The sequence below is a fragment of the Planctomycetota bacterium genome (genome assembly GCA_038746835.1).
GTDB lineage: Bacteria > Planctomycetota > Phycisphaerae > Tepidisphaerales > Tepidisphaeraceae > JBCDKH01.
Genome location: JBCDKH010000006.1, coordinates 1 through 44728, shown reverse-complemented (window position 1 = coordinate 44728; position 44728 = coordinate 1). Strand labels below are relative to the sequence as shown.

Sequence of the window (44728 nt, the reverse complement as noted above, 5' to 3'; positions counted from 1 at the left end):
GTCGCTTCGGCGAATGCGACGAAAATGGAGTAGTTGCCGCTCGGCGTGAGCGGGGCGGGGTTCTCGACAGCAGCGTCGGCGAGCATCCCACCGATGGTTCGAAACTCGTCGGTGGCGGTGGCTTGGAACGACCAAGTCGCGCCGGTCGCTTCGTCTTTGAGGCTCAGGACGACGGGGCCAGTCGGACTGCCCTCCGGCACTGCGACTCTTGCTGTCAGTTTGAGCTGCGCAGGTGTCGCGTCACCGACATCCATTGCTCCCCACCACTGACTGGCAGCGCCGAACCAGGGATTGTCGCCTTCGAGACCATCGCCGTCGATGGTGGCGATCAGCTGGCCTTGTCCGTTCAGTAGGCCGCGCTCGACCGACAGGTTTCCGTCACTGCTCGACGCGTACGCGTCGGCGGTGAACAGGTCCTGTTCTTCGAAGTCCGCGTGGAAGATCGGCTCGGACGACGCACCGGATGCGAGCGTGAGCAGGGCGAGAAGCGAGAGTCGCATGATCGGGATTCGGCTGGCGAAAGAGCCACCGCACGCTTTCGCATGCAGCGACCCGCGGAAGACACGGGATCGATCTTCAACGGCGACGCCGCAAACCGACCAGGCCGAGCAGACCTAGCGCGGCCGCAGATGCCGGCTCAGGGATGACAGTGATCGACACGTTATCGAAGAAGACCGTGTTCACTGCGTTGGCGCTGAAGTCGTAGCCGCTGCCGGGGAAGACGTTCTCGAACTGGATGAAGATGGAGTAGTTGCCGTCGCTCAGAGTGGCGGCGGGATTGGCGATGTTTGCGGTGTCCAGCGTACCGCCAATGGTGCTGAACTGCGTCGCGTCGCCGACGGGCGTGCTGACGAAGTCGAAGGCCTGGCCCGTCGTTTCATCTTGGAGCGCGATCTTGACGGGACCACCGTCCGAGCTCGTCGACCCGTTCGCAACGTCGGCTGTGAAGCTGATGTCGCTGGGGGTGAATCCTGCGAGATTCAGCGGCACAAAAGCCTGACCAGCACCGAAGAAGAAAAAGTTGCCCGCGCCGTCGTCGCCGAGGCCGTCGCTGTCGATCGTGGCCGTGAGCTCGTAGGCACCCGAACCGCCGACGCCGGCTGTCGGTGCGATGTCCTTAGTGAACGCCACGCCGCCATCACTGCTTCCCTCGAAGCCGCCGGCCGTGAAGATGGTGTCGCCCAAGGTCGGACCGTCGAAGGTCTCGGTCAGGATCGAAGCGGAAGCAGACGTTGCGACAGCAGCAGTGGCAACAACGGTGGTGATGTGGGTGTGCAGCATTAGAGTTCTCCTCCTTAAGGAGCGGGTTGGGTGATCCGCAGACGGTGCGGACGAGTCAGTTGGTCAGGTCCGAGCCGGCTTGCGTCACGGCTGGGCCGCGTCGCCGTAGGTCACGGGGCCGGAAGTCAGATCGGTGGGAGCGGTCGGATCGTTGCCCTCGGAGACGGGCAACCACCAGCCCCAGTGGCCGCCGAACAGTCGCATGTCGTACGGGCGGAGTGACTCCGCGTGTCCGTCGACAAAGACGGCGTTGTTCTTGTCATTGCGCCCGTGTCGTGGGAGCTTCGTCGGGAGCCAGTTGAAAGGCCCACGAAGCTTGGCGCGCTGCCATCCGCTGCCGTTGGCCAGGGCACCGTCCCAGCCCCAGAAATAGCCGAGCTCGGGGTCGACGTCGTTGGGCTGGTTCGTGTCAACGACCGCAGCCGAGACGACTTCGATCCGGTCTTCAGCCTTGTCCGCGACGAGGATCGTTCGGGTCGAGTCCTTCACGCGTGCGGCGACGCGGTTCCACTGGACATGCCGCATCGCGGAGTTCAGCCCGTAGGTGCCGATGGCTTCGGTCTCCGGCTTCTCGCCGGCGGGACAGCCGAAGATGAAGTCGGTATCGCCCTTGCCGTCACCGACCGTGTCGCCGTCGCCACCGACGTAGTTCTCCAGACGCTGCGTCCACGGCCGCTCGTAGAAGAACTGCTCGTCACTGCCGTCGACGATGGTCCGGTTCTGGAGGTTCTCGACGTCGACGTGGCTGATGTACGTCAGCGGGAACTGCCCGCGATTGTCTTCGAGGTAGAAGTTGAGTGCGACGCCGACCTGCCGGAGGCGCGACAGGCACTGCGTGTCGGTTGCTGACTGCCGGGCACTCGAAAGCGTCGGCAAGAGGATGCTGATGAGCAGTGCGATGATCCCGATCACGACCAAAAGCTCCACGAGTGTGAAGCCGCGGCGGCGGGGTGTGCGCGTGCGTTGAACGAGCTCAATCACGTTTGCGTCCTCCGTTCGAGACTAGCTGACGGGCGTAAACCTCCTCCGGTTTCGCCGGCAGCTGTTGCGATGCGGGGACTATGCACGTGGCCGAGGGATCAGACAAGTGTTAGACTGTCCAGATGGGTGCTCTTTTGTCGCGTGAAGGTGCCTCGATTTCGAAGAGCGTCCGAAATGCGCTCCGACGCGATACCGGGACCCGGCTTCTGCAGTGTGACGACTGGGAATCACCTCACTATCGCCTTCACGCGTGCGGGCACGCAGTACTTGCCGAACCGGAGCCGGCGGAACACCTCGATTGGGTCGCGATGCAGGCGTTGACGCAGCTTCGTCTCCTGTTCGGAGGCTCTTTGCTGCTGCGTGTTGACGGTGTCGAGCACGAGTTGACCCGGGGCGACATCCTGTGCCTGACGTTGCCGCTCAAAAACGTCCGAGTCATTCCGAAGCGGCTCCCGCTCGAGTACGCGTGGGTGCAGCTGACCGGGGATGCGGCAAATGATCTCTGCCGACACGTGTGTGGTTCGTACGGCATCGTGCACCACGTCGGACCGACGGGCCTGACGGCCAAGCAGCTGAAGCGCGTGGTCCAGCAGGTCGTCGAAGATCCGAAGCGCGACGCCTTCCACTGGAGCGGTCAAGCGCACGCGTTTTTGCAAGCTTGGTGGCGCGAGGCAGCGGTTTCAGCACGTGCTTGGCGTGAAGCGGCAGGCGCTGTGAAAGCCGCAGCAGGTAAGCCGGCACTTCCATTACCCGACAGGCGAGCAGCACCCGTCCTGATCCCGAAGCACTCCCGCGTGCTGGACAAGCCGCCGCGAACGGTCCAGGAGATGGCCGACCGGCTTGGCTATTCGCGTTCACATCTGAGCGACACGGTCTCCCGCACCTGGAAGGAGTCGCCCGGGGCGGTTTTGCGTCGCGATCGGCTCCAGCGTGCAGCCGAGATGCTGCGGCAGGGCGAGTCGGTCAAGGCGGCAGCACGAGCCTGCGGCTATGCAACGCACCAAGCGTTCTCACGCGCGTTTCGCAAGCACTTCGGCCACCTGCCGAGCGATGAGCGGCGGCGGCGATGATGCGTTTTTGGCCTATCGTCGCGCATGACACTTCCGATAGGCCTGCAGCTCTACACCGTCCGCGACCTTCTCACGGGCGATCAGCTCGGTGACACGTGCAAGAAGCTCGCCGAAGTCGGCTACACCCATGCCGAAGTCGGTCCCTTCAGCGGGCACTCGACCGAGGCTGTCACGAAAGCGGCACGCGACGCCGGGATGACCGTCGTCGGAAGCCACGAGGGCAGCCTGATCGGCGACGACGCAAACGACACGCTCAAAATGCTCGGCGATCTCGGCATTCGCCACGCCATTCAGCCTTACCTTCCCGACGAACACCGAACCGCAGACGGATACCGAAAGGTAGCGAAAACACTCGAGAAAGTGGCCAACTTCGACGGCCTGAGCGTGCTCTACCACAACCACGACTGGGAATTCGACACCGTCGACGGCGACCACACCGGCTACGACCTTCTGATCATGGACACCGGCCTTGGTGCCGAGCTCGACACGTGCTGGGTCAGCGTCGCCGGTCGGAATCCGACGCAGCTGATGAAGCGGCTGAGCGGTCGTCTGCCGCTGATTCACGTGAAGGACTGCAGCGACTTCGAGAAGAAGACCCTCTGCGAGCTGGGCGACGGCAAAGTGCCGGTCAAGGAGATCGTCGCCACCGCCAGCCAGTGCGGCGTGGAGTGCCTCGTCGTCGAACAGGACAACAGCTGGATGAACGACGACCCGATGGCGTCGGCGAAGAAGAGCTTCGACTACCTGAAGTCCGTCCTTTGAAGCGGCCGGTGCTCAGTTGAGCTTCTGCTCGACGTAGCGGACGACTGCCTCGGTCGTGAAGAGCCGGCTTAGCGTCTCCAGGTCGTCGCCAGGCGCGAGCTTGGAGAAGTCGGCATGCGGGAGCCGACTCTTGAGCTCGTTGATTCCAGCATCGGTCAGCTTGCCGCTCTGGACGAAGTCCGGATTGTTCTGGAGGTCCTCGGGCATCATGTCGCCCTTGGGGATCTTGATCCCGAAAACGCGTTCGAGACGGAACTGAATGTCGAGGAACTCGATGCTCTCTGCCCCAAGGTCGTCGCGAACGGACGCATCCGGTGTCACCTCCTCCGACCGGACGCCGAGCGCCTCGACGAGGATGTCGCGAACCTTGGCGAAGATGTCGTCGTGCGTGAGCGCAGGCATGGCGGGTCGTGTCGGGACTTCCGACACCCTTGCATCGGCTCAGGCGAGCGGTTGACTTCGGATATCGGCGGCGAATCATCGCGGCCCGCAACGTCCCGCCCGTTTCTGCAACGCCGAGCCCATGTACGCCGTCATCGAAGATAGTGGTCGCCAGTTCAAGATCGCCGAGGGCGACGTGCTCGAGATCGATCGCGTGGTGCCGGGTGAGGAAGAGGGCAGCAACCTGCCCGAGACGGTGACGTTCGACCGCGTCCTATTCGTAGGTGGCGACGCCCCGACGATCGGCACGCCGGTGGTCGAAGGTGCTACGGTTACGGCCGACGTGCTCGGGCCGGTGAAGGGCAAGAAGCTCCGCGTCGTGAAGGTCAAGCGTCGCAAGGGTGTTCACATCGAGACCGGGCACCGCCAGAAGTACTTGCGGGTCAAGGTCACCGGCATCAAGGCCTAGCTTCGTAGATGCCCCCGGCGTTGGACGCCGACACACGTGACATGCTCGGTGGTGTCGCCGACCGTGAGTCGGCGATGCGTGATTGCCTGCGGCGGTGGTCGAACCACAACAGCGGCAGTGAGAACCTCACAGGCGTCTGCCGGCAACGAGAGCTCGTCGCGGAAGCGGTCGCCAATCTTGCGGACACTGTCGAACTGGTGGCGCTGCCCGACCGCAAGGTTGTCAAAGCTGACGGCGAATTGGAGTCCATTCCCGTCGCTGAGGCGCTCGTGGTTCGCAAGCGACCCGATCGGCCGCACCGCGTTTTGCTCAACGGCCACCTCGACACGGTGTTCGGCATTGACTCGTCGTTTCAGACCGTGCGTGAAGTCTCTGCCGACCGTTGGGTCGGGCCGGGCGTGGCGGACCTGAAAGGCGGGCTGGTTGTTCTGACGGAAGCCCTCCGGGCATTCGAGCGGCATCCGATGGCGAGCCGCGTTGGCTGGACAGCCGTGTTCAATCCGGACGAGGAGCTCGGCTCGCCGTCGAGCACGTCGTTGCTTCACAAGCTCGCAAGCGAGCACCAGATCGGCCTGGTGTTCGAACCGGCTTTGGAAGATGGACGACTCGCCGGAGCACGCGGCGGCAGTGGGAGCTTCGACCTGGTCATCCGCGGCCGGTCTGCCCACGTCGGTCGTGAGTTCGATCAGGGCCGGAGTGCGATGCACGTCGCTGGCGAGGTCGTTTCGCTCTTGGCCGACTTCAACAAGGCGGACGGCGTGACGGTCAACGTCGGCCGAATCGACGGCGGCGGGCCGGTCAACCGTGTGGCGGACCTGGCGATCGTTCGATTCAACGTCCGCGTCGCGACCGAAGAGCGTCGCGAAGCGATGGAGAATGACCTGCGACGCCTCGCTTTCGTGCTCGGCCGACGCGACGGCATCGAAGCGACGATGCATGGCAGCTTCTTCAGCCCGCCCAAGCCGATGACGCCGGAGACGACGCGGCTGTTCGAGCGGGTCCGGACCTGTGGGGCGCACCTCGATCTTGAAGTCCATTGGCGCGATACGGGCGGCGTCTGCGACGGCAACAAGCTTCAGGCGGCGGGTTTGCCGACGGTCGACACGATGGGCGTTCGCGGGGGCGGGTTGCACACGGACGAGGAGTTTGTCGTGCTGCCGTCTCTCGTCGAGCGGACACGACTGGCGGCCCTGGTGCTCGCGTCGTTTGCGGGTGAATCGCCGGCCCCTTAGCCTGACCGCGATGCGTGTCGGCCCGTCGACGTTCTTCGCAGCCGTCGCTGTCTCAGCGAGTCTGGTCGTTGCTCAGGAATCCGAGGGCCCACTCGCGGAGGTGCCTGAGACGATCTACGGACCGCCGCCGCTGCAGACGCCCGGGACGGGCTTCAACGACGGTGCCGTGGGTTTTGCGGCATCGGCGATCTACTCGACCGATTACGTCTTCCGCGGGCTTGAGATCGTCGAAGCCGTGACCAACGAGGACGCCGCCAATCTCGGAATCACCGCAGAGCTTGCTTTCGATCTGGGTCGACTGCCCGATCCGTTCGTCCGGGTCCGCACCAACACGGCCGGCGGCGATGACGTGAGCAACTTCCAGGTCATTCGCCCGACAGTCGGTTTCAGCTGGGAGACTGACCTGTTCGAGTTCGTCGTCGCGCATCAGAGCTTCACCTATCCGGATCGCAACGAACTCGACTCCGCGGAGATCTTCGTCGAGTTGGACGTCAACGACGCTGCGCTGGGCGACGGCGAGGGCAAGCTGTTCGGGCCGTACGTGTTTGCTGCGTACGACTATGACAGCTTTGAGGGCACGTACGTCGAGTTCGGTGCGCGGCGAAATGAACGGATCGGCGAGTCGTCGCTATCGCTCGGGTACGAGGGACACGTCGCGTACGTCGACAACCTCGAAGGCCTGTTCGGTGGAAGTGGGTCGGGCTTTCAGCACTACCAGTTCGGTCTGCTGGCGGCCTACGAGCTCAACACGCTCCTCAACATCAGCCGCCGCTACGGCAAGTGGACGCTCGGCGGGCAGGTCTACTACACCGACGGCATCGACAATGACCTCGCCGCCGATACGCAGATATGGGGCGGCGGCGGAATCAGCTTCGCGTACTGAACGGGCAGCGGCTTACGGGAACAGGCCCTTGAGCTCGCAGGCTTCGGCGACGCGCCGGACGGCCAGCGTGTAAGCCGCAGTGCGGTAGTCGCACCGTTCCTGAAGCACGAATCCGTGCACGCGATCGAATGCGGTCTCCATGACCTTCTGCAACTCGTCCTGCACGCGCTTCAGGTCCCAGAAATAGGCGTCCAGGCCCTGGACCCACTCGAAGTAACTGACCGTCACGCCGCCCGCGTTGGCGAGGATGTCGGGCAGAATGACGACGCCCTTGTCACGCAGAATCCGATCGGCTTTCGGCGTCGTAGGGCCGTTGGCACCTTCAACGATGATCCGTGCCTTGATCCCGTCGGCGATGCGACCGTTGACGGTGTTCTCGATTGCTGCCGGGATGAGCACGTCGCAGTCGCACGTGAGGAGTTCGTCGTTCGTCATCGGCTCGACGTCGGGCAGATCGGTGAGCTGGCCGGTCTCGGCGTAGTGCCGCGTGGCCGCCTCGACGTCGATGCCCTTCGGATTGTGGTATCCGCCGAACTGGTCGCTGATGGCGACGACGGTGCAACCGCGTTCTGCAAGCAGCCTCGCCGCTGCGGATCCGACTTGCCCGAAGCCCTGGACCGCGATCTTCAGCCCGTCGAGTCCTTTGTCTTCGGCCGCGTGCATGTACCGACGCAGCACATTCATCGCGCCTCGACCGGTCGCTTCGTCACGCCCGCACGAGCCGCCAATGCTGACGGGTTTACCCGTGACGACGCCAAGCTCTTGGTGGCCGACGATGCTGGAGTAGGTGTCGACGATCCAGGCCATCTCCTGGCCGGACGTGCCGAGGTCAGGTGCCGGGATGTCCTTGTCCGGGCCGATGACATCGTGGATTTCGTAGGTGAAGCGACGGACAAGGCGTTCGCGCTCGCGATGGCTGAGGCTCTTGGGATTGCAGATGATGCCGCCCTTGGCCCCGCCATACGGCAGGTTGACCAGCGCGTTCTTCCACGTCTGCAGCATCGCCAGCGCCATGACTTCGTCCCGCGCGACGTTGGCCGCCATGCGCAGCCCGCCCTTGTACGGACCGAGCACGTTGGAGTGCTGGACACGGAACCCGGTGAACACCTGAATCTGCCCGCTGTCCATGTGGACCGGGCAACTCACCGTCGTGATTCGCTTCGGCGATGACAGCACCTGACGCCACGTGTCGTCCAGATGCATGCGCGTGTGCACGCGATCGAAGTAGAGGTTGGCGTTCTTCCAAAACGCCGTCGGCGTCTCTTCCGCAGGCCGAAGCAGGTTGGTATTGGCGACCATCGCGGCATTACACCACAGACGCACGGAAACTTCACCCATCACACATTCGGGCGGTTAGCGCTGTTGGCGACGGATAGTCATGTCGAAGTTTTTCACCATCGACTTGTACAGCGTCCAGACGCCGCCGGCGTAGGCACCGCAGGCGACGAGCGTGAAGAGCGTCAGGACAGCGCGGTTCACGCCGCCGTCTTGGGGGTCCAGGACGGTGTCATCGGCGAAGGTGGCCGGGTCGATCTGGATCATCATGACCGACAGCGGGCTGAACGCCGTGAACGCCAACGTCACGCCCTCACCGCTGGCGGCGATGGCCGTGCCGCACCAGCCGAGCAGGGCGAACAGGCCCAGCACCACGCCCAGCGACGCCATCACGCTCTTTACCGTCGATCCCGTTCGCAGCGACAGGTTCATGCCGACAATCGCCGCAAACGCGACCATTACCACCAGCAATAGCGGAACCGTCAGCAAGGACTCGGGCAACACCAGAGGCCGCGTGCCACCGGCGAACAGGTCGGCAAGGACAAACGCCGCGATGCTCGCCACCGGGACCACAATCAAGGGCAAGGCAAAGCTCACGAGCCCGCGAAGCTTGCCCCAGATGTAGTAACGACTCGTGATCGGCGTGCTGAGCAGCAGGTCGAGCGAGCCGTCTTCGCGCTCGCGCGTCACCGTGCTGGCCGAGGCGTTGGTGACGATGAGCAAAATCGTCGCGACCTCCAAGAGCACGAGGCCTAGCAGCACGTTTCGCGCAGTCTCGGGTGCGAGCCGCCGTCCGACGTCGCTGAGGTTGAGTCGTGTGATCGTCGGCGCGCCATTGCGGACCTCCAGAGCCAACGGGGTCTGTACGGCAAGCCGGCGATCCGCATCTCGGAACGTCACGTCCTCGCCGTTCACGCGGACCGACACGGTCGGCGACAGTGCGTAGGTACCGCCGTCCAGGCCACGGATGAAGACCGTCCGTGTGACGGGATTGATCGAACCAGCCGTCACGTACGTGTCCGGCTCGGCGGACTCGTTTGCATAGAGCCACGCCGCGACCCCCGCACCGCCGACGCCGAGGAGGATGAACGCGTAGCGGAGCAGTCCCGACCTGGCGGCCGACGCTTTGGTACGTGCCTCGCGCCAGGCGATCGGGTTGTTCCAGACGCTGCGAGCCGGCCGATCGCCCCGCGGCGTGAAGCCGGGCAGGAACGACAGCTTTTCGTTGATCCAACCGGCCGGCGTGAGCGTCGACTGAGCCATGCGTCGCAGGAGGACGATGCTCGGGACGACCAGCAGCAGCGAGACGAGCGTCCCCGCCGTCATGAAGAACGCGGCTGGCTTCGACAAGTAGAACGACCACGGCCAGCCGCGAAGTCCTTCGCTCAGCTCCGAGACGGCCGGCGGGGCATAGTCGACCGGGTCGAGGATGCTCCGCAGTGCCAGGAAGGGATGGATCGCGGTCAACCAGCCGGTTTCGGCTCGCGAGCCGTCCGCCAAGATCGGGTGGGTCGGATCGGCCCCGGCGTCGATGAGCCAGCCGCCGACGAGGTAGACGACGATCAGGAAGTAGAAGCTGAAGATCGTCCGCCGCGTCCCGACCTTGAACGTTGCGATCGCCACGGCGAATGCACCCGTCAGCAATGCCGTCACTGCCGCGACGCCGGTGACGAGCAGGATTTCGCGGATCCCCACGCCGCCGAAGATCTGCGTGATGCCAAAGACCGGAATGCCACTGATGAGCAGGGCGAAGACGAAAAACAGCCGGCTGAGCAACGTGCCCAGCACGATCTGGCCGTTCGTCAACGGCGTGCTGAGCAGGATGTCGTACGTCTGCGAATCTTTCTCCTGCGTGATCGCCCCGGCCGTGAAAATGGGAGCCAGCAGAGCGACGAGTGCGAGCTGCAGGTAGCTCATCCCGATGAACAGCTCGGTGCTGATCGCCGTCAGCTCATCCAGGTCACCGCCGGCCGCGTCGGCACCGACGAGCGTGATGAGCACGATGCCGATGAGCAGGCCGAGGTAGACGCAGCGGGCGATGAGGTCCTTGGTGCGTTTGCCCCCGACGCCGACGACGCGGAGCATGATCGGGTTGGCCGGGACGAGCCGCCAGAGGTATTGAGGAATGCCCAGCACGTCCTGCCATCATCGGCGGGTCGGCACAGAGTCGCAAGCGGCAGGAGCCTCCGCCTCTGTTTCACGCCGAGCCGCCGACCTTGCAGCACAACGTGTCGAGGAGCAGACCCTTGGCGTTTGCGACGTCGACGCGGGTAGCAATGCGATGTGGACCTTCGGAGTCCGCGACGATCGTGGTGAGCCCACGCGTGTCACTGCGAGAGGTGTCGACGCTGACTCGGCCAGTTTTCCACTCGAACCACTCCGGATGCAGCAGCGCGACGGCCGTCATCGGGTCGTACATGTTCGTCTTGCCCGGCACCGTCCCCCAGAACTCCATCAGCCAGTCGACCAGCAGTCGGCAGATCGCGTCGCCGGTGCTGCCGGCTTTCATGATGCGGACGATGTCAGAATCGACGAGCTTCGTCATCGGCCCGATGCTCCACGGGATCACCTCGATCGCGATGCCACTCGCGAACGCCTTTGCCGCGGCGGGGACGTCGCAGCGGACGTTGTGCTCGATGAAGCCGGGTTTCACGAACTCGCCCGCCATGACGACGTGGCGGAGCTTGGCCATCGCAGTCTGATCCTCTCGGATCGACAACGCGAGATTGGTCAGTGGGCCGATCGACAGAGCGGCATCGATCTGATCTCCTGGATAAAGGCCAAAGGTCGAAGGGTAGTAGAAGTCGGCAGGCAGCGTGTCGCCATACAGATAGCGGGTCCCGATCTTTCCGTAGCCCTTCGGCATCTCCAGTGAGTCGTCGACGCCGCTGCTCACACCGACGTTGCGATGGTCACCGGCGAGCCCTGCGTCGTAGGCGGCTCGCATCATCGCCCGCGCCGGGCGGAGGCGACGGTTGGGGTCGCCGTAGCAGGTCTTGATGAAGACAGAACTGAAGTGCTCCGTCGCTTTCAGCAGGAACGCGAGGCAGAAGGCATCATCGATGTCGTCGCCGATGTCCGTGTCGACGATGACGCGGTGCGTAGTGCTCATGTATCGGTCAGCCTACCGCACCGTGCGATGGATCCAATCACGGATAGTCCTGACCCGTCGGGCGAATCATGAGATCGTTTATGTGCACGCCTTCGGGCTGCTCGACGACGAACCGGATGCTTCGGGCGACGTCGTCTGCCGACAGCGGCCGGCCGAACTTGGCGACGGCCGTGCCGAATGTCTCCGCGTCGTAGCCGGCGACCTCCTGGAACTCCGTCGTGACGATCCCAGGCTTGATGACCGTCACGCGGATGCCCTCCTTGCCGATGTCGCGCCGCAGACTCTCGGCTGCGGCTCCGATGGCGAACTTGGTCGCCCCGTAAACCGCCGAGAAGGGCGACACGTTCACCCCGACGACGCTGCCGATGACGACGATGTCCCGGACGCCTGTCCCGGTGCGCATCGACTCGGCCGCGAGCCGCATCAGGTCCATCGTGCCGGTCAGGTTCAGCTCGACCATCTGCCGCCACTGTGTGTCGTCGCTCGTCGTCACGCCGCCTTGAAGGCCCCGGCCTGCGTTGGCAATGAGGCAGTCGATCGGCCCGCCGAGCTTCTCAGTGGCGTCGGTCCAGACCCGTCGGATGTCGTCGGGCTTTGTCAGATCGGCCGTGATCGCGACGGCCTTGCCGGCGCTCGATTCGATCTCGGCGACAAGCTCATCCAACGGCTCACGTCGCCGCGCGGCGACCGCCACCGCGTAGCCGGCCTCCGCCAAGGCGACCGCAGTCGATCGTCCGATTCCGGAACTCGCACCAGTGACGAGTGCACAGCGTGATGTGTTGCTCATGCTTCAGCCTAGAGGTACCGCAACCGTCATCCTGAGTGAGCGAAGCGAGTCGAAGGACCTCGTCCGGACGCGTGTGCAGAAATGCTGCGAGGTCCCTCGGCTGCGCTCGGGATGACGGAAAGATGGACGAAAAAGCGGCGCCAGTTACATCGACGACTTCAACGCCGCCACCACGCGATCGTGCAGCGACTGCGGCCCGCCCGTGGCGACGATGCCGGTGTTGTTGTCGAGTTTGCGACCCGCCGTGAAGTCGAGCGGCTTGCCGGTGGCATCCGTGACCCGACCACCCGCCGCCTCGACCACAGCGACGCCGGCCGCGTGGTCCCACACCTTCTCGCGATACGTCTTGCCTGGCGACACGCGCAGATAGACGTCTGCCTCGCCGCTCGCGACGGCGGCGTACTTGGCCTGGCTGTCCATCCGCAGCGGCTCCTCCGTCACGCCGATCGCCTCGGCCAGTCGCGTCGACAGGTCGTGATCGGCGTGGCCCGACTCGACACTCTCGGTCAGGCGGATCGTCTCGTTCGTCCCTGCCGCTGTGATCGGCTGGTGTGACTCCGCCCGGCTGAGGCTCGCGGTCCACGCGTCGCCTTCCGCCGCGGCGAACAGCCTGCCGATGTCCCACCGCGGACACCCCAGCAGTCCCATCGTCGGCCGGCCATCTTCGACGAGCGCGAGGGCAATCGCGTACTGCCCGCCACGCAGGAACCCTTTGGTGCCGTCGATCGGGTCGAGCACCCAGTAGGTCCCCGTCGGCTCGCCGCCGCCCATCGCGACGTGCTTGCGAAGGTCGTCTGCCGACATGCCCGACGCCTCCGCCGCCTTGGTGCGCAGGTCTTCGCTCGCTTCGTCCAGCTCCGCCAACGACTCCTCCGCCACAATCGGCAGACCTGCCTCGGCCAGCACCTGGGCGATGACCGCCTGGCTCGCAAAGTCCGCCACCGTCACGGGCGAGCGGTCTCCCTTGTCGTGCTTGTCAATGGCGACGAGCTGCTTCCGCACCGCCTCACACACCTCAGCCGCCCGGACGACAGCCTGGACGGCGAGATCGAGCCGTTGATCGTTGTTCATCGTGAAAAGAGATTGAATCGGGGCGACACGATTTGAACGTGCGACCTCCTGCTCCCAAAGCAGGCGCTCTGCCAAGCTGAGCTACGCCCCGGCGGTTTCACGCTAGGCGTCACGGCGTGAGGGCCGCGGCTTCGTCGTGGGGCGGGTAGAGGTGGTCGAGTTCCAAGTGCTCGACGCGGATCTGCGCGGTCTCGGCGTAGAAGCCGAGCCGGCCGTCACGGAAGGTGTCGTCGACGAGTGACAGCCGAACGTAGCCGTCGACGCTGAACTCAAGATACTTGCCGTAAGCCAGCAGCTCGAAGTCCCACGGACCGGTGCGGTTGGTGAGGAAGTTGCCCGACTGAATCGCGCGGAAGTTGAACGCGTTCTCGCCGAGGCCTTCGTCGAGGCTGACGGCCGGGCCTGCGTGTCCGACGCCGGGTTCGGTCCCGGGGCCGGCGTCGGTCATGCCGGGCGTTTCGTGGTAGTTGCTCTTCCAGGACCGAAGCTGAGCAAGACCCTTTTGGAGGTCGAGTGAGAGGTAGTAGCCGCTAGTGGTCGGCTCGTCGAAGCGGAAGACGAAGCCGCACTTGCCACGGCCTTCGAGGCTGAGCTTGCCCCGGAGACGGAAGTCGCGGTGCGCGCCCTGGAGCAAAAAGGTCTCAAAGCCCGCATCGCTGCCAAACCAGCAGTCGATCTCGTTGGAGCCGACGCGACTGTCCGGGTTGCCGGAGATCGGACGGAGAGGACCGAGGTCGGACGCGTGCAGCTGCCGGCGCACGGCTCTGTCGAAGCCGTCGAAGCTCTTGAGCAGAAGCCGGCCGTCCTCGTGGGTAACGAGCCGCTTCGGCGGCGGCATGAGGTTGCGGGCCTGACCCCACTTGCTGGCCGCGGGGCTAGAGCCGGTGAAGTAGAAGTTGAAGACCAGCCTGCCGCAGCCGTCGAGGTCGCACACGTCGTTCGTGCTCGGCGATTCGCCCCGCAGCCGGCCGTCGTCGTCAACCTCCTGGGCTTCGAGCGGATACACGCACGTTCGGGCGGCGTAGTTGCCCTGCGGCAGGAGGACGTTGTCGAAGTAGTTCCGCCACGGGCCCTGCAGAGTCTCGCTGTACCAGTAGCGCACCTTGACGTCTTCGCGAATGCTGCCGAGCAGGAAGTAGTTGCCGCCGAGCTTGAAGAGGCCCGGCACTTCGACATCGTCGTATCGCCGCGGGTGGTAGAGCGGCGGGCGGAACTCCCACTTGTCGCGCTCGACTTCCTCAACGAGCGATACGCAGCCACGCCGAATCACCGGGCCGTGCTTCACGCGTCCACTGACGAGCAGCCACCGCTTGCCGCCGTCGCAGAAGAAGAGCGGGTCACGGAAGCTGACCCACTTGCGCCCTTCGTGGAGCGAGCTCTCGTAAAACGTCTCCCCGCCGCGGGCGACGTCGATCGGGTAGACGCCGTCGTTGACCTTTTTCCAGTGGATCAAGTCATCGCTGACGGCCAACCCGATGCGTTGCACGCGTCCGCGCTCACGGCGACTCAGCCCTGTGTAGAACATGCGCCAGCAGCCCGGCTTGTCCGGGTCGCCGCTGACGTTCATGGTCCAAAGCGCGTCGTCATCCCAAGAGCCCGGGTTGCCGATGAACAGCGCGTTTTCGACGCGGCGCCAGTTGAGGCCATCATCGCTGACGGCGTGGGCGATGTAATCGTGGTTCGGGAGAACGAGGTGGAAGAGGTGGAACTTTCCCTCGTGATAGACGACGTCGACGTCGCCGACGTTGCGTGGCTCGAAACCGACGTCGGAATACATGTGAACAAGCGTACGACGCGGACGGCTTAAAGCTTCTCGTCTTCCTCAGCGACGATGTCGTAAATCGCGCGGGGCGTCTCGGCAGCCAGAAGCTTTTTGCGAACGTCGGCCTTGGCGATGATCTTGCTGATCCGGGCCAGGGCGTTGATGTGCGGGACGGTCTTGTCCGTCGGGCTGGCCAGCAGCCAGACGAGCTCAACGGGTCGGCCGTCGATGGCTTCGAAGTCGACCGGTTCCTTGCAGCGACCGAAGGCGGTAACGAGCGACGCGACGCCCGTGGTCTTGCCGTGAGGAATGGCAAGGCCGTCACCGATGCCGGTGGTGCGGGTCCGTTCGCGCTCCAGGACGCTCGTGCGGACCTTCTCGACGTCCTCGAGATCGCCGTTGGCTTGGAGGTGGTCGACGAGTTCGTCGATCACGCCGGCCTTGTCGGTTGCCTCGACGGGAAGCTTGACGTTCTCCGGCTTCAGGATGTCGGTCAGTCGCATGCGGAAGGTGGCGGTGGAAGGGAAGGGCAGAGCCCCGCCGCCTCGGTCGGCGTGCGGCGATGGCACGCTATGCCGGCGGGTGTTGGCCGACAACGCTCTGGCTGCCGCTGCCGGTGACCTGAACAGGGAGTCGCACGTCCCCGCCGACGCGTCTCAGGCTCGATTGCGCGTCATCGACGGAAATGCGGTCGATGCAGCTCCGTGGCTCACTGTGCAGACAGTGACCCGCCGCCCAGCAGGCGGGCATGTCGAGTTGCTGGTCGTTGAAGTGCGGGCAGTCTCGCGCGTCGCCCAGTCCAATCGACGGGGCGTGCCGCGGGAGGACGATGCGTCGACTCGTCGGGCCGAAGAGACCGACCGTCGCCACGCCCATCGCCGCGGCCATGTGCATGAGGCCCGTGTCGTTGCCCAGAAACCGATCGCAGCGTCTCAGCAGGGCGGCCTGACGCAGGAGGTGCTCCGGGCCGACGATCCGGACACGCTCGGGCGAACGCATGTGTGACAGCACCTCGTCGGCGACATCCCGCTCGGGCCCAACGAAGAGCAGCACGGGCCCGTCGTGCAGCAGGTCATCGCACACCGCCGCAAAGCGTTCGGCGGGCCAGCGTTTGAGGTGCATCGACGCGACCGGCGCGACGGCCGTCATCGAGCCGGGCGTGGTCTGCACCTGCTCGTCCGCCCAGACGTCGTCCTCGCGTCGGACGCTCACGCGAGGTTTGCCCGGCGAGGCGACGGGAAAGCCCCAGCCGACCTCGGCCGCGCGGTTGACAGCTTCTGTCAGCCCGATGCCCTCGCGCGTCAGGCGGTGCTGCGTCGGCTGGTGCCCGTCGAGCCAGTTGCCGGACTGCTCGCGCAGGACGTCCTGGACTGCCGGCGCTGCGTGCAGGGCGTCGACGATCCAGTCGAACGAAGGGCGGCCGTCGAACCACTCGGTCAGTCGTCGACTCGCCTCTGCCGAACGATCGCCCCAGTGCGCGACGCCGAAGTCCTGCACGGCGTGCACGTCGTCCGCGACATCGTCCGCATCGAAGAAGTCGGTGGCAGGCTTCGCACCGAGGACGACGATCTGCGCACTCGGGAACCGCTGTCGCAGCGCGCGATAGCTCGGCGTTGCCATGACGACGTCGCCGATGCCCCAGCGGAGGCACAGCAGGACGCGGCTCGGCCGAGAATCCTCTCGCACGACCGCAAGCTTCGCCGATGATCCTGAAGCCGTCGATACGTCATTCCGACGGCGATGCTGCTACTCGGCCAGCAGGCTCTCGGGCAGGCCGGCGTTGTGGCTGACGGTCTGGACGTCCTCGTTGTCTTCGAGCGCCTCGATGAGGTTCATGACCTTCCGGCCACCCTCCTCATCCAGGTCGATCGTGTTCTGGGCGACGTTGGCCAGCTCGCTGCTTTCGACGCCGATCTCGGCCGCGTCCAGGGCATCCTTCACCTGCGCGTATTCCGTCATCGGCGACAGCACGACGAACAGGCCGTCCTCGGCCGAGACATCGCTCGCCCCCGCCTCCAGGGCGACTTCCATCAGCTTCTCCTCGTCCACGCCCTCGGCCGGAACGGCGAAGATGCCTTGCTTCTCGAACTGATACGCGACGCTGCCGCTGGTCCCGAGCGATCCCCCGGCCTTGCTGAAGACGTTCCGCAGCTCCGGCGCCGTTCTAGCCCGATTGTCGGTCAACACCTCGACCAGCACCGCCACGCCGGCCGGGCCGTATCCCTCGTAGACGACTTCCTCGTAGTTCTCCGCCCCGAGCTCGCCGGCCCCCTTGGCCACGGCATTCTCGATCGTGTTCTTGGGCATGTTCGCCGCTTTGGCCTCGTCGATTACATAGCGCAGGCTGAGATTGTCACGCGGGTCTGACCCCGACTTGGCCGCGACCATGAGCTTCTTGGCGATCTTGCCCCAAACCTTGGCCCGCTTCTTGTCGATCGCCGCCTTCTTGTGCTTGATGTTCGCCCATTTGGAGTGACCGGCCATGGCTGAAGATAGGGGCGGCCGAGTGCTCAACGCAAAGACGTAAAGGGCGCAAAGAAACGCAAAGAAGAGAGAAAGCGTTGCGAAGCGGACGCCTCTGCTCCCTCTCTGTCCTTTGCGGCCCTTCGCCTCTTTGCGTCTTTGCGTTTCAAAGCCAACGGACCCACCCCTCCCCGCGGCTCGATCACGCCACGATCACCTCGCTGCCGAACGGGCGTCGGTTCCGCTTGCATCGACACCCCATTTTGCTAGCTTCCCGAGATCAGCCGTCGCTCGGTGGCACACCACACCACCAAGGGAAGAGATACCGGGAGAGTTGAGATCCATCTGTGCTTCGCGCCATCGCCTCTGAGGGGTTGTGTGTTCCCTCGTCGCTACGTCCGAAGCCATTACTGAGAAGAGAGAGACACCATGCACAGCAGCACGCTTTCAGCCGCCGTTGCGGCTTCGTTGGCCATGAGCGCGACCGCTCTGGCTCAGGTTCCGAGCACCGGCCTTGTCGTCGGCGTCGACGACACGACGGTCCCCGTCTTCATCGATGACAACCCCGGCAGCGGCAGCTACGACGCGCTCTTCACCGGGGCCGACATCTGGGGCCTGACCTGGGACGGCAGCGTCCTCCACGCCGCCGAAGGCACCGCCTACGCGACCTACGCCCTCGACGGCACACGCACCGCCATCGGCGCGTTCAGCCCAGACCAGGGCGTCACCACCCAGATCTTCGTAGGCCTCGCCTTCGACCCCGTCGCCGGCGTCCTGTACGGCTCCGACACGTCTGGCACCACCACTAGCGCGTCGCCCGAGGGCATCTACTCGATCGATCCGGCCACCGGCTTATCCAAGATCGTCGTCGACCTCAGCGACCCCGGCAACCTCTACGACTTCGGCGGACTCGCCTTCAATCCCGTCGACGGCCTGCTCTACGGCACCAGCGACAGCGTCGCCGGCTCTGTCGGACAGGGCCTCTACAGCATCGACCCCGACACCGGCGTCGTCACGGGCATCGCCTCCTACCCGGCCGGCGAGACCGACATCGACGGCCTGGCCTACGGCGACGGCTCCCTCTGGCTCGTCACCGACCAGGGCGGCAACTTCTACGAGTACGACCTCACCGGCGGCACCTACACCGCCTTCCCGAGCGCCTTCACCACCAACGAAATCTTCTCCGGCGCAGCGTTCATCCCAATCCCCGAACCCACCTCCGCCGCCGTCCTCGCCCTGACCAGCGTCGCCGCCCTCCGCCGCCGACGCTGATCCAGCGAGGGTGATAACCGTTCGTTGGTCGCGGAGCGCGCTGGCTGAAACGCAAAGACGCAAAGAGGCAAAGACCGAGCAAAGAAGAGAGAAGGGTCAGACGATCAGGCCCAACCCTCTTTCTGACCTTTGCTCGGCCTTTGCCCACTTTGCGTCTTTGCGTTAGAAGCCAACGGAATCCGCGGCTCCGTCAAGCAGCGATCTTCATCGGCTCCTCGCCGCTGGTCTGCTCCTGGTTCGGCACAGGCGATCCCGTGCCCAGCAGGCGCACGCTCGTCGGCACCGAGGCCGGGCCGGTGACGTTGCGGGTGTTGACGTACCACGCCGTCACCCACACCTTTGTCGGCTCGATGATGCCGCTCATCGTGATCGTCCCACGCGTCCGCCCGAAGAGCATCGCCTGGTTCCACTGATCCATCGACGTCGGCGGCTCGTCCCCCACGAACGTCGCCACTGCGATCGACTTCACACCCGCCGGCTTGGCCCGACGCGTCTCGTCGCTCTGGCTGGCGGCGGTGAAGCCGATTTCCGTCGACGATGCGGCCTTCAGCGACAACACCGGCGACTCCGACGGCGTCGGCGCAGGCGTCGGCGTCTTGTCGATCGGCTTGATCCCAAGATCCAGCTTCAGCTGATCCGACAGACTCACGTCGCGACGCAACTGCGACACGATCGGTCCTGCGATACGGCGCAGGTTTTCCGCGGCAGCCCGCTTGGCTGCAACAAACGGCGGACTGCGGAACTGCGGATCCGCAATCTTGTCCATCGTCATTTCGAACTGCGCCCCGGCCGACGCCAGATTGCCGACTTGCTGAGTCGTAATCGGGTACAGCTCGGCGTGGGTTGCCAGCCGTGCGTTGGTCGCCTTGATCCACGCGAGCAACGTCGCGTCCGTCTCCGTCGGGTAGTAGATGTTCATAACCGTCATCGCTCCTTCGAGGAAGTGATTCGCGGTGCCTGACACCGCTGCCCCGCCGAACACGCCGTCCGACGCCGGGCTGCCCCAGATGTCGGCCACGCGGGTGGAGCACTCAAGACGAATCACCGATTCTCCCGCGTGTTCTAACACCTGCTAATAAAAACCACCTCACAACGCTGCTCGGGCCGCCACCCGGCCACAACGCAACGGAGACCACTCCACAGTCATATGAGATCTAGGCGAACCGGAATGAGAACGTCGCGGACCCAGCCGCGAGGAGTGCGTCCTGAAGGGTCGACGCGTCGTTGACTAAGCTCAAGGGTCTGCTCTCATCTGTGTCTGAGCCGCTTACCACGCAGGACGCGAATGACGCGACTCCAGACGGAGCCCGCCAAGCGCCGTCTGACATGCACCGAGTTAAGCGAACTTCGCCCTAGAGTTCGAGTCGCCCGCAGCTATCTGATACGTTGCCGCCGACCATGAGCAAGGGTGAGGGACGAACCGGATATGAAGAAGCCAAGGCCCGCATTCGCAAAGCAGCCGCGAAGCGATCGCGCGAGCTGAATCTCGGTGGTCTTGGTTTGACGTCGCTGCCGCCGGAGATTTGGCAGCTTACGGCGTTGCAGGTGCTCGTAATTTACTCGAACGAGCTCACGTCGCTGCCATCGGAGATTGGGCAGCTCAAGGCATTGGAGGAACTGAACCTCCAAAGCAACCAGCTGGTCTCACTGCCGTCTGAGATTGGGCAGCTCGCGGCGTTGCACGAGCTAAACCTCGGAAACAACCAGCTCAAGTCGCTGCCGTCGGAGATTGGGCGGCTCAAGGCGTTGGATAAGCTGTATCTCCACATCAACCAGCTTACGTCGCTGCCGTCGGAGATTGGGCAGCTCACGGCGATGGTCGGGCTGGCTGTCAGCGAAAATCAGCTCACGTCGCTGCCGTCTGAGATTGGGCAGCTCAAGTCGTTGGAGAAGCTGTACCTCAACGGCAACCAGCTCACGTCGCTGCCGACTGAGATTGGGCAGCTCAAGGCGTTGCGGGAGCTGGTCCTCGAGAACAACAATCTCACGTCTCTGCCCGAAGGGTTACGAACTCTCAAGCGACTAGCGGAGTTCTGTGTACACGCAAACCCTGCGTTTTCTCTGCCCACGGAAGTGCTCGGACCGACATGGATGGAAATTGTTCTCAAACGTAAGGAAGCCGCACCGCCATCCGAAATCATCGCTTACGCGCTGTCGTTACAAGAAGCTCGGTCTCGGGGTGAAGTCCAGCCGCTCAACGAAGCCAAAGTGCTCTTCCTCGGTCAGCCGGAGTCCGGCAAGTCGAGCCTCATCCATGCCCTCAAACATGGAACGCCGACGCCCAACTTCGAGCAAACCGACGGCATCACGCAGGAGGTGCTGCCGCTGACGACCCGGGACGGCGAGTTGGCGGACGATGGTGAGCCGTTCCGCCTTAACCTCTGGGATTTCGGCGGACAGGAAATCTACAAGGCGACGCACCGCTTTTTCTTGACGAAGGGGGCCGTGTATGTCCTGGTTACGACGGCCCGGAAAGACACGCGTGTGGATGCGGACCTCGAGGAGTGGCTGGAAACGGCAAAAACGTTCGGCGATGGTTCACCCGTCTGGATTGTCATCAACAAGCACGACGAGAACCCCACCGGCGGGCCGAGCGAGGACGAGCTGATCCGCAAGTTTCACCCGATGCTCCGTGGGTTCATTCGCACGCAATGCCAGGACGCTAAGGACGGGCCCAACAAGGGCAAAGGTGCCGGTTTCGGGATCGACGAGCTACGCAAGACCCTTTTGGCCGAGGTGTGGAAGCTGCCCGACGCCAGACAGGAAATGCACCCGGACGTGATGAAGCTCAAGGCGAAGCTGGAGGAACTGGATCGTCCAACCCTGACCCTCGAGGAATACACGCAGCTCTGCGGCGACACCGACGTGACGAACAGCAGACTGCAAACCGGACTCCTCAACACGTGGGACAAGCTAGGAACGGTCCGCTACTTTCCAGACAACGAGGAAGACGACGATCCGACGCTCCGTCAGACGGCGATTCTCAATCCGGAGTGGGTGACCGAGGCTGTCTATCGAGTTCTGGGTGACGAGACGCTCAAGAAGCGCGGGGGACTCGTCCGCGAAGCCGACTTTGCTCGTATCAGTAAGGAACTGAATCACCCGGTCGGGAGTCACCGCCTCGTCGAGAAGGTGATGCGACGCTTTTCGCAGCTCTATGACACCGGGGAAGGCAAGATGTTCATCCCACTGCTCCTGGAAGACCGAGAGCCGAAGATGGATTGGCCGGGCGACTCGCTGCCGTTCTTGTACCGCTACCCCGTCCTTCCGCCCGGGCTCATTCCGACCTTTATCGCCCGAACGCACAACCTGCACAGCAAAGCGCCGCCGCCCTGGCGGAAAGGGTGTGTGCTGGAGATCGGCGACTGCCGCGTCCGCGTCATTGGGGACAAGCGACTTCGGAAGGTCGAAATTTCCGTTGTCGGTGGTCGTGGAAGTCAGCGACGCGACGCCCTCGACCGCGTGCGGTTCAAGTTCGAGGAGCTCCATGAGGCCGTCACGGGGCTCGACGCGGTCGAAGAGTTGATCCCGGTGCCGGAACATCCAGAAGCACCGTTTCTTAGCTACAAGTTTCTCCGCACACTTGAAGACAGAGGGATTCGAAAGCACCTTTTCCCAGCGGATGCCAAGCAGAGCGACCTGATCGAAGTCGACATCGCCGAGGCGCTCGGGTGCATTCGCGGTACTGCGATGGCCGAACGCGAAGAGGAGCGTCGTCAGGCGATGAACGTGACCGTGATGGGTGACCTCGTGAAAGGAGACAAGATGAGAGACTTTCAACCAGTCAAGACAGGTGACGTGATCAACTCGCAAGTCGGGCACAGCCTCGAAAACTGCACGAACATGATCCAGCAACAGCAGGCTGGCGAGCGGAAAGACCTGCTGGAACAGTTGGACAAGGATGTGAAGTCGCTGCTCACCTACTTGTCCGAGGACGAGCAGGAGGAGGCGACCGATCTCTACGAAAAGGTCGTCAAACATGCGACGAAGCAAGAGCCGAGCCGTCGCTGGTACTCCGTTTCCGCCAAGGGTCTGCTCGACGCCTCGAAATGGGCGAAGGATTTCACCGGCAACATCGTGGGCACGATCGGACAACTCGGAAAGGTGCTCTTCCCCGACTTCTCGATCGAGAAGGACGTCGAAAAGGCGGAGTGAGCCCTGCGCCGCTGAGTGGGTGTCTCAGAAGCCCACTCCGTCATCCCGAGCGCAGCCGAGGGACCTCGCGTGACCGGGGCGATCGCGAATGGTTGCCGGCCTCTCGATCAGCTGAAGCGCCCGAGGTTCCTCGACTCCGTTTCACTCCGCTCGGAATGACAGAGGGGGACGCTTCTCGGACATCCTCTACGGGATCACCTTGTTCAGCGGGTAGCTGAAGATCTCGGTCGCCCCATGGCGTTTGAGTTGCGGGATCAGGTCTCGCTCCAGGTGTTCGTCGATGATGACCTCGACCGCGTAGCCGCCGTCGTGGGTTTCGTTGACGGTGGGGCTCTTAAGGGCGGGGAGCATCTCGACAATGGCGGCGCAGATTCCGATCCGCCTGAGTAAATGGCCATCCACCAAGCCGCCGGCTCAACTCGCCGATGGCACGAGCGCATCGGCCCAGTCGACGAGGTCCTCCGCCAGCGGCGGGTCAGGGGCGTGGCGGTAGATGCGCGGGCTGTAGCGGCTGGCGTCGTAGGTGATGTCCAGGGCCGCCCGCAGGTCGAGGACGATGTCCGGGTCGTCGTTCGCCAACGGCACCGGCAGAATCGGCAGCTTGTCACGCAGCGTCCACATCCAGACGTCGGCGGTCGGTTCGTAGCCTCGCGTCAACATCGCGCTGTAGTCGTGCGGCGGCGACTCCTGCGGCAATAGGGTTTCGCCGACGCGGAGAAGATCGATCTGAAGCAGGTTGACGCCCGCCGAAAGGAGGTTGAGTCGCTTTTCGATGAACTGCCGCCGGCCGCCGAGCTTGTTGGTGCGGCTCACCAGTTCGATCACCGTGATAACGCGGTCGTTGCTGGCCGTGCGGATTTCAATGTTCTGAAGGCGTTCCGGCAGTTCGGGGTCGATGACTGGAATGCGCATCGTCAGCGACGCCTTGGACGACACCGCCGTCGTCTCGACGGATCGGCCGCCCGGCTCGTCGGTCAGGATGATGGCATCGTCTGCTCTTGCGAACAGTCGATCCTCGGCGGGCGGTTCGTGGATGTAGAGGTCTTCTTCGAGAACCGCGTAGTACGGGTCGGGCAGCGAAGGCAACAACTGGATCTTGATGTTGCCGATGAGCAGGTGGTGAACCTCCCGCCAGATCCGCGGGTTCTCCAAGTACGGATCCATGCCGGGGAAGGGCGAGGGCATGGTCGGAGTTTACGGGATCACCTTGTTCAGCGGGTAGCTGAAGATCTCGGTCGCCCCGTGGCGTTTGAGCTGGGGGATCAGGTCGCGCTCGAGGTGTTCGTCGATGATGACCTCGACCGCGTAGCCGCCGTCGTGGGTTTCGTTGACGGTGGGGCTCTTAAGCGCGGGGAGCATCTCGACGATTTCGGCGAGCTTGTCGCCGTCGATGTTGAGCTTCAGGCCGACCTTGCCGCGGGCGGCGATGGCCCCGGTGAGGAGCATCGCGATGTTCTCCATCTTCTCCCGCTTCCAGTCGACGGCCCACGCTTCCTTGCTGGCGATGAAGCGAATCGTGCTCGTCAGCAGCGTGTCGATGATGCGGAGGTTGTTGGCCCGGATGGAACTGCCGGTCTCGGTCAGGTCGACGATGGCGTCGCAGATGCGGGCCTTGATCTCGGTCGTGCCCCAGGAGAACTCGGTGCGGGGGGGTGGGGTGATGCCCTTGCCTTCAAAGTAGCGGCGGACGGTGTTGACGATCTCGGTCGCCACGAGCTTGCCGGCGAGGTCCTCGGGCTTTTGGATCGGCGACTCCTGCGGGACGGCAAGCACCCAGCGGGCGGGCTGCCTTGTCGCGCGGCTGTAGGTGAGTTCGCAGACTTCGATGACGTCGTCGGCGTTGCCGTTTTCGACGATCCAGTCGTGGCCCGTCAGGCCGCAGTCGACGAGGCCGTCGACGACGTAGCGGGACATTTCCTGGGCACGGAACAGGACGCAGGAGATCTTCGGGTCGTCGATCGCCGGGAAGACGCTGCGGTCGCGAGCGCGGATGTGGTAGCCGGCGCGGTCGAAGAGCTCGTAGGTCGACGACTGCATCGGCCCGCTCGGCAGGCCGAGGCGGAGGGTGTCGGTGGGGAGGACGGACATGGGCGGAGGGAGAGAAAGCTTGAAGGAGGAAGCTTGAAGCTAGAAGGCCGGAACTCCAGGCTTCCTCCTTCAAGCTCTCTACTTCTGCATCTGGCGCAGGCTTGCGAACAGGCTGCGGCAGTCTTCGACCTTCAGGTTCAGCTCGCAGAACTTGGACGCGTCGGCGAGGTCGGCCTCGGCGGCGATGACCTTGTTGGCAACGAGCTGTTCGTGCGTTGGCGTATCGATCGGCAGCACGCCGAAATCGAAAGCGAAGAGGGCGATGTGGGACTCGGCGTAGGCGGCTTCGACGTAGTACGCGTCGTCCATGTCATCGACGCCGAGCGCCTTCTTGAGGGCGGGCCGAATCTCGCGTCGGCTCTGTCCGCCGACGGTGTCGAGGCTGAGTCGCCCGACGGTGTCGAACACGCTGCTGAGGAGCATGCGAATCAGGATTGCCTTGCGGTGGGCGGTCGGTTCGTCCATCTCCTCCGCCAGCACGTCGGCCACCTCCAGCTCGGTCGCGACGCGAAGGTCGTTGGCGTCGACGAAGGTGTCGTCCAGCCGCTTGAGGGCAGCGCGGGCCGACTTTTCCGGCAGCTCGTAGCGAAGGGCACCCAAGAGCAAGGACTTGAGAGGGTCCTTCGTTTCGGCGACCTCGTCGTCGTAGAACTTCGACGGCGGGTGCTTCTTGGCGAGTTTTTTCGGAAGCGCCTTGAGCAATGGCGCGAGCTTGGCCGCGTTCTTCATCGTTCGGCGGCCTCCGCGGCGATCTCACCGTCGTCAGAGTCTTCGCGATACTCGCTGCTGGCCTTGTTGATCAGCTCAAGCACTTCCACCTCGCGACGATACGCCTCGTCGAGCTGGATCCGCAGGTGCGGCACGGTTCGAAGGTGCAGCGACTTGCCGAGCTTGGTCCGCATGAGGCCGGCCGAGCTCTGCAACGCGGCCAGGCCGGCGGACTGCTTGCCGGGCGTGCCCATGAGCACCATGTACACGTCGGCCGTCGACAGGTCTTCGGAGACCTTGACGCGGTGGACGCTCGGCAGGGTGCCGTCCAGGCGCGGGTCGGACAGATCGCGCTGGATGACCTCCATCACCTCTTGCTTGATCGCGCTGGCTAGCCGTTCCGTTCGTCGCGACATCGGGCCGTCACGGTAGGCGCGGCTGGGAGGGCGATTCCGCGTCGGACGCGAGGTGTTGTCGCAATTCGCCCATCGTCAGGAGCCTCGCGGGTGGCTCGGTCGCGAAGGTCGGTGTGCCGTAGGTTCGGGCCAGCCGGGCGACTTCGGACGGGTTGACGACGATGATCGCGTCGTCGGGTGCCGTGTCGAGGGCGTCTCCGAGCCAGGCTCGCCACGGATCGTCGGCGGGCGGGACGTCGAAGACGACTCGATAGTGCAAGTCGTCGACCGGATAAGCGAAGGCCATCGCATCCCCGACGAGGTAGACGGGGCGTCCGGGGTCGTTGTCGAACGGCGTCTGGAAGGTCGGTTGCCCCGTGACGCCGACGAGCGTCGATCGGCCGTCGCCGAGCAAGCCGATGAGCCCGCACCCGATGCGGTCGTTGTCGGCGTCGTGCAAGGCGACGACGTGGACGAGCCCGATGATTGCGGCAAGGGCGGCAAGCGGTGTCGCGAGCTTCGGCCATCGCCCGAGCCCCAGCGCGGCGGCGATAGTGAGCGTCGGGATCAGGACGACGAGGAACCGACCGATGAGGTGTGTCGCGGTTGCCCAGACGGCGATGGCAAACAGCGTGAGCGTCAAGAGCACCACGGCGTTCGACCACTCTCCAAGCCGCGGGCTTACAGCCCGCCGGTTTCCTGACGACGCGACGTCACCCGACTCTCCGTTCGAACCGCGGGCTGTAAGCCCGCGGCTGGCGAGCAACGCGAGTCCGACGATTCCGAGAGGTAAGAGCGTGTAGCCGAACCTGCCATTGGCGAGCACTTCTGACCACAACGCGGACGGCGCTGACGTAATCGTGGCATCGTGAGCTCGGGCGAATCGATCGACCTGCTCGTTTGACCAATCGTCCACTCCGCCCACGACTGGTGACGTCGGGAACCCGTGCCAGACGGTGTTACGGACCAGCCATGGCAGCGGTAGCAGGAGCGATGCTGCAACGAATGCGAGGACGCAGACAAGCCACGGACGCCGAAGCGGAAGCTTCGGGTTCAGGTCGGGGGCGATGTCACGCTGGTCAACGACCCGAAGCTTCCGCTTCGGCGTCAGCACGAGTCCCTCAACAAGTGCTGCACCTGCAGGCACGATGAGCATCGGGAGCGCTGTGTACTTCGCTGTGAACCCGAGACCCGCAAACAGTCCGGCGAGGAATGCACCACGTACTGACCCGGCGTTCACCGCCCGGAGCAGCCAGGCCGCCGTCAACGACGTCGCCAGCAGGTAGAGCGGCTCGTTGTACGCGATGCTCGACAACATCATGACCCACGGCGTGCAGGCGAAGAGCGTCGCTGCGATTGCCGCCGTTTGCCGTGACCCGCCGGTAGCGCGAACGGCGGCGAAGCAGGCGAGTGTCGAGCCGATCGACAGGGTGACGTTGACGAAGTGCACCGCCAGCGTCGCGTCGGCTGGGCCGCCGCGAAGGTGCATCGCGATCAGGAACAGAACCTCATTCCCCAGCGGCATGCGGCTGAAGACGTTGTGTTCGAGCGGGATGATCTGCCCACCGTCGTGCCACTCGCGTGGAATCTGAAGGTGGTAGCTCAGGACGTCGTACGCGTTGGGCTCGCCGCCCCACAACATGCCCGGCGGAAGGCTGGCCGCGACGAGCGTGACGAACAGCGACGCGGTCGGCAGAAGCCAGATCCCATGCGACGCGCTGGGCTTCCACGCCTTCGTCGTTGGCAACCGTTGACCGATGAGTCCCAGCAAGCCGAGGCTCGGCAGCACCAAAAGCAGCGAGGCAGACGTCGCGTTCAGCCAGCCAGCAAGGCCCAGCAGATGTCCGGCGGTGACGAGCCACGCGACGACAAGCCCGAACGCGGTGGCCGTGATGAGCGACCTCGGCTCGCCCGGCATCGCCCGTCGCAACAGCGCGGCAACGCCGATCGATGCGACGGCCATGACGGCGACGACCGGCAACGCGTCGATCAGCAACGCCGCGAGGAATCGAATGGCAAGGTCCGGACTCATCAATCCTCAATGAGACGACGTGATTGGGTCATGTGACAAACAGTCGTTTGCGAAACTGGCCTTGTCAGCTTGCTCCGGCGCTGTTGTCAGGCTAGAACCCGCCATGCTTCGCCGCCTTGTTGTCGTCGGACTTCTCTTTGCCGCGACGCCAGCGATGGCCCAGCTTGAGTCCACGACGTTGCCTGCGAATGGTGAGGTCGAGCCGCCGGCTGCGACTCCGCCGCCGTTTGCCATTCCGGGCGCATCGCAGTCCGCCCGCACGTTTGTTCGCTCCGTCTTCGACACCGACTTCAAGGATGGCGGCGGTTCGGCGGATCGGTTCACGACTGGGGCCAGTCTCGGGTTCGATAGCGGGTTTCTCTCGCTCGATGGTTCGCGACCGGCTTCGCCGCAGGACATCACCGGGCCGCTGGTCAGTGTCGCTGGGTCCTTCACCTTTCGCTACCACTCGTGGGACCTGGACAACCTCGGGCCACAGGGAAGGGCGGTTGGTTTGCCAGATGATCTTCTGGAAGACGCGTACGTCTTCAGCTTCAACCCGCGAGTCTCGGTTGCGCTCGACAAGCAGTCGAGCCTCGCGGCCGGTGCGTTTCTTGCGTTCGAGTTCGAAGACGGTGCCGATGTGGGCGACGCCTTCATCCCCGGCGGCTTCATCGGATATCGGCGCGAGTTTAATCGGAACGTCGTTGTCACGACCGGCGTCGTCGCGTTTTACCTGCTGGACGACAGCTTTTTCGTCGTGCCGCTGCTGGCGATCAACGTCGACTACGGCGACGACGCGTTCTTCCTGACATCCGAGGGTCTCGGTGCTCGGACGGGATATCGGTTCGGCAGCGATATCGCCCTGAGCGTCGGCGGCGAGTTCATCGGTAATAACTTCCGACTCCAGAGCGACGGCATCCTGTAGCAGCAGGCCGTTCGGTTGGATGTCGGTGTCGACTGGACGCCCAGCCGAGCGATGACGGTCAGTGCCCGCGTCGGCGGAGACGTCTGGGGTCAGTACATCGTCAGCGACGAAAGCGGCCGCGAGGTTTTCGACGTCGAGGTCGAGCCCGGTGCTGCCGCGACGCTCGAGGTCAGATTTCGGCGCTGAGAGCCGTCGCGTGGGCCGACAGTTGCCGACGGATCGTCTCCGGAATCCACTGCTCGGCGGACGCCTTGTGCAGTTGCTGGCCAATCTGCTGCCGCGGTGATTTCGACATCGGTCCATTGCGAACGGGATCCAGAACGTCGTAGCGAAGCGCAGCCGCGACCGTGGCGAGATACAGGAGCCAGCAAACGCGCCGCGGCAACAGCCGGTGTTGCGCTTCGCTGAGCTGCAACTTGAACCACTGCCGAAGCTCACGCAGCACATGACCCGCCCCGTCTTGCGGACGTGGATCCTCGAGCAGTTTGCCAATCGGGACGTGGGCGGCAGCCAGTGGTTCCAGCTGCTCTGTGATGTGCGTTGCCTCGCCCGTGGCCAAGGACTCTGCGTACGCCGCGCCCAGCTCGTCCGCTGCACTTGCTTGCCAGAGGGCCTCCAGCACGTCAGACGCATCATCGTCCAGCAGCGAGTCAGCATCCGCGGCATCGTTCGACAGGAAGGTGTGGCTCATGCCAATGCCCCGGCTCGAACGGCTGGCTCGGCCACGTAAGCCAGCAGCGACTTCCGGGCCCGGAGCCGCTCGTCGTCGCTTGCGCCCGTCAGGCCCTCTGCCTCCAGCAGCATGCGGTCGAACAGCCGCTTGGCGTTGGTGCAGATGCCCGCGATCTTCGAAGGCGAGTTGATTCCGACTTCTGCGGCGACCTTGGCGTAGGGCGGCTTGGCCTCGTTGCGAAGCTCGGGACCAAGCACCAGGCGGTCGAAGACGATCCACCGAAACGGCTCGCCAGACTCCTCGTACTGGCGACGCATTTGATCGAGGACGGCGTCGATGCACGATCGAACACATGCTCTGTGAAACGCCTCGTCAGCTGCGACGGCATCCCCGCGACCATCGGCGTGATTCATCGCAACAGCATCTTCTGGCAAGCTGCCCACGCCAGCTGCGCCGCCGCGTTTGAGTCTTTGGCGTGCGTCATGCCAGTCGCGGACGAAGTTGTCGATCGAAGCGATCAGGTAGCTTCGGAACTGACTACCACCGTCGCGGTCGTACGAAGCGAGGACTCGGCCATCCTCGACCGCCTTGGCGACGAAGGCCGCGGCGACGTCCTTTGCGTCTTCGACCGCCAGCCGATGACGCAGCAGAAGGCGCGTCCGGATCGCATCGTGGTACAGCTCGTACCACTCGCCCAGGGCCTGCCGACGCATCGAAGACTGGTCATGCCGGGCACGATCGATCAGACCGACCTGCGTCTCTGGAAATGCGGCGAATGCCAGCGTGTCAAGCTGCTTGCGAGGCGGCCGCGACTGTTCTTCCCGCGGTGCCACGGCCGCAGCTTACGACGGAAATGCTCGGAACGCGGCTTTGGCGATCACCCGAACGTGCCGGTCTCGCGCAGGTACAGATATCCGACCGCCGCAACCGCGCCCAGAGCGGCCACCGCTAGGAGGAGCGACAGCACAACGAGCAGGCTCTGGGATCGCGACCGCTTGGCCGTCTCCTCTTCGAGCCGACGGGTCCGCTCGTCGATCGTCTGCTGCATCTTGACGATCACCTCGCCCTGAGCGGCCGTGCGTTCGGAAACGTGCCGAAGCGCACCGGCCACGCCGCCGAGGTTGTCGGCGATGCTCTGGTCGCTCTCGCGCATCTTGTCCAGCCGGACCTGCAGGTCGTCGACCTCGCGCTTCTGGTCGCGCGACTCGCGGCTCATCTTGCCCAAGACGTCGTTGAGCTTGTCACTCTGCTGACGCTGGCCGTTGATCTGGTCGCGGAGGGCCTTGACGCTTTCGGCCTGCGTGCGGAGCGACTCGCTCTGGAGCTTGAGATGTTCGCCGGCAAGATCGTTGCTTCGGGAGAACTGCTCGCGAAGCTCCTTGGCGTTGTCGGCGTTCTGTCGGGCGACCGTCGGGAGCCACTGGAGCTGCTCCAAGAGCTCGCCCTGACGCTCGACGGAGTCGTCCAGCCCGTCGCGAATGTCGCCCATGAGGTCCGACAGGTTGTCGAAGCCGTTCTTGATGCTCGCCAGCGTCGCGTCACGCTGATAGGCACGCCTGGCGAAGGGCCGGAGCAGTCCGGGCTTTTGGCGGTAGTGGACGAGTCCTGTATCGCCGTCGACCTCGGGCCTGCCGCTGCCGACGAGCTTGCCGACGAAGCCCTCAGGCTCCTTGGGCGTGGCCTCTACCTGCTGGATGGCCGTCTCTTCAGTCGGCGGCTCGTGGTCGGGCGTCTCTTCGTGTGAGACGACTTCGTCCTGGTCTTCAGCCGACTCAGCGGGGCGATCGACGTCAGCCGGCGACGGGGCGGAATCGTCGGTTTCAGGCGACGTCGATCGTCTCACGACCTCGGCCTGGACCGTGCGTGCCTTGTGTCGCTCACGCAAGCGCTGCTGGCGGCTCTTACGTTTGCCCGACTTGTTGCCTGTATTCGCCACGTCGACCGATAACATACCCCGTGATGTGGCGACGACCAATGTGGATGCTCTGCATCGCCACACTTCTGGTTGCGACGCTCTTTTTTGCAGCGTGGCAGCTCTCGCCGCCAGCCGTCAGTCGTGCCGGCCCGCAGACGTCGACTTCAATCGCATCGGCCGCTCCATCGGCGACCGACATCGTCCGACGCATGGGGCTTGAGGCGAACCTGGTTGCCCGAAGCAGCTACGACGATGCGCCTGAACTCGCCGACCTGCCCGTCGCGGGAAATGCGTTGGGCATCGACTGGGAGCGGCTCGCCCAAGTCCGCCCAAACCTCTTGCTGATCGGAACCGATGAGCGACTGCTGACCGATTCCGACCGACGGGCCGCCGAGGAGCTGGACATCACGATCGTGCCGGCGGCGGTGCGTCGATTGGCGGACGTGACCGAGGTGATCTCACGCATCGCCAAGGCGGCCGGCGTCGGCGATCCGTCAGCATCGTTTTCGTCCGAGCTGGAGGCATTCGCGCCCGTCGGCGAGCCGCTCGATCGGCCACGAATACTCGTCGCGCTCGATCCGGAAGTCAGTTTTGTCGCCGGTCGTGACAACTACATCGACGACCTCATTCGGCACGTCGGCGGTGAGAACGCCGTCTCAGACGACTACACGAGCTGGCCGACGCTCGATCAGGAGGCGTTGCTTTCGCTGAGGCCAGACGTCGTCGTCGTCCTGTTGCCGGACGCGTCGCCACAGGTGATTGCCGCGGCTGAAGAGCGGCTCGCACGCCTTGCACAGATTGGCGGAGCCGCTTGGGAGGAAGCCACGATCGCAACGGGCTCGCTCGTGATGACACCCGGCTGGACAGGGACGCTCAGCCTTGCAGCAGAGCTTTCTGTTAGCGTCGGGCGGACGGAACGCTGAATCGCATCAGAAGCTGTCGACAGCCTTGACCTCGACTTCGCGTGTTTTCTTGACGAAGGTGCTCTTCTCGGCTTTGTCGTTGAGCATGTCGGCGTAGCGCTTGTCCGTCGCCTCGTCGAAAGGCAGGTCGACCCACTCGCCCGTCCACGCGGACAGGAGCATCGCGTTGGCCAGCATGACGCCGTTCAGGCCGTCGGTGCCCGGGGCCAGAAGTGGCTTTTTGTCGAGAATGGCGTTGGTGAAGTCAACGAGGATGCCGCGGTGCTCCGGGCCGCTGCCGCCAGGGATCTGTGTCTTCCACGTCTCGGGCTTGTCAAAGCTGCCTTCGAAGTCGCTGTTGAACTTTTTCACGCTCTCGGTGGTTCGCCAGAAGGTGATATCGCCGCCTTCCATCAAGACCTTGCCGCGGTCGCTGGCAATTTCCATGAATTGCGTCCCCGGCGCCTCGCCGGTGCTGGTGACGAAGGTGCCGGTTGCGCCATTCTCGTACTCGACGTACGCGGTCACCTCGTCCTCGGTCTCGATGTGGTGGTGGTGGCCCATCTTGCAGAAGGCCATCACGCGTTTGGGCATGCCGCAGATCCACTGGAAGAGATCGAGGTTGTGCGGGCTCTGATTCAGCAGAACGGCCCCGCCTTCGCCCTCCCAGGTGCCCTTCCAGCTGGCAGTGTCGTAGTAGAACTGCGTGCGGAACCAGTCCGTCAGGACGTACATGGTCCGCTTGATCTCGCCCAGCTCGCCCGACTGCACGAGCTTCCGCATCTGCTGATGGCTCTTGCGGGTCCGCTGGTTGAACATGATGCCAAAAACCAGCCCCTTCTCTGCCTGGGCCTTCTCGGCGGCGGCGTTCATCTGCTTGACCTGCTTGGTGTAGACACCTGCAGGCTTCTCGCTGAGGACGTGCAGGTCGTTGTCAAAGCCCATCATCGCGAGCGGCGGGTGGGCGTAGTGCGGTGTGGCGATAAGCACCGCGTCGACCTCACCGCTCTTCATCAGGTCTTCAGCGGAGGAAAAGCCCTTGACCGGGTGATGTGCGGTCTTGTTGATCGCACGATCCAGCTTGGCCGCGTCGGTTTCAGCAACGGCTGTCACGCGGAGGCGATCGACCTTGTTGTCGCCTGTGAGCATCGCGAGATGGCTCGAACCCATGCCGCCAATGCCGATGATGCCTAGCCGGACCTCGCTCTTGGTGTCGCTCATGTGGGCAACGAGTGTTGCGAGCGCCTCGCCAGCGTGCAACCCTCGAATCGGCAGACACCGGTCTTCGTTGGGGTTTCGATCAGTAGAAAAACACCGCGGTCGACGTCACGCCGGGTCGGCAGGGGCCGGTGCCGCGGAAGTCGATGACCTTCTTGGCCTTACTTTCGTGGACAAGATCCTGGTAACGCCACGAATCGTCGAGGATGACAATCCCGCCTGGTTTGGTGCGGCTCTGGGCGTGTTGGAAGCAGGTCGGACGGGTTTTGGTTTTGTGCTCCTCGCCGTCAACGACGATGATGTCGAACGGCTCGTCCGGCATGGAGTTCAGGTACTCGCTGTTGTCGAAGTCCTTGACGTCGTGGAAATCGAACGGCCGATGTTGGAGCGTGACCTTTGACTCAAGCTCGGGCGGCAAGACCTCGCTAACGCGATCGAGCCACTCGGCCACATTCTCGGTCGAAGTGACTTCCGCGCCACGACCGGCAAAGAACAGGGTCGATCCGCCTGCGCCATACTCGAAGACACGCATGCCCGGCTGGACGTGGCCGTCGAGGAACCGGATCGCCGCCTGCGAAAACCAGGGCAGTCCGAGATCGAGCGGGGACTTTTTGATGAGCGGACCCGTCTTCAGGTACGGACCAATGTCGGCTGGATGCGTCAGCAGGTGGCCGATCAGGCGGGTGACGCGGGTCAGGTTGCTGCTGTTCATCGTCGCTCTCTGCAGGCGCCTCCGCACCGTGCGGCAGGACCGCAGCAACGTACCGCTCGTTTGACCGCGCGGCAAAAAGGTGCATCAACCCAGGCCGTACTCGCTCCAGCGGCCTGACACCTTTTCCAGCGTCGCCTTATCGAACTCCAGTTCCTCAGGCCAGTCACGCACGACGCTCTCACCCGCCTCGGCCGGGAGCTTTTGCGTCGCGTCGAAACCCATCTTGCTCCCGACGCCCAGGCCCGGTGAGGCGTGGTCCAGGATGTCGACCGGCCCCTTGACGATCTCGGTGTCGCGGGCCGGATCGCAGTTGGCGAACAGGTGGAACAGCACCGCCTGCTCGTCGTGCACGTCGACGTCTTCGTCTACGACGACGATGAACTTCGTGAAGCTCATCTGGCCAGCCCCCCAGATCGCGTGCATCACGCGGCGGGCTTGGTACGCGTACTCCTTCTTGATGCTGACGTACACGCAATTGTGGAAGCATCCGGCCATCGGCAGCGAGTAGTCGAGGATGTCCGGGACGATGGTCTTCAGCAGCGGCAGGAAGACGCGCTCCGTCGCCTTGCCCATGAAGTAATCCTCCATGGGCGGCTTGCCGACGATCGTCGTTGGATAGATCGCATCCTTCCGCTGCGTGACGGCCGTGACGTCGAGACGCGGGTAGCGGTCGGCGAGCGAATAAAACCCAGTGTGATCGCCGAAGGGCCCTTCGATGACGGTTTCCGTCGGGTGGACAAAGCCCTCGATGACGAGCTCTGCCTCGGCCGGAACCTGCAGGTCGACCGTGCGACACTGCACCATCTCGATCCGGTTGCGGTTCAGGAACGACGCGAACGCGATCTCGGGAATGCCCGGCGGCAACGGGGCGGTCGCGGCGTACGGCATCACGCTCGGCCCGCCCAAAACGACCGCGACCGGCATCGGCTCGCCGCGCTTCTGCCACGCGCGGAAGTGTCGTGCCCCGTCGTGGTGCAAGTGCCAGTGCATGGCGCAGGTCTTCTTGTCGAAGAGCTGCACGCGGTACATGCCGATGTTCTTGTCGCCGGTCTCGGGGTGCGTGGTGTAGATGCCGCCGAGCGTGATGTACCGGCCGGTGCGTGGCTGTGACTTGGCAGCAGGCAGGTCCGGATCGAGGTGAGCAAACGTCTGGCCACTGTCAAGGTCGCCGTCATGTGGCCAGCACTGGAGGATCGGCAGGCGAAACAGGTCGATGTCGTTGCCGGTCTGCACGATCTCCTGGCACGCGGCGTTCTTCACACGCTTTGGCAAGAGCGCGGAGAGATCGGCCAGCACTTCCTTGCCGAGCTTGAACTTCTCGTACAGCGTCGCGGGCAACTGAGGCTTGACGAACTTGCCGACGCGGTCCGCCAGGTCATCCAGCGAGTCCGTTCCGAGAGCGTCGCAGATGCGGGCGTAGCTGCCGAAGGCGTTGATGCAGACGGGCATTGCCGCGCCTTCGGGCCTCTCGAAGAGCAGGGCACGGCCGCCCTTGTCAGCGTGGACGTGACGGTCACGCTCCCGATGGCCGCGTGGTGCGGGCGACTTCATTACGCGATCGGAAACAGCGGCAACCTCCAGAACCGGGTCGACCGACGTCGAGACGCGGGCAAGCTCGCCCTCGCTGTCGAGATGCGAGAGGAAGCTGCGGAGGTTCGGAAACGGACCATCGGCCATGCCGCAGAGTAAGCGGCATCAATTCGTCAGGCGGAAGCCGACCAGCACGCCGACGTACCAGTTCTCGTAGTCCTCACCCGCCGGCCCGACGCCGAAGTCGAGGCCAGTGATTTCGTACCCGCCCTCCACGCCCGCAAAGAACCAGTCGCCAATGACGCCCGCTCGCAAGTAAGGCCGGGCCGCCCAGGTGAACTCGTCATCGTCGCCGACCCGAGTGTCGACGGTCGCAATCGCGGCACCACCAGTTGCTCCGGCCTCGGCGAACAGGTTGGCGGCCGAGAGCCGGAAGGACGGCCCAATCTGAGGCGAGATGATCGTCAGCTCGCTGTCGCCGTTTCCGTCGTAGCGACTTCCGCTGAGCGAGATGTTCCCGCGAAGCCCGTTCCCACCGCTGCCACGCAGCAGGCCCGGCGTCGCGATCGACCGGCTCGCATTCACGGCAACGCGGACTCCCGCCTCATCATCGAAAAACGGCGAGACGTCTTCAGGCGCCTCGCTCTGTACCGACGAGAAAGCCGCGACACCGTCGAGTTCGTAGGAAGCACAGCCGGAAGCGACAAGGACCAGGAGCGGCAGTGACCATCGCATCGCCTGACCCTATCGCGAACAGCCCATGTCGTCACGATCAGGCGTCCAAGCGTTCAGGCCGCTCGGCGAGCCAGTCCTCCAGCGTGGCGACGGCTTCGGGGCGGTCGTGGCTCCGGGCGAGGAAGCCGGCACCGTGGCCGCGCATCGGGTCCTGGTCGGTCGGCTGGTAACGCAGGTCAACGCTCCACCGAACGTGGTCAGACTTGTTCGGCGTGCTCATGTGCACGTTCCGGTCGTTGAACAGGATCAGCGAACCACGCGGCACGGGTAATGGAATCGCCTCCCGCTTGAGCTTTTTCATGTGACGCTCGGGGATGGTGGTGTAATTCGTGCCGGAGTACTGCTCGGGCTCGTGGTCGTACATGCGCGTCCGGTGCGTTCGCGGCCAAACGTGTAGGCAGCCGTTCTCGTGCGTCGTGTCGACGAGCGGGATCCACGCGGTGATGACCGGGTTGCTGTTGGCGTCTGGCCAGTAGGAGCGGTCCTGGTGCCATGGCACAGCGCCGGCCGCGACGCCGGGGACCTTCGGGCGGACGTTGTAGACCGGATTTGCGAAGAGCTCCCCGCCGATCAGGCTCTCGACGGCATCGAGAACATTCGGGTTGCTCATCAGGTCGAAGTACCCGGTGAACCGGTCACGCCAGCTTCGGCCGTACTTGAGAAAATCCTGGTCAGTTTTCCCTTTGAACAGAAGGGCGAGTCGCTTCTCGAACGGTGCGTCGTCGAGCGTGTCCTCGATCTGGCCTGAAGCCTTCATCTCCGTTGCGATGAGCTCGACCTTCTGCGACATCGCCTCCTGAACGCCTGCGAGGTCTTCGTCATTCAGGTAGTTCTCGATGACGAGGTAGCCTTCCAAGTCGTAGAAAGCGACCTGCTCGTCGCTGAGACACCCGCCGCGCGAATGGCCGACGGTCGAAGGGATCGCAGCCGCCTGTGCGTTGGTAAGCATGCATGGAAAGTAAACCGCCAGACCCCACGCGACAATGGGTTGGCATCACAATCTATGGTATAAAATCATCATGCGTGCTGTGTCGCTGTCACTTCAGGAGCGGCCCGAGATCGTCAACTTCGGCGTGGCAGTTCATGCGCTGGAGCTACGTTCCGGCTCGCAGAAAACGCAGCGCGAGCGCTACCGCGTGCCCGGACTCTGGTCGTTGCACCTCTACCACTACCACGCAGGCTTGGCGATCGACGGCGAGCCCATGCATGTCGAGCCCGGCGTCGTCACCCTGACGCCACCAGGCTCGACCATGGTTTTCGACTTCAACCGACAAAGCGAGCACGTCTACGCGCTCTTCCGTCTTTCGAGTTCGGACACAGACGATCCGATGGTCCGGGTGCCCCTTGCGAGTCGGCCCGCGACGTTTGCTCGGCTCGATGCTGAGCTGCGAGAGGGGATCGGCTGGTGGGCGACGACACCACGGCGTGCCGAGGTGCGTTTGTGGGACGTGCTCTGGCAGCTCACAACAAACGCCCGCGACGAAGATGACGTCGTCGACCGACTCCGGTCGGCCATCGAGCAGCGACTCGTCAGCCCGATTCGCGTCAAGCAGCTCATCGACGAACTCGAGCTCGGCTACTCGCACAACCATCTGATCCGGCTATTCCGCAAGCGCACCGGCCAAACGATCGCCGGCTATATCCGACAGCGTCGCAGCGACGTCGCGATCGGTCTGCTGCGCGGCACGTCGCTCCCCATTAAAGCCGTCGCCTCGGCCGTGGGCGTGCCCGACCCACAGGCGTTCAACAAGCTCATCCGCCAGACCACGGGGCGCTCTCCCTCTGAGACGCGGGTGCTTCGAGGATAAATCTGCGTCGGAAGCCGTAGAACACCGTAACCAGCGTAACCACCCCGAGGCCGGACATGCTCAACAACAGGTTGAACGCCCGGGCGGCAGGGGACGTGTTGTAGCGGGACGGGATTCCGCTCACTGAAAGGTCCCCGGGCAGTCCCGCATCGGCCAGCGCCTGACGCCACTCAGCCTCGGTGAGTCCGAGTTGCGGTCTGCTTCCCGTTTCACGCATGATGAAGTAACCGCTGCGGTCCTCGAACCGGGTGAGATCATCCGGTGGGCCGAGCCGGCCGACGACGTAGCCGTCGATGATGCGCAAATCCGTGATCTCTGGCGGCACGATGAAAAATGGACGACCGTTCCTCGTTAGGAAACGACCATCGCCGTGAAATCGGCAGAGCAACAGTCCGGGGCTGATTTCCGTCCGGTATTCGCTCGAGCCGCAGGCCGTCGTCAATCCGAGCAGCAGGACCAGCAGTAGACGAAAGCTCCAGCGGTCGCCTTTCGTAAGCGGTTGGTCGAGAAATGCGTCGTTCACGAATGACGCTCCCGCCACTCGGCGAATCGCTCGACAGCCTCGGGACGGACGCTCGGCGGGGTGGCGGTGACGACTTGGTTGATCACGTCATGGCCGATGGTCGTGTCGTCGCCTGATTCACCACTGCCGACGGCCGCGAGGAACGGAATCGTCGCGGCACGATCGCACAGGTACTTGATGTCCGCACCGCTGTAGCCATCGAGCCGCTTAGCGAGCGTGTCGAGGTCCACGTCGCTTGCCAGCGGACGGGCCGCGAGGTGGATGTCAAGCAGCTTGCGACGTGCCGGCAGATCGGGCAGGCCTACATAGACCTTCTCGTCGAAACGCCCCGGCCGAAGCACCGCCGGGTCGAGCTGCCACGGCACGTTCGTCGCGCCCATGAACAGCACCGGCTGCGACGCCTTCTTGCCGAAGCCTTCCATGCCCTGCAACAGCTGCGGCACGACGCGCTGCATCACGCCGCTGCCGGCGTCTTCGCGTCGGGCGGGGACGAGGCTCTCGATCTCGTCGATGAAGATGATCGCGCGATCGGCTGAGGTCGCGTCGTCGAAGAGGGCCTTGACATTCTGCTCGGCCTCGCCGACCCATTTGCTGAGTAGATCGGCGGCGCTGACGGTGAAGAAGCTCGCATCCAGTTCGCCGGCCGTCGCGCGGGCCAGCATGGTCTTGCCCGTCCCCGGTGGCCCGTACAGCAGCACGCCGCCACCCGGCCGGATGCCGAATCGCTCCGCCAGGTCTGGGTGGCGGAACGGATAGAGCATCTTCAGGCGAATCTCGTCTTTGACATCTGCGAGTCCTGCAATGTCATCGAAGCGGATGTCTGGCCGTTCGCGCACCATCCAGCCGGAGGCGTCGGGAGCTTCGTCGTCGGCACCTTCGCGGCCGAGGTGTTCGCGGCTCGTGGGCTTGCTCTTGCCCGCTGAGCCGGCAGGGCGGTTCTCTTCAGACGCCTGGCCGCAGTCTCGTGCGAGTTCCAGCAGCTTCTCGGCCGTCTGCTGACGGGCGTGACGAAGATCGTCCCCCTTGGCCTCGCGAGCGAGCTCCGTAATCAGCCGAGCCGCGTTGAGCAAGTAAGACCTTGCCGCCGGCCACTGCCCCCGCCGCCGCGCATCGAGACCCTGCTGCTTGTACCGCTCGAACGTGTCAAAGGTCGACCCGGCGGGCATCGGCGGAGTGTAAGTGGTTTGCTCGTTCAGGACCCGTCAGACGATCTCACGCCTAGCAACCGATCTACCGCCACCGCGAGCTCCGTCGGGGCGTAGGCCTGCCGTGCTTGAACCCGCAAGATCGGCACGCCAGCAGCCTGGAGGCAATCATCTTTGAAGCGATCGCGTTCACGTTGTCTTGCTCCACCTCGTCCTGTGTGCGATCGATCGTCCAACTCGACAGCCAAAAGCGGCCGCGTGGTGTCCGGATCAACAAGGATGAAGTCGAGGTGATATCCCTTGATCTTTCCCCAGTAGCTTCGCTGTTTCTGGTGATCTCGTGGGCACTTGATGACATCAGCGAGGCGAACCTTACTGAACACTTCGTACCGATCACGGACTGCCGCCAACAATGGGCGGTAGAAAGCCCGCTCGCCTTGACTGAGGAGATTTTCCACTCGCACGTAAGGAAGCGATTCGACTTCCACACGTCCCGTCGACTGCTCATTTGACGGCGAATCCGTGGAACCGCCGAAGAGGTTCGTCAGGAATCTGAGGACGAATCGGATGATCTTCTTGAGCATTGACGCGGACCTAGGCCGTCATGGCCATCGGCGGCATTGGGCAGCCCAGGACGGCGGCGGTGGCGCGGAGGAGTTCGACCTCTTCGACCGTCACCTGATCATCCGCGGCGGTCGTGGCGGCGGCGGCTTTGATCAAACGCTCCTTGATCGGCATCCGACAGCCGGCCAAACGCTCCAAGGCCATGTCGAGCTCGGGGAGTTTGAAGTCGCCCTTGTAATCCGGCAGCGGGGCCTTCAACGCGAGCCGGCCGGCGTCGTAGGCCTTGGCGGCGGCGTCCGGAGACTCGGAGCCGGCGGAAGCCAGGGCTGAGAGCGTCAGGCGAATCTCATCTGACACGGCGTCGATGTTCGACTGCTTCTCGCGGATCGGCCGCTTGTTGATGATGCGGTCGAGCAGCTTGTACAGCGCGTACTCGAACGGCTCGACCTCGCCGTCGGCTTCGATCAGCCGGCGGATCAGGTTGAGCACGCGGTTGCCGTCGTGCTTCGGCAAAGCACGCAACGCCGGTGCCGCCAACTCGATCAGCGGCAGACGCATCAAGCGACCCGACTGTCGAACGGCCGGCCAAAGGGCGTCGATCCGCTGAGCCATTGCCGGGTCCTGCTGCGCGAGCAGGTCATCTTGCATGACGCGTACCTGGCCGCCGTCGGCAACGAAGAGTGACGCGACCATCGCCGTCGCGAGTTCTGGCTGCCGGGCGGCCTGGCGAAGGTCGATCGGCAAGCCCTCGGCCACCGCGAGCCCTGCGGCCGTCGCTGCGTCGTCGAGTTGACCCACGCGGTCGACCGCACCGGCCAGACCGACGGCCGGGAAGCCGATCGGGAAGCCGCCGTGCCGCGGTTCCTGCCGCTTCTGGGGTCGCTGCTGCTTGCGGGCCGGTCTTGGCTCGGCCGGGGCGAGCATCGTGCCGTCCCACTGCGGATCGATCGCCTGAATTCGCTGCGGCAGCGGCGGGTGTGTCGCGAACATCGCGGTGAAGCCGCTGGCGAAGAACATGTGCGCACACTCGCCGGCATGGCGATTGGAGACGTTCGCCCCCGCCGCGTTGCCGCCAATCTTCCGGAGCGCATCGCGAATACCGCCGGGATTCCTGGTGAACTGCACGGCGCTGGCATCGGCGAGGTACTCGCGCTTGCGGCTGACGCTCGCCTGGATGAGCCTGCCGCAGAAGACGCCGACGCTGCCGACGAGCCAGATGAGCCCGCCGACGACGAGGATCGCGATGCCGACCATCGCACCGCCGCCCTTGTCGTTGCTGGAGCGGCTGCGACCCGACTGCATCAGGTACGGCGCGTAGCGAAAGACCGTGTAGCCGATGAGGCCGATGACGAGGATGCCGAAGATTACGCCGATGAGGCGGATGTTCAGCTTCATGTCGCCGTTGAGGATGTGGCTGAACTCGTGGGCGACGACGCCCTGCAGCTCGTCGCGGCTGAGCGACTCGATGCAGCCACGCGTCACGCCGACCGCGGCCGAGTCGACGTCGGTCCCTGCTGCGAACGCATTGATGCCCGCGTCCTCGAGCACGTAAACGTCGGGGACGGGCATGCCGCTGGCGAGACTCATCTCCTCGACGATGTTCAAGAGCTTCCGCTCATCGGCATCGCCGGTCTGGCCGTCGACCAGGCGTCCGCCGAGCATGCGTGCGACCTTCCCGCCGTCGCCATTGAGCTGGGCCGACTTGAAGAGGCTGGCTCCGAGGATGATGACCAACGCTGCCACGGTGACCGCGACGTGCACGAGCGGGGCGAACGTCGGCGTCAACGTGTCATACTGCCCGTCCGACGCGACACCGACCGCGAAGAAGGCGATGACATTGAGAGAAATGACAATGCCGACAACGGCGATCGCGAACAGCAGAATCAGCCGCGAGCTTCCCTTCCGTGCCTGGTCTTGCGCCTCAAAGAAGTTCATCCGTGGACGACTCTACCGCGGCCGATGAAACCACGCCCGTCAAGCTGCAACGTGCAGCAAGCTGAGGCGTGTCAACGGCATGACCCGAGTTCTCCTCGCCGTTACAACGATCTTGGCAATCGCATGCCCGACCGCGGCACTGCCGGATCAGGCGGCACTCGATGATCTTGCCGCGCGCGTGGTCGAAGAGAAGGGCGTGCCGGCTATCGGCATCGCGGTTTCCGACGGCTCGGGGCAACGTTCGCGTTGCCGTCCACGGCGTGCGAGCCCGTGGTGACGAGGCGCTGGTCTCACCGGATGACGCGTGGCACATCGGCTCGTGCACGAAAGCGATCACGTCACTCCTTGCCGCACGGATGGTCGACGCCGGCCTGATTACTTGGAAGACGACGCCGGGTGACGTGTTCGCCGATCTTCCGCCAGCGGCCAATCAGCAAAACGTCGAGGCCGAGCTGATTCAGTTGCTGTCGAACACGAGCGGGCTCTCCGGACCCGCGACGGACATGCTGGCAGTGACTTTCGGCCGTGCTCGTCAGGCGACAGGCGAATCGACCATGGCGCAGCGGCAGAGTGTGGCGCGGTCGATCCTGTGCATCGCGCCGATTGGTGAGGCAGGAAAACAGTTCGACTACGCGAACGGCGGATTCATCGTCGCCGGCGCGATGCTGGAGGCGGCCGCTGATGAGCCGCTCGAGTCGCTGTTTGACCGATTCGTCTTCGAGCCGCTTGGCATCGAGACGGCAGGCTGGGGTCCGCCGTCGGCGATCTCGGGACACTCTCGCTCGGGCGAGGCTTTGCCGGAGACGGATAATCCAGTCGCGTACGACGCGGCAGGGCGGCTGCACCTGAGCCTTGCAGATTGGGCCAAGCTGTGCGATGTCGTGCTCGGTCGTCCCGATGGGTTTCTTTCGCCTGAGTCGATGGCGGCACTCACGACGCCGAGGACCGACGGCCAGCCGGCCTACGCGCTTGGCTGGATCTCCATCCGAACTGGCACGTTGGGCGAGATCTTCACGCACGCGGGCACCAACACAGCGTGGCTAGCTGAGGCAGTGATTGCACCGGAGTCATCGGCTGTCATTCTGGTCGCGTGCAGCCAGCTGAATCGGCAGGCCGTGGACGCTGCACGTGATGGGGCGGCCGAGCTGCTGATGGCGGATCGTCCCGCCGAATGAGCGATCAGCCTCGCCCGAGATCGACGGCGACGGCTTCGCGCTCGGAGGGATCGTTTACTTCGAACAGCTCGGCCGGTCCGAAGCCGGCGGCGTTGGCGACGAAGACCTGCGGCACGCTCTGGCGGTACGCGTTGTACGTCATCGTCGCGTCGTTGTAGTGCTGACGAGCGAAGGCGATGCGGTTCTCGGTGCTGGTTAGTTCCTCCATCAGCTGGCGAACGGTGGCGTCGCCCTTCAGATCGGGGTAGTCCTCCTGGATGATCCGGAACTGGCCGAGCAGGGCGACGAGGCTGTTTTCCGCGGACGCGGCCTGACGCACAGCGGCCTTGTCGGTGGGATCTGCCGCCGCTTTATCGACTGCCGTGACGGCCGCGTTGCGAGCGGCGATGACCTTCTCGAGCGTCTCGCGCTCATGGGCGAGGTAGCCCTTGGTCGCCTCAACGAGGTTTGGGATCAGGTCGTGGCGTCGCTTGAGCTGGACGTCGATCTGAGCGAACGCGTTGCGGAAGCGCTCACGCAGTGTGACGAGGCGATTGTAGAAAACGATTCCAAGGACGCCGGCGAGAACGACAGTGCCGACCACGAGTCCAACGCTGATGAAGAGAAGCTGCGTCACGCTTGAACGGTAGTCAAGCGTCCGACCCAAGCGAACTGCACCGGGACTGATGTCCCAAGCGTGCGCGGCGAGACGCGGTTGCGATTAGCAATAGAAGCGGCTCACTCCAAGCAGCTCCACTGAGCCGCCCCCGTGAGCGGGCGCGGCTGGACACACCGAGCGCCCCCGCACCCGGGCGGCAAGCGAGGGTG

45 protein-coding genes and 1 tRNA gene are annotated in these 44728 nt (G+C 64.3%); 13 read left to right on the top strand and 33 right to left on the bottom strand.

The features are described from left to right. The 3 genes from AAGI46_01655 to AAGI46_01645 form a co-directional block, all read right to left on the bottom strand. A partial coding sequence (locus tag AAGI46_01655; GenBank protein MEM1010906.1) for a hypothetical protein occupies nucleotides 1–500 on the bottom strand: 500 nt, incomplete at its 3' end. A gap of 76 nt (nucleotides 501–576) precedes the next feature. Then, nucleotides 577–1281 (bottom strand): PEP-CTERM sorting domain-containing protein, encoded by a 705-nt coding sequence (locus AAGI46_01650; protein ID MEM1010905.1) that lies wholly within the window; start codon nucleotides 1279–1281, stop codon nucleotides 577–579. A gap of 84 nt (nucleotides 1282–1365) precedes the next feature. Next, nucleotides 1366–2262, bottom strand: coding sequence for a prepilin-type N-terminal cleavage/methylation domain-containing protein (locus tag AAGI46_01645; GenBank protein MEM1010904.1), 897 nt, complete (start codon nucleotides 2260–2262; stop codon nucleotides 1366–1368). A 308-nt stretch (nucleotides 2263–2570) separates the two neighbouring features. On the opposite strand from AAGI46_01645, the gene AAGI46_01640 reads away from it, so the two are divergent. Further along, nucleotides 2571–3332, top strand: coding sequence for a helix-turn-helix transcriptional regulator (locus tag AAGI46_01640; GenBank protein ID MEM1010903.1), 762 nt, complete (start codon nucleotides 2571–2573; stop codon nucleotides 3330–3332). Between the two features lie 24 nt (nucleotides 3333–3356). Further along, the gene (locus tag AAGI46_01635) at nucleotides 3357–4094 is read left to right on the top strand and encodes a sugar phosphate isomerase/epimerase (GenBank protein MEM1010902.1); all 738 of its coding nucleotides are present in this window, start codon (nucleotides 3357–3359) and stop codon (nucleotides 4092–4094) included. Nucleotides 4095–4106: 12 nt separating this feature from the next. On the opposite strand, the gene AAGI46_01630 is transcribed toward AAGI46_01635, so the two are convergent. After that, nucleotides 4107–4496: an acyl carrier protein gene (locus AAGI46_01630; GenBank protein ID MEM1010901.1), complete on the bottom strand. Its 390-nt coding sequence runs from the start codon at nucleotides 4494–4496 to the stop codon at nucleotides 4107–4109. A 121-nt stretch (nucleotides 4497–4617) separates the two neighbouring features. On the opposite strand from AAGI46_01630, the gene rplU reads away from it, so the two are divergent. The 3 genes from rplU to AAGI46_01615 are packed head-to-tail and all read left to right on the top strand — an operon-like array spanning nucleotide 4618 to nucleotide 7059. Continuing rightward, on the top strand, nucleotides 4618–4944 hold the full coding sequence (gene rplU / locus AAGI46_01625) for a 50S ribosomal protein L21 (GenBank protein ID MEM1010900.1): 327 nt from the start codon (nucleotides 4618–4620) through the stop codon (nucleotides 4942–4944). 8 nt (nucleotides 4945–4952) lie between these two features. After that, nucleotides 4953–6176, top strand: a complete 1224-nt coding sequence (locus tag AAGI46_01620) for a hydrolase (protein MEM1010899.1) — start codon at nucleotides 4953–4955, stop codon at nucleotides 6174–6176. 10 nt (nucleotides 6177–6186) lie between these two features. Beyond that, nucleotides 6187–7059, top strand: coding sequence for a hypothetical protein (locus AAGI46_01615; GenBank protein MEM1010898.1), 873 nt, complete (start codon nucleotides 6187–6189; stop codon nucleotides 7057–7059). A gap of 12 nt (nucleotides 7060–7071) precedes the next feature. On the opposite strand, the gene AAGI46_01610 is transcribed toward AAGI46_01615, so the two are convergent. The 10 genes from AAGI46_01610 to AAGI46_01565 form a co-directional block, all read right to left on the bottom strand. Then, on the bottom strand, nucleotides 7072–8358 hold the full coding sequence (locus AAGI46_01610) for a Glu/Leu/Phe/Val dehydrogenase (protein ID MEM1010897.1): 1287 nt from the start codon (nucleotides 8356–8358) through the stop codon (nucleotides 7072–7074). Nucleotides 8359–8412: 54 nt separating this feature from the next. Beyond that, the gene (locus AAGI46_01605) at nucleotides 8413–10470 is read right to left on the bottom strand and encodes an ABC transporter permease subunit (GenBank protein MEM1010896.1); all 2058 of its coding nucleotides are present in this window, start codon (nucleotides 10468–10470) and stop codon (nucleotides 8413–8415) included. Between the two features lie 61 nt (nucleotides 10471–10531). Then, nucleotides 10532–11446 (bottom strand): nucleoside hydrolase, encoded by a 915-nt coding sequence (locus AAGI46_01600; GenBank protein ID MEM1010895.1) that lies wholly within the window; start codon nucleotides 11444–11446, stop codon nucleotides 10532–10534. Between the two features lie 37 nt (nucleotides 11447–11483). Next, nucleotides 11484–12233, bottom strand: coding sequence for an SDR family oxidoreductase (locus tag AAGI46_01595; GenBank protein MEM1010894.1), 750 nt, complete (start codon nucleotides 12231–12233; stop codon nucleotides 11484–11486). 144 nt (nucleotides 12234–12377) lie between these two features. Beyond that, nucleotides 12378–13304: an inositol monophosphatase family protein gene (locus AAGI46_01590; protein ID MEM1010893.1), complete on the bottom strand. Its 927-nt coding sequence runs from the start codon at nucleotides 13302–13304 to the stop codon at nucleotides 12378–12380. A 17-nt stretch (nucleotides 13305–13321) separates the two neighbouring features. Then, nucleotides 13322–13395 (bottom strand) — tRNA-Pro (locus AAGI46_01585). A gap of 18 nt (nucleotides 13396–13413) precedes the next feature. After that, nucleotides 13414–15081, bottom strand: a complete 1668-nt coding sequence (locus AAGI46_01580) for a glycosyl hydrolase (GenBank protein ID MEM1010892.1) — start codon at nucleotides 15079–15081, stop codon at nucleotides 13414–13416. A 26-nt stretch (nucleotides 15082–15107) separates the two neighbouring features. After that, complete coding sequence (locus AAGI46_01575; protein MEM1010891.1) at nucleotides 15108–15635, bottom strand: PTS sugar transporter subunit IIA; 528 nt, start codon at nucleotides 15633–15635, stop codon at nucleotides 15108–15110. A 1-nt stretch (nucleotide 15636) separates the two neighbouring features. Continuing rightward, nucleotides 15637–16752 carry a glycosyltransferase family 9 protein gene (locus tag AAGI46_01570; GenBank protein ID MEM1010890.1) on the bottom strand — a complete coding sequence of 372 codons (1116 nt, stop codon included), beginning with the start codon at nucleotides 16750–16752 and terminating at the stop codon, nucleotides 15637–15639. A gap of 60 nt (nucleotides 16753–16812) precedes the next feature. Next, nucleotides 16813–17550: a YebC/PmpR family DNA-binding transcriptional regulator gene (locus AAGI46_01565; GenBank protein MEM1010889.1), complete on the bottom strand. Its 738-nt coding sequence runs from the start codon at nucleotides 17548–17550 to the stop codon at nucleotides 16813–16815. 408 nt (nucleotides 17551–17958) lie between these two features. On the opposite strand from AAGI46_01565, the gene AAGI46_01560 reads away from it, so the two are divergent. Beyond that, nucleotides 17959–18801: a hypothetical protein gene (locus AAGI46_01560; protein MEM1010888.1), complete on the top strand. Its 843-nt coding sequence runs from the start codon at nucleotides 17959–17961 to the stop codon at nucleotides 18799–18801. Between the two features lie 190 nt (nucleotides 18802–18991). Here the strand turns inward: AAGI46_01560 and AAGI46_01555 are convergent, their stop codons facing one another. After that, nucleotides 18992–19846: a hypothetical protein gene (locus tag AAGI46_01555; protein MEM1010887.1), complete on the bottom strand. Its 855-nt coding sequence runs from the start codon at nucleotides 19844–19846 to the stop codon at nucleotides 18992–18994. Nucleotides 19847–20199: 353 nt separating this feature from the next. Here AAGI46_01555 and AAGI46_01550 point away from each other — a divergent pair, with 353 nt between their 5' ends. Beyond that, complete coding sequence (locus AAGI46_01550; GenBank protein ID MEM1010886.1) at nucleotides 20200–22956, top strand: COR domain-containing protein; 2757 nt, start codon at nucleotides 20200–20202, stop codon at nucleotides 22954–22956. 186 nt (nucleotides 22957–23142) lie between these two features. Here AAGI46_01550 and hisG (AAGI46_01545) read toward each other — a convergent pair whose 3' ends face one another. The 6 genes from hisG (AAGI46_01545) to AAGI46_01520 all read right to left on the bottom strand — a co-directional run bounded on the left by hisG (AAGI46_01545) (nucleotide 23143) and on the right by AAGI46_01520 (nucleotide 28179). Next, entirely contained in the window at nucleotides 23143–23358 is a 216-nt protein-coding gene (gene hisG, locus AAGI46_01545; protein MEM1010885.1) for an ATP phosphoribosyltransferase, read from the bottom strand. A 12-nt stretch (nucleotides 23359–23370) separates the two neighbouring features. After that, nucleotides 23371–24141, bottom strand: a complete 771-nt coding sequence (locus AAGI46_01540; GenBank protein MEM1010884.1) for a DUF4058 family protein — start codon at nucleotides 24139–24141, stop codon at nucleotides 23371–23373. A gap of 9 nt (nucleotides 24142–24150) precedes the next feature. Then, the gene (gene hisG, locus AAGI46_01535) at nucleotides 24151–25044 is read right to left on the bottom strand and encodes an ATP phosphoribosyltransferase (protein ID MEM1010883.1); all 894 of its coding nucleotides are present in this window, start codon (nucleotides 25042–25044) and stop codon (nucleotides 24151–24153) included. 78 nt (nucleotides 25045–25122) lie between these two features. After that, a complete protein-coding gene (locus tag AAGI46_01530) occupies nucleotides 25123–25773 on the bottom strand; it encodes a hypothetical protein (GenBank protein MEM1010882.1) in 651 nt (216 codons plus the stop codon). Beyond that, nucleotides 25770–26168 (bottom strand): 30S ribosome-binding factor RbfA, encoded by a 399-nt coding sequence (gene rbfA / locus AAGI46_01525; GenBank protein MEM1010881.1) that lies wholly within the window; start codon nucleotides 26166–26168, stop codon nucleotides 25770–25772. Before rbfA ends, AAGI46_01530 begins: the two co-directional genes overlap by 4 nt. Before the next feature lie 7 nt (nucleotides 26169–26175). After that, entirely contained in the window at nucleotides 26176–28179 is a 2004-nt protein-coding gene (locus AAGI46_01520; GenBank protein MEM1010880.1) for a glycosyltransferase family 39 protein, read from the bottom strand. Between the two features lie 103 nt (nucleotides 28180–28282). Here AAGI46_01520 and AAGI46_01515 point away from each other — a divergent pair, with 103 nt between their 5' ends. Further along, the gene (locus tag AAGI46_01515) at nucleotides 28283–29086 is read left to right on the top strand and encodes a hypothetical protein (protein MEM1010879.1); all 804 of its coding nucleotides are present in this window, start codon (nucleotides 28283–28285) and stop codon (nucleotides 29084–29086) included. A 15-nt stretch (nucleotides 29087–29101) separates the two neighbouring features. Then, nucleotides 29102–29272 carry a hypothetical protein gene (locus AAGI46_01510; protein MEM1010878.1) on the top strand — a complete coding sequence of 57 codons (171 nt, stop codon included), beginning with the start codon at nucleotides 29102–29104 and terminating at the stop codon, nucleotides 29270–29272. Here the strand turns inward: AAGI46_01510 and AAGI46_01505 are convergent. From AAGI46_01505 to AAGI46_01495, 3 genes are read right to left on the bottom strand one after another with little or no spacing between them, the layout of a single operon-like run. Next, a complete protein-coding gene (locus tag AAGI46_01505) occupies nucleotides 29256–29777 on the bottom strand; it encodes a hypothetical protein (GenBank protein MEM1010877.1) in 522 nt (173 codons plus the stop codon). The genes AAGI46_01510 and AAGI46_01505 overlap by 17 nt on opposite strands. Further along, nucleotides 29774–30592 carry a hypothetical protein gene (locus AAGI46_01500; GenBank protein ID MEM1010876.1) on the bottom strand — a complete coding sequence of 273 codons (819 nt, stop codon included), beginning with the start codon at nucleotides 30590–30592 and terminating at the stop codon, nucleotides 29774–29776. The genes AAGI46_01505 and AAGI46_01500 overlap by 4 nt, the downstream gene beginning before the upstream one ends. A 44-nt stretch (nucleotides 30593–30636) precedes the next feature. Then, entirely contained in the window at nucleotides 30637–31695 is a 1059-nt protein-coding gene (locus AAGI46_01495) for a hypothetical protein (GenBank protein MEM1010875.1), read from the bottom strand. A 38-nt stretch (nucleotides 31696–31733) separates the two neighbouring features. Here AAGI46_01495 and AAGI46_01490 point away from each other — a divergent pair, with 38 nt between their 5' ends. Continuing rightward, the gene (locus AAGI46_01490) at nucleotides 31734–32597 is read left to right on the top strand and encodes a helical backbone metal receptor (GenBank protein MEM1010874.1); all 864 of its coding nucleotides are present in this window, start codon (nucleotides 31734–31736) and stop codon (nucleotides 32595–32597) included. 6 nt (nucleotides 32598–32603) lie between these two features. On the opposite strand, the gene AAGI46_01485 is transcribed toward AAGI46_01490, so the two are convergent. The 5 genes from AAGI46_01485 to AAGI46_01465 form a co-directional block, all read right to left on the bottom strand. Further along, the gene (locus AAGI46_01485; GenBank protein ID MEM1010873.1) at nucleotides 32604–33797 is read right to left on the bottom strand and encodes a Gfo/Idh/MocA family oxidoreductase; all 1194 of its coding nucleotides are present in this window, start codon (nucleotides 33795–33797) and stop codon (nucleotides 32604–32606) included. A gap of 79 nt (nucleotides 33798–33876) precedes the next feature. Beyond that, a complete protein-coding gene (locus AAGI46_01480; protein MEM1010872.1) occupies nucleotides 33877–34506 on the bottom strand; it encodes a class I SAM-dependent methyltransferase in 630 nt (209 codons plus the stop codon). Between the two features lie 84 nt (nucleotides 34507–34590). Then, nucleotides 34591–36183: a UbiD family decarboxylase gene (locus AAGI46_01475; GenBank protein MEM1010871.1), complete on the bottom strand. Its 1593-nt coding sequence runs from the start codon at nucleotides 36181–36183 to the stop codon at nucleotides 34591–34593. An 18-nt stretch (nucleotides 36184–36201) separates the two neighbouring features. Continuing rightward, the gene (locus AAGI46_01470) at nucleotides 36202–36771 is read right to left on the bottom strand and encodes a hypothetical protein (protein MEM1010870.1); all 570 of its coding nucleotides are present in this window, start codon (nucleotides 36769–36771) and stop codon (nucleotides 36202–36204) included. Between the two features lie 37 nt (nucleotides 36772–36808). Next, a complete protein-coding gene (locus AAGI46_01465; GenBank protein MEM1010869.1) occupies nucleotides 36809–37720 on the bottom strand; it encodes a phytanoyl-CoA dioxygenase family protein in 912 nt (303 codons plus the stop codon). A 70-nt stretch (nucleotides 37721–37790) separates the two neighbouring features. Here AAGI46_01465 and AAGI46_01460 point away from each other — a divergent pair, with 70 nt between their 5' ends. Continuing rightward, complete coding sequence (locus AAGI46_01460; protein MEM1010868.1) at nucleotides 37791–38579, top strand: helix-turn-helix transcriptional regulator; 789 nt, start codon at nucleotides 37791–37793, stop codon at nucleotides 38577–38579. On the opposite strand, the gene AAGI46_01455 is transcribed toward AAGI46_01460, so the two are convergent. Together AAGI46_01455 and AAGI46_01450 are read right to left on the bottom strand one after the other, a co-directional pair. Beyond that, nucleotides 38524–39102, bottom strand: a complete 579-nt coding sequence (locus tag AAGI46_01455; GenBank protein ID MEM1010867.1) for a hypothetical protein — start codon at nucleotides 39100–39102, stop codon at nucleotides 38524–38526. The genes AAGI46_01460 and AAGI46_01455 overlap by 56 nt on opposite strands. Then, the gene (locus tag AAGI46_01450; protein ID MEM1010866.1) at nucleotides 39099–40268 is read right to left on the bottom strand and encodes an ATP-binding protein; all 1170 of its coding nucleotides are present in this window, start codon (nucleotides 40266–40268) and stop codon (nucleotides 39099–39101) included. Before AAGI46_01450 ends, AAGI46_01455 begins: the two co-directional genes overlap by 4 nt. A 107-nt stretch (nucleotides 40269–40375) precedes the next feature. Here AAGI46_01450 and AAGI46_01445 point away from each other — a divergent pair, with 107 nt between their 5' ends. Further along, nucleotides 40376–40759: a hypothetical protein gene (locus AAGI46_01445; GenBank protein MEM1010865.1), complete on the top strand. Its 384-nt coding sequence runs from the start codon at nucleotides 40376–40378 to the stop codon at nucleotides 40757–40759. An 82-nt stretch (nucleotides 40760–40841) separates the two neighbouring features. Here the strand turns inward: AAGI46_01445 and AAGI46_01440 are convergent, their stop codons facing one another. Then, a complete protein-coding gene (locus AAGI46_01440; protein MEM1010864.1) occupies nucleotides 40842–42746 on the bottom strand; it encodes a M48 family metallopeptidase in 1905 nt (634 codons plus the stop codon). 161 nt (nucleotides 42747–42907) lie between these two features. On the opposite strand from AAGI46_01440, the gene AAGI46_01435 reads away from it, so the two are divergent. Next, complete coding sequence (locus AAGI46_01435) at nucleotides 42908–43921, top strand: serine hydrolase domain-containing protein (protein ID MEM1010863.1); 1014 nt, start codon at nucleotides 42908–42910, stop codon at nucleotides 43919–43921. A gap of 4 nt (nucleotides 43922–43925) precedes the next feature. On the opposite strand, the gene AAGI46_01430 is transcribed toward AAGI46_01435, so the two are convergent. Beyond that, a complete protein-coding gene (locus tag AAGI46_01430; protein MEM1010862.1) occupies nucleotides 43926–44537 on the bottom strand; it encodes a LemA family protein in 612 nt (203 codons plus the stop codon). Nucleotides 44538–44728 lie beyond the last annotated feature (191 nt).

Excerpts from the sequence above, each read along its gene's own strand:
- AAGI46_01650 (MEM1010905.1), bottom strand. The coding sequence starts at position 1,281 with ATGCTGCACACCCACATCACCACCGTTGTTGCCACTGCTGCTGTCGCA.
- AAGI46_01640 (MEM1010903.1), top strand. The coding sequence starts at position 2,571 with ATGCAGGCGTTGACGCAGCTTCGTCTCCTGTTCGGAGGCTCTTTGCTG.
- AAGI46_01635 (MEM1010902.1), top strand. The coding sequence starts at position 3,357 with ATGACACTTCCGATAGGCCTGCAGCTCTACACCGTCCGCGACCTTCTC.
- AAGI46_01630 (MEM1010901.1), bottom strand. The coding sequence starts at position 4,496 with ATGCCTGCGCTCACGCACGACGACATCTTCGCCAAGGTTCGCGACATC.
- rplU (MEM1010900.1), top strand. The coding sequence starts at position 4,618 with ATGTACGCCGTCATCGAAGATAGTGGTCGCCAGTTCAAGATCGCCGAG.
- AAGI46_01620 (MEM1010899.1), top strand. The coding sequence starts at position 4,953 with ATGCCCCCGGCGTTGGACGCCGACACACGTGACATGCTCGGTGGTGTC.
- AAGI46_01615 (MEM1010898.1), top strand. The coding sequence starts at position 6,187 with ATGCGTGTCGGCCCGTCGACGTTCTTCGCAGCCGTCGCTGTCTCAGCG.
- AAGI46_01610 (MEM1010897.1), bottom strand. The coding sequence starts at position 8,358 with ATGGTCGCCAATACCAACCTGCTTCGGCCTGCGGAAGAGACGCCGACG.
- AAGI46_01600 (MEM1010895.1), bottom strand. The coding sequence starts at position 11,446 with ATGAGCACTACGCACCGCGTCATCGTCGACACGGACATCGGCGACGAC.
- AAGI46_01595 (MEM1010894.1), bottom strand. The coding sequence starts at position 12,233 with ATGAGCAACACATCACGCTGTGCACTCGTCACTGGTGCGAGTTCCGGA.
- AAGI46_01590 (MEM1010893.1), bottom strand. The coding sequence starts at position 13,304 with ATGAACAACGATCAACGGCTCGATCTCGCCGTCCAGGCTGTCGTCCGG.
- AAGI46_01580 (MEM1010892.1), bottom strand. The coding sequence starts at position 15,081 with ATGTATTCCGACGTCGGTTTCGAGCCACGCAACGTCGGCGACGTCGAC.
- AAGI46_01565 (MEM1010889.1), bottom strand. The coding sequence starts at position 17,550 with ATGGCCGGTCACTCCAAATGGGCGAACATCAAGCACAAGAAGGCGGCG.
- AAGI46_01560 (MEM1010888.1), top strand. The coding sequence starts at position 17,959 with ATGCACAGCAGCACGCTTTCAGCCGCCGTTGCGGCTTCGTTGGCCATG.
- AAGI46_01550 (MEM1010886.1), top strand. The coding sequence starts at position 20,200 with ATGAGCAAGGGTGAGGGACGAACCGGATATGAAGAAGCCAAGGCCCGC.
- AAGI46_01540 (MEM1010884.1), bottom strand. The coding sequence starts at position 24,141 with ATGCCCTCGCCCTTCCCCGGCATGGATCCGTACTTGGAGAACCCGCGG.
- hisG (MEM1010883.1), bottom strand. The coding sequence starts at position 25,044 with ATGTCCGTCCTCCCCACCGACACCCTCCGCCTCGGCCTGCCGAGCGGG.
- AAGI46_01530 (MEM1010882.1), bottom strand. The coding sequence starts at position 25,773 with ATGAAGAACGCGGCCAAGCTCGCGCCATTGCTCAAGGCGCTTCCGAAA.
- rbfA (MEM1010881.1), bottom strand. The coding sequence starts at position 26,168 with ATGTCGCGACGAACGGAACGGCTAGCCAGCGCGATCAAGCAAGAGGTG.
- AAGI46_01520 (MEM1010880.1), bottom strand. The coding sequence starts at position 28,179 with ATGAGTCCGGACCTTGCCATTCGATTCCTCGCGGCGTTGCTGATCGAC.
- AAGI46_01515 (MEM1010879.1), top strand. The coding sequence starts at position 28,283 with ATGCTTCGCCGCCTTGTTGTCGTCGGACTTCTCTTTGCCGCGACGCCA.
- AAGI46_01505 (MEM1010877.1), bottom strand. The coding sequence starts at position 29,777 with ATGAGCCACACCTTCCTGTCGAACGATGCCGCGGATGCTGACTCGCTG.
- AAGI46_01490 (MEM1010874.1), top strand. The coding sequence starts at position 31,734 with ATGTGGATGCTCTGCATCGCCACACTTCTGGTTGCGACGCTCTTTTTT.
- AAGI46_01485 (MEM1010873.1), bottom strand. The coding sequence starts at position 33,797 with ATGAGCGACACCAAGAGCGAGGTCCGGCTAGGCATCATCGGCATTGGC.
- AAGI46_01480 (MEM1010872.1), bottom strand. The coding sequence starts at position 34,506 with ATGAACAGCAGCAACCTGACCCGCGTCACCCGCCTGATCGGCCACCTG.
- AAGI46_01475 (MEM1010871.1), bottom strand. The coding sequence starts at position 36,183 with ATGGCCGATGGTCCGTTTCCGAACCTCCGCAGCTTCCTCTCGCATCTC.
- AAGI46_01470 (MEM1010870.1), bottom strand. The coding sequence starts at position 36,771 with ATGCGATGGTCACTGCCGCTCCTGGTCCTTGTCGCTTCCGGCTGTGCT.
- AAGI46_01465 (MEM1010869.1), bottom strand. The coding sequence starts at position 37,720 with ATGCTTACCAACGCACAGGCGGCTGCGATCCCTTCGACCGTCGGCCAT.
- AAGI46_01460 (MEM1010868.1), top strand. The coding sequence starts at position 37,791 with ATGCGTGCTGTGTCGCTGTCACTTCAGGAGCGGCCCGAGATCGTCAAC.
- AAGI46_01450 (MEM1010866.1), bottom strand. The coding sequence starts at position 40,268 with ATGCCCGCCGGGTCGACCTTTGACACGTTCGAGCGGTACAAGCAGCAG.
- AAGI46_01440 (MEM1010864.1), bottom strand. The coding sequence starts at position 42,746 with ATGAACTTCTTTGAGGCGCAAGACCAGGCACGGAAGGGAAGCTCGCGG.
- AAGI46_01435 (MEM1010863.1), top strand. The coding sequence starts at position 42,908 with ATGATCTTGCCGCGCGCGTGGTCGAAGAGAAGGGCGTGCCGGCTATCG.